The organism is Halostella litorea (assembly GCF_004785955.1).
Classification (GTDB): Archaea; Halobacteriota; Halobacteria; order Halobacteriales; family Natronoarchaeaceae; genus Halostella; species Halostella litorea.
This window is the reverse complement of record NZ_SJER01000005.1, coordinates 265,774-320,511: the sequence shown is the minus strand read 5'-3', so window position 1 is coordinate 320,511 and position 54,738 is coordinate 265,774. Positions and strand designations below refer to the sequence as shown.

Below are 54,738 nucleotides of genomic sequence, written 5' to 3'. Positions count from 1 at the left end.
CGGCGACCTCCTCGCTGGCCTCGAAGGCGATGTCGGCGACCTTCCCGCGGACGATCCGCGACTCCCCGGTCTCGACGTCCCGGCCCTGGATCGTCGCGTAGAACTCGCCGCCGGCCTCGATGAGATGTTTGACGCAGCGCCGGATGGAGGCGTACCGCCGCGGGAACGCCCGGTCCTCGCCGTCCGCGGCCAGCGTCTTCGCGGCGGTCGTCCAGAGGACGGTGCCGAAGAAGCCGGACACCAGGAAGCCGAGCGCCGAGCGGTTGAAGATGACGCCGTAGCGGTCCTGGTCGTCCCGGAGCGCGTCCTGCGTGGCGTAGATGGAGTACTCCCCGTCCGCGACGGCGATCACCGGCGTCGTGATGCCGCGGCGGGCGCGGGCCGTCGTGGCGACCCGCAGGTAGTCGAACTCCTCGGGGTCGGGCGCGCCGGCGGCGGGCGTCAGGAGCAACTCGACGCTGACGCCGTCCTCGCGCGCCGCCGCCAGGTCGTCCTCGAACCGCTCCAGCAGTTCGGGCGTCATCGAGAGCGCGAGTTCGTACTCCGCCTCGTCTATCACCTCCGAGAGGTAACGGAGGATCGTCGAGCGCGATTTCACCAGCGACACCGCCTCGGTCTCGCGGGCCGGGGCCTGGTACCGCGACTCCAGTTCCGACACCATCCCCGACAGCGAGGACTGCACGTCGGCGTACGCGTCCTCGGGGTCGACCGCGATGATCTTCATCGGGCGGGACTCCCGCAGTTCGACCAGCCCGCGGTCGCTCAGGCTCCGCACCGTGTCGTACACGCGGGGCTGGGGGATCTCGGTCTTCTCCGCTATCTCGCTTGCGGTCAACTGCCCGTGTTCCAGCACCGCGAGGTAGGCGTCTATCTCGTACTCGCCGAGGTTGAACCGCTCCCCGACCTGCTCCATCGTCGAGCGGAGGTCGTCCGTAGCCATGTAACCGTCACTATCGTTCTAGGGTAAATCGTTTACTGAAAGGCGAGTTGCACACCGTTTCGAAACCGAGTTTCATCCGGCGGTCCGGCCGTCGGTGGGTTCGACGGTTTCGGGCCGCTACATGTACATCCTGTCCTCCGGGCGGTCGGCGGGTTCGGACCGGTCGAGGCGCTCGGAGAGTTCGGTGTAGTACTGCTGGAGGCCGTCCGCGAACTCCCGGAGCGGGCCGGTGTCGAAATCGATCGGGTACAGGGCGCCGAGCGTCTCCAGCAGGCGCAGCGCCGCCTCGGCGTCCGGTGCCTGCGCGTGGACCGGCGTGACGAGGACGCCGACCCGGAGGTCGCTCTCCATGCCGCGTTCGAGCAGCGCCGCGTTGACGCCGTCGAGGAAGCCGTTCCCCATCGGCGGCACGTCCGACTCGGCGAGGCGGTGCTCGCGGTAGTCGTCGGTGGCGACGTAGAACGTCCGGTGGTCGTCGGGGCCGTGCGCGACCGGCACGCCCGCCAGCACCGTCACCTCCTCGACGCCCGCCCCGGCCATCCAGTCGAGCAGGGTGCGCCCCAGTTCGTCCGCCAGCGGGAGCGGGACGAACTGCTCGGAGAGGAGCAGGGTCGCGTCCACGCCGTCGCGCGAGAGGAACCGCGTCGGGTGGCGCGGCCGGCCCGCCTCGAACGGGGTGATGGTCGGCACCCCCTCGGCGGTGACGTGGCCGCGGGCCTCCAGGTCGAGGTGGTCGGCGAGGTAGTCGACGGCCGTCAGCCCCGCGAGCCCGAACGTCGAGAAGCCGGCGACCACCGTCGACGACGGCGAACTCGGCTCGGCGACCCGGAACGCGCTGTCGCTGTCTCGAACCATGGGTCACCTACGTGCCGGCGGTATTTCATACTGGCCGTCGGGGCGCTCCCCGGCCGCGCTCGGCCCGGGGCGTCCCCACGACGCCCGGCGGCGAACGGCCCGGCGGGTCGCCGCCGTCCAAATCCTTATCTCGTGGGGCGGGTTCGTGTCGGGTATGTGGATCGGCCGGACCGCGGTGACAGCCGTCGGACAGTCGACGGTGTCGGAGTGGCTGTCCGCGACCCGGCGGACGTGGTCGTCGGCCGTGACCGCGGTCCCCGACCCGGTCGTTGCGCTCGTCATCCTCGCAGTCGGCTGGTACGTCTCACAGTTGGTCGTGCGCCTGGTCGGCCGGAGCGTCGCCCGGCGGTTCCGCCGCCCGAGCGTCACGCGGACCGTCCTCCGGGGCGTGCGGTTCGTCGTGTTGCTCGCGGCGGCCGCGCTGGCGGGGATCCAGGTCGGCCTCCGGGCCGGCGACGTGCTCATCTCCGTCACCGTCCTCTCGGCGGTGATCGGCATCACGCTCGCGCCCATCGCGAGCAGCATCATCAGCGGGCTGTTCGTCCTCGCGGACCAGCCCTACGAGATCGGCGACATGATCGAACTGGCCGACCGCGGCCAGCGCGGCTACGTCGAGGACATCACGCTGCGGTACACGAAGATGGTGACGCTGGACAACACGTTCCTCGTCATCCCGAACTCCACGATCCGCGAACGCGACATCGTGAACCACTCGGCGGAGGACGAGCGGACCCGCCTGTCGCTGTCGGTGCAGGTGACCTACGAGAGCGACGTGGAGGCGGCCCGGACCCTGATGGAGCGGGCCGCCAGGGACGTCGACTCGGTCGTCGGGGGCGGCCCCTCCATTCGCATCGGGGCGGCGCGGTACCCGGCCGCGCCGACGTGCTACGTCGACGACTACGCGGACGACGGCGTGGTGCTGACCCTGCGCTACTGGGCGAAGCAGCCGTACAAGCTGCTGACGGTGCGCTCGGCGGTGAACGAGCGCCTGCGGGCGGCGTTCGCGGGGACCGACGACGTGACGATCGCTTACCCCCACCAGCACCTCGTGTTCGACGAGACGAGCGGCACCGCGAGCGTGAACGTGGACGGCGGTCCCGGGGGCGTGGGGGCCGGCGACGACCGCGCCTGATTTCCGGCCGGCTCAGTCCAGCCCCACCGTGACGATCTGGCAGGAGAGCCGCTGCTTGAGGTAGCGCTCGATGTCCGGTTCGTCGAGGATGCGCCGGAGCACCCGCCGCCACCGGCCGACCTGCTTGTGGCCGATCACGACCACGTCCGCGTCCTCGGCGGCGACCTCCTCCAGGATCGACTCCTCGACGAGGAACCCGGTCCGGACGGCGTACCGGACGTTCGAGAGGTCGCCGAACTCCCCCTCGACGGCGCGTTTCAGCGCCGAGCGCGTCACCGTCTTCCCGTTCTGGTAGAGGTTCACGTGGAGCACCGTGAGTTCGCCCTCGCGGTCCGCGGCGATGGACAGCGCCTCCGACAGCGTCCGTTTCGAGTGTTTCGAGAGGGGGTACCGAACGGGGACGACGATGCGGGTCATTACTCCCGTTCAGCGCGTCGCCGCCGGTAAACTTTCCCACTCGTCGGCCGCCGGACCCGTCGGCGTCCGTCCACGCCGACTGCCCGACTCGCGGACGGGTGGTTTAACCGCCCGGCCGTCTATCGGGCCACCATGGAGGAGCGAACGACGGGCGAGGGCGAGACGGTGTACGTCGACCGGAGCGACGGCGACCGCGGGTCGGACGGCCCCTTCTTCGTCGCCTACCTGACGCCCGACCGGGAGCGGAAGTACGGCTGGTTCTGCTCGAACTGCGAGACGTTCGACAACGCGATGGACGCGATGGGCCGGATCGAGTGCAACGCCTGTGGCAACTTCCGGAAGCCGACCGAGTGGGACGCCGCCCACGAGTGAGCGCCGTCGCCGGCCGCGCCCGCCGGAATCGTCCGGTCAGGGGTCCGTCGCGTGAGAAAGTTTATAACCCGTCCCGTGGTACAGGATACCGAATGGGACCTGTTACCACGCAGCTGGACGAACAGGCCAGGACGATCTTCACCGACCTCGGCTACACCGTCACGGACGACGGCGAGGAGTTCCGAGCCGAGCGCGACTGGAAGTCCGTTCACGTGACAGTGACCGAGGACCCGGCCGAGACGCCCGACTCCGGGAACTATCGCTGTTTCGTAACCTCCGAGGAACAGGCCCCGACCCTTCGCGACCGGCTCCAGCGAGCCGACCCCGAGTACGAGTGGGCGATCATCTCCGTCGAGGACGACGACTACGAGGTCGTCCGCGCGCCGCCCTGCCGCGGCACCGCGGTCTGAGGCGCGTCGGGCGGTCGAACCCCGTTCTCGCGATCCCGTTCAGCCCAGCCGTTCGCTCGTCGCCGACAGCCCGGCGTCCACGTCGACGTCGGCCCCCTGTCGCTCCAGCACGTCGCCCAGCGCGCTCATGAGCAATGCGACGTTGCCCGGCCGCGCGGAGTGGCCCATGCAGCCGATCCGGAATATCTCGCCGGACAGGTCGCCCAGCCCGCCGGCGATCTCTAGGTCGTAGCCGTCGAGCAGCGCGTCGATCACATCGCCGTCCTCGACGCCGTCGGGCACCCGGACCGCGTTGAGGCTCGGGAGCCAGTACTCGTCGGGCGCGTTCATCTCCAGGCCCATCGCCTCGACGCCGGCCTTGAGCGCCCCCGCCGTCTCCAGGTGGCGCTCCCAGCGGGCCTCGATGCCCTCCTCGGCGACCAGCCGCAGCGCCTCCCGGAGGGCGTACACGTTCGTGATCGGCGCGGTGTGGTGGTACGCGCGCTCGTCGCCCCAGTACCCCTCCAGCAGCGAGAGGTCGAGGTACCACGACCGGGCCGGCTCCTCGCGGGAGAGCACCTTCTCCATCGCCCGGTCGTTCAGGGTCAGCGGGCTCGCGCCCGGCGGGCAGGAGAGGCACTTCTGCGGCCCGGAGTAGGCCACGTCGACGTCCCACTCGTCGACGCGCAGTTCCACGCCGCCCAGCGACGTGACGCAGTCGGCGATCACGTACGCGTCGTGCTCGTGGGCGATCCGCGTCAGTTCCGGCACGTCGGGCTGGCGGACCCCCGTACTCGTCTCCGCGTGGACGAAACCGAACACGTCCGGCTGGTGCTCGGCGAACGCCGCCTCCACGTCGGCCGGGTCGAGCGGTTCGCCCCACGGCGCGTCGACGTGGACCACGTCGCCGCCCGCGCGTTCGGCCATGCTCTCCATCCGACCGCCGAAGTAGCCGTTCGTCGGGACCAGCATCGTGTCGCCCGGCTCGACGAGGTTGCCGATGGCCGCCTCCATCGACGCCGATCCGGTCCCCGAGACTGGGATCGTCCACTGGTTGTCCGTGCGGAACGTGTACCGGAGCAGCTCCTGGACCTCGTTCATCACGTCGATGAAGGAGGGGTCGAGGTGGCCGACCAGCGGCGTGCTCATCGCGCGGAGCACGCGGGGGTGGACGTCGCTCGGCCCCGGTCCCATCAGCGTCCTGTCCGGCGGTGTCAGTTCCCCGACTGCGGGCGGGTCGTCGCTGTCGCGTGGCATGGGCCAAACTGTGTCTGATACCGTCAAAAAGCCTCGCCCATCGGAACCGCACACAGCCTTAACTCCCCGGCGGCCGACAGGTCCGCCATGATCGCACAAGCGGGCGGCGACACCGGGGACGTCGTACGGGAGACGTTCAGGGCGTTCGTGTCGACGGTCACCGACGCGTTGCCGCGGATACTCGCTGGGCTGCTGTTCGTGCTGATCGCCGCGGTCGGGATCAAAGTCGCGATGGTCGTCGTTCGCTGGTTCTTAGACCGGACGTTCGCCGGCGAGGACCCGGTCTACCGGCAGTTCCTCGCACGGATCGTCGCGATCCTGCTGTGGTTCGCGGTCGCCCTCGCGTTCCTGTCGGTCGTCGGCCTGGGCCGCATCGCGGCGGCGCTCGGGACGGCGAGCGGGTTCGTCGCGCTCGGGGTCTCCTACGCGCTCTCGGGCATGATAGCCGACGCGGTCGCCGGCATCTACCTCCTGCGGGACCCCGACTTCATGCCCGGCGACACTGTCACGACCGGCGACAAGACGGGGGTCGTCCAGGCCATCGAACTCCGCAAGACCCGCCTGCGGGTCGACGGTAACACGCTCGTCCGCGCGAACGGGAAGATCGAGTCCGAGTGGACGAAACTGGAGGGCGACGACGCGCCGGCGGGCGACGAGGTGTAACCGCGGGCAAGCGGCGTGGTAGCTCATGTCCTGCCCCCCGAGGGGCTTAAGCCCGGTCGGCGCGTAGCCGAACTGTCATGATGGTCGGCCACGCGCTGTTCGCGTTCGCGCTCGTCGCCGGCGGGCTCGCCGCCGCCGGCCAGCGCCGCGAACGAGCGCTGTCGGTCGGCCTCGTCGCCGCCGGCTTCGCCGCCGTCCCGGACGTGGACATGGCCTACGCGCTCGTCGGCCTGCTCGACGCGTCCGGCGGCCCGCTCGCCGCCGCGGAGTCGTTCTGGTCGGCCAGCACGGTCGTCCACCGCTCGGTGACGCACTCGCTCGTCGTCGCCGTCCCGGCGGCCGCCGCGTTCGGCCTCTGGACGCACCGCTCGCGGGCGCTCCAGTTCGTCGGCACCGCGCTCGCGGTGGCGCTGGCCGCCGCCGCGCTCGCGGTCACGGGACCGCTCGCTGCGGCGGTGATGGCGGCCTTTCTCGCGGCCGGCGGGCTGGTCGCCCGGCTGGCCGACGAGTACGGCGGGCTGGGGCCACGGGTCGTGTTCGCCGCCGCGCTGGTCGGGCTCTGGTCGCACCCGTGGGGCGACCTCCTGACCGGCGAGCCGCCGCGCCTGCTGTACCCGCTCTCGGACGCCGTCGTCCCGCGGGTCGCGCTGTCGGCCGACCCGACGCTCCACCTGCTCGGCGCGTTCGCGCTCGAACTCGCGGCGCTGTGGCTCGCGGCCGCCGTGTTCTTCCGGCTGACCGAGCGGTCGGTCCCCGCCGCCGTCGACCGCCGGGCGGCGGTCGGCGGGCTGTACGGCGCGGCCGTCGTCGCGATGGACCCGCCGACGCTGTCCGTGTCGTACCACTTCGTGTTCACCATCCTGGCGGCCGGGCTGCTCGTCGCCGCGCCGGTCCGGCGGCCGCGGCTCGCCGGGCTTCGCCGCCGGACCTGGACGTGGAGCGCCGACGACGTCCTCGGCCGGGCGCTGACTGCACTGGCGGCGCTCACGGCAGCACTGCTTGCGTACGCCGTCGCCTACCTCGCCGTCGCGTAGGCACAATCTTTTACTCTCGACGCCGACAGGTACACCTATGTCTGACGCAAACATCGACCGCCTCTTTCGGGACAGGCGGCTGAACGCGGGGCTGGCGTGGCTCCTCGTCGGATTTCTGGGGGTCGTCGCGGTCGAGGAACTGCTCGTGGGGGAACTGCTGTGGGCCGGGTTCGCGGCGGCGGTCTGTCTGCTCTCCTTGCTGCCGTTCGTCGCGTACCGGTCGCCCGAGGTGATGCTCCCCTGGGAGGTGATCGCCGTCGCGGCGCTGCCGATTCTCGGCCGCGCGGTGGCGACGGTGCCGGTCACCGGTACCCTCGCGACGTACCTCTCGGTGGCGGCGGTGGCGCTCATCATCGCGGTCCAGTTGCACGTGTTCACCGGCGTGGACATGACCTACGGCTTCGCGATCCTCTTCGTCGCCGTCACGACGATGGCGGCAGCGGGCACGTGGGCGGTGGTCCGGTGGGCCGCCGACGCCCAGCTCGGCACCGGCTTCCTCGAGGGCTTCGCCGACCCCGAGCGCGCCCTGATGATCGAGTTCGTCTACTCGTTCGTCGCGGGGATCGTCGCGGGCGTCGTGTTCGAACTGTACTTCCGCCGGCGGGCCGAGCCCGAGGAGCGCCTGCCGAGCGACGTCACGGAGGACCTGGCATGAGGATCCGCGACTACTTCGGGATCACTCAGGAGCGACAGGACCAGATCTCCTACGCCATGGAGATCGGCCTCGTCGTCCTCTTTTTCCTCGGGATGGAACGCGGCAGCGTCGGCGTCATGGTCAACTGCGCCGTCGGGCTGCTCGTGCTCCAGATCCCGCCGCTGCTCCAGCGGGACTACGGCGTGCCGATGGACCCGGCGCTGACGCTGTGGATCACCAGCGCCGCGTTCCTCCACGCGCTCGGCACGGTCGGGATCCCGGGCACCGGCGCAACGTTCTACCGGACGATCGGCTGGTGGGACCACATGACCCACGCGCTCTCGTCGTCGCTGGTCGCCGGGGCCGGCTACGCGACGGTGCGGGCCATCGAGGAGCACAGCGACGACATCCACCTCCCGAACCGGTTCATGTTCGTGTTCATCCTCATGTTCGTGATGGCGTTCGGCGTGTTCTGGGAGGTCGTCGAGTTCGTCATCGCCGAGGTGGCCGCCGCGACCGGCGCGCCCCGGGTGCTCACCCAGTACAGCCTGGAGGACACGATGAAGGACCTCCTGTTCAACCTCGGCGGCGCGGTCGTCGTCGCTATCTGGGGCACCGCCCACCTGACCGATGTGGTCGGGGCGATCGAAACCCGGCTCGAGACGCGGTCCGAGACCGACTGACCCCGTCGGCCGCGGCCCGACCTCGGGGTGGGACGCTCCCGGCGGGCGTCGACGTGGGGGATCGTATTCGCCGAATCCTCAAGGAAACAATCAAATACGGGGCGGCTGTTTGATCGGGCCATGAAGAAGTGCGGAGCGAGCCTCGGCCGTCGCCAGTTGCTCGCAGGCCTCGGCACAGCGGCCGCGACGGGCGCTGCGGGCTGCGTGACGGAACTGTGGGCGAGTTCGACGCGGAACGCTCCGGAACAGGTCTCCGTGACCGTCAAGTCTCTCCCCGCCGATCAGGACGCCGCCGGGATCGAGATCGCACGCCAGTACGCCGAACGGCTGCAGTCGATCGGCATCGACGCGTCTATCGAGCCGAAAGCCGAGAGCGAACTGCTGACCGACGTGCTCCTCGACCGGAACTTCGACATCTTCGTCACGCGCCATCCCGGCGTGCGACATCCGGACGAACTGTACTCGCTGTTGCACTCGGTGTTCGTCCAGGAGCAGGGGTGGCAGAACCCCTTCGGCATCACCAACGTCACGCTGGACGAGGACCTGAGCCGCCAGCGGTCGGCCGACGGGCGGACGCGGGAGATGGCGATCGCCGACGCCTTGCGCACGGCGGTCTCCGTCCAGCCGTTCTCGGTCATCGGCTACCCGGAGTTTCTCGGGGCCGCCGACGGCGACCTCGTCCGTAAGTGGCGCGTCCCGACCCTCCAGCGGTCGCTCGACTACCTCCGTCTCGGCCCGGACGTCGAGGGGGCGTCCCGCGACCGGATCCGGGTCGCGACGCGCAACGGCGCGGTCACCGCCAACCGGAACCCGCTGGCGGTGGAGCAACACCACAACGACAGGGTCCTCGGCCTCATCTACGACCGGCTGGCACGGCTGATAGACGGCGAGCCGGCGCCCTGGCTCGCGGAGTCCTGGCGCTGGGTCGGCTCCGAAGGCGACGAGACACCGACGGCCGTCGTCACGCTCCGGGAGGACCTCTCGTGGCACGACGACGAGCCCCTCACCGCCACCGACGTCGCGTTCACCTACCGGTTCCTCTCGGACACGTCGATGGGCAACGCGAACGACACGGTCCCCGCCCCGCGGTACCGCGACGCCTCGACGCTCATCTCTCGGGTTTCGGCCGTCTCCGACCGCGAGTGCCGGGTGGAGTTCAACGAGTGTAGCCGGGAAGTCGCGGCGACGGCGTTCGCGGTCCCCCTCTTCCCCCAGCACATCTGGTCCGAGCAGACGAACCTGATCCAGGAGTACCTCACCCGGGCGCTCGTCTGGGAGAACCGGGAGGCCGTGGGAAGCGGACCGCTCGCGTTCGACAACGCGAGTCAGGGCCAGGGGCTCACGCTGACGCGCAACGACGACCACTTCCTCCTCGACGGCCGGGACCTGGAGTCGCCGGTCGCCGAGTTCCAGGGCTCCCCGGCGTACGAGACGCTCGAGTTCACCGTCGTCCCCTCCGGCGCGGCGGCGATAGAGCTCATCGAGGACGGGGAGCAGGACGTCGTCGGCTCGTCGCTGGACGCCAACGACGCCCCGCGGGCCAACCGCTCGGACTCGGTCCGGCTGCTGATCGGCGATCCACAGGAGTTCTACATCATCGGATTCAACACGCGTTCGGCACCGCTCTCGAACCCCCGTTTCCGTCGGGTGCTCGGCCGGCTCGTCGACAGGGAGGCGGTCGCGGAGGACATCTTCGACGGCTACGCGTCCCCGGCGAACGCCCCGCTGGTCGGGACCGACTACGTCCCCGACGACCTCCAGTGGTCCGGGACGAGCGCGGTCGGCGAGTTCCCCGGCGAGGGCGGCGAGGTCGACGTCGACGAAGCGAAACAGCTGTTCCGCGACGCCGGCTACCGGTTCAGCGGGCAGGGTGAGCTTCTCATCCAGAACCAGAACTGAACGTTTCCGCTGAACTTAAACCGTCCACTCCGTAGAACTACGTATGGGTCTGGTCGACGTGGTACTGCAGCTCGCGGTGATGGTGTCGTTGCTCCTCACCGTGGCGTCCGTCGTGTTCGTCGGCCCCCGCCGCGTGTGGCGCGCCGCTCGGGACTTCCGGTGGCGGCTCAACGAGGTCGCGCCGTATCTCACGGTTTTGCTGCTCGTCCTCGGGATCCGGAAGCTGACGATGGACTACACCGGGGAGCTCTCGTGGGCGCTCGACTGGAACATCACCGAGATCATCTACAGCCTCGAGGGGACGCTCGTCGCCGACATCCAGTCGATCCGGACGCCGCTGCTCACGGACTACTTCGTGTTCATCTACCTGTACGGCTACGTGTTCCTGCTTCTGTTCCCAATCGTCGCCTACTTCGCCCGCGAGGAGATGACCGCGATGAAGGAACTGCTGGTCGCGTACGGGTTCAACTACGGCGTCGGCCTGGTCTGTTACATCCTCTTTATCGCGTACGGCCCCCGGAACCTCATCCCGGACATCGTCAACTCCCTGCTGTACGTCACTTATCCGCAGTCCCAGTTGCTCACCGGCGAGGTCAACCACAACACGAACGTCTTCCCGTCGCTACACGCCTCGCTGTCGGCCACCGCCTTCCTGCTCGCCTGGCGGACCCGCGACGAGTATCTCACCTGGGTCCCGATATCGGGGATCCTCGCGGTCAGCGTCTCGCTGTCGACGATGTATCTCGGCATCCACTGGGGGACCGACGTCGTCGCGGGGCTCGTGCTCGCCGCGGGCAGCATCTACGTCGCCGAGTACGTCGTCTCCCGTGACATGCTCGCCGACTGGGGCCCGTTCGGCCGCGAGTGGAAACTCGGGGGGCTCCGGGACCGGATCCGTGGGCGCTGACAACCCGACAGTGACTTGTCCGTGTCGGCCGGGAGCCCCGGGCATTAAGTCGAGCGCCGGAAAAATACCAAACGATCATGGTGTTCAAGAAGATCACGCTGATCGGGACGAGCTCGGAGAGCTTCGACGCGGCGGCCGACGACGCGATAGACCGCGCGGAGGCGACGCTGAACAACGTACACTGGATCGAGGTCGACGAACTGGGCGTCGAAGTCGCGAGCGCCGAGGACCGGGAGTATCAGGCGGAAGTCACGGTCGCGTTCCAGCTGGAGGACTAGGCCCGGGTCCGCGCGGGGCGGGACCGCCTACGTCCGGAACGACTCGCCGCAGCCGCATTCACTGACGACATTCGGGTTCTCGACGTGGAACCCCTCGCCCTGCAGTCCCGTCTCGTAGTCGAGGACGCTCCCCTCGATGTAGTTCATGCTGGCGGGGTCGACGAACACCTGCAGCCCGTGGTGTTCGTAGATGGTGTCGTCCTCGTCGGCCTCGTCGTCGAAGCGCATCCCGTAGGAGAGGCCGGCGCAGCCGCCCTGCTGGACGAACAGCCGCAGCCCGGCCTCGGTGACGTCGAGGTCCTCGCCCTCCAGCAGCTCCAGGGCCTGCTCGGCCGCCTGTTCGGTCACGGTGATCTCGGGGCGCGTCTCCCCGCTCCCCGCGGCGTCCGTACTCATAGCTCACACGAGGTGGCCGAACGTGTTAACCCTGACGCTGAAGTGGGTCGACCCCGCCCCGGAAGCTACCCGTCGAACCGGGTCCGAACGCTCTCGGCGTGGGCTTCGAGCCCCTCGGCCTCGGCGAGCGTCTCGATCGTGTCCCGCAGGTCGCCAAGCGACTCCTCGGAGAGCCGCTGGACCGTCGTCGAGCGCAGGAACGTGTCGACCGAGAGGCCGCCGTGGCGCTTCGCGCCGCCGTTGGTCGGCAGGACGTGGTTCGTGCCGCTGGCGTAGTCGCCGGCGGCGACGGGGGTGTACGGCCCGAGGAAGGCGCTCCCTGCGCTGTCGATCCGGGAGAGCAACGCCTCGTCGTCCTCGGCCTGAATGGAGAGGTGTTCGGCCGCGTACTCCTCGGCGAACAGCACGGCCTCGCTCATCGACCGGGCGTGGAACACGCCGCTGGCGTCGTTGTCGAGTGCCTCGCGGATCGTGTCGGCGCGCTCCCGGCCGTCGACCGCAGCCTCGACCGCTTCGGCGACGGCCTCGGCGGTCGCCTCGTTGTCCGTAACTGCCACGACGGAGGCGTTCCCGTCGTGTTCGGCCTGCGCGACCAGGTCGGCGGCGACGTACTCGGGGTCGGCGGTGTCGTCGGCGAGGAGGAGCAGTTCGCTCGGCCCGGCGAGGAAGTCGATGTCGACGTCGCCCCGGACTTCGGCCTTCGCGGCGGTGACCCAGCGGTTGCCCGGCCCGACGACCTTCTGGACGCGGTGGACCGTCTCGGTACCGTACGCCAGCGCGCCGACGGCTTGTGCGCCGCCGATGCTGTAGACGGTGTCCGCGCCCGCGGCGTGGATCGCGGCGAGCGTGACGGGGTTCATCTCCTCGGCGGGCGGCGTGGCGACGGCGACTTCCTCCACCCCTGCGACCTTCGCCGGGACGACGCCCATGATCGCGCTGGAGGGGTACGCTGCGGTGCCGCCGGGCGCGTACACGCCGACGCGTTCGAGCGGCCGGAACCGCCGTCCGAGTTCCCGGCCGCCGAACTCCCCGCGCCAGTCCTCGGGCAGTTGCGCCTCGTGGAACTCGCGGACGTTCGCGGCCGCCGTCTCGATCGTCTCGCGCAGTTCGTCGTCCAGTTCGTCGTACGCGCGCTCGGCGCGGTCCGTGACGTCGATGTTCGCCACCTCGACGTCGTCGAACTCCCGTGAGAACTCCCGGACCGCGACGTCGCCCTCCGTTCGGACGCGGTCGACGACCTCTCGGACGTCGCTCCGAACCGCCTCGACGCCGGCGTCTCGGTCGAACAGCGCGGCGCGCTCGTCCGGCCCGAGGTCGGCGACTGACCTGACGTTCATACCCCTCCCTTGTCGGGAGCGCGAAAAACGGTTTTCCATCCGTCCCCCGCCGTCGACGCACCGTGCACGGCGTGCACCGATCCCACGACGTAGTTTCATAACCGTTCGGTCACTTCCCCCGAACGGACAACGACGATGATCGACGGACTCGTGATCGGGGTCGTCTTCTCGCTGTTCGGCCTGCTGCTGTTCTACGGCGGGGTCCGAAAGCTCCTGAGCGGCATCGCGCTGTACCGCAACGACGCGATTCCGGTCCGGCAGGTGGCCAAAAGCGACGGCGCGGTCGAGTTCGACGGCCGGGCCGAACCCCGGGCCGACGAGGGCGCGTTCGAGGCCCCGTTCTCGGGCGAACCGGCGCTGTGTTGCGAGGTGTGGATGGAGATGAAGTCCCGCTACCCCGACAGCGACGAGGAGGGCGTGAAGATCTACACCTCGGAGGAGCAGATGACGCTGGACGACACGGAGACGGTGTGGGGGCTGGCGGAGAGCGACGGGATACGCCGCCCCTTCGCCGTCGACGAGAGCGGTGCCCGCGTCGTGGTCGATCCCGCGGACGCGGACCTGGACATCACCGGCCACATGGGCGAGCAGGTGATGTCCGTCGGCGAGGGCGAGACGCTGTCGGAGGAGGCCCGCGCGCGACTGGCCGCGCTGGACGGGATGGACGTGGGGTTCGACGCCGACCCCGACACCTGGGACGACGAGGAAAGCGCCGTCAAGTACCGCGAGGCGCGGCTGGAGCCGGGCGACCCCGTCCACGTCGCCGGCGCGGCCGTCGAGAGCGTCCCCGAGGAATGGGGCAGCGGTGTCGACGCGACCGTCGGCGCGTCGGCGTCCGACCGGTTCCTCGTCAGCCGGGGGACCGAGTCCGAGGTCGTCCGCCGCCACTTCGTGCAGTTCGTGGGCGGCGTCCTCGTCGGGGCGGGCGCGTTCGCGGTCGGCGCACGCGCACTGTGGCTCGCGCTATCGCTCTAAACCGGTCGGCTCGCGCCCGGTCCGTTCGAGGCCGACCGGTCCGTGGCCTTCGTCCTGACAACCGACCGCAACAATAACTAGGAACCACGGCCAAACCGCACCTGATGCCCTCCGAATCCGACGGTCGAACCCCCGAACGGGGAGTGGTCGCGACGGTGCGCGGGACGCTCGGAAAGCTGCCGGTCGGGATGCTGTTGCTCGGCGTGCTCGCCGGGGCAAGCGCCGGCACCCTCGGCGATGGGCCGGTCGCGGTCCCGTTCGTCGGCCCGGTGTCGGGCACGCTACTCGGGGGCGCGGGCCTCGCCGTCGCCGCCGCGGCGTACTACCGGACCGATGCCTGCGGCTGCGGCGACGCGGACTGTGGCTGTGCCGGCGACTGCGGCGATTGCTGCTCGTACGACCCTGAATAGGACGGGCGCTCCGCTGTGCGTTCGTTCCGTCGAAACGAGCGAGCCGGAGTACATTCATTACATCAGCACACCAAGTACAGCGTATGCCCGTTCGCATCGAAGAGTTCGAAACCGGAGAACTCCCGAACGGTCCGAGTGTCCCCGAGCAGGTACTCACGTATCTGTACACGAACAGGGATCAGGCGTTCACCCGTTCCGAGGTCGCCACCGGAATTGACGAGGATCCAAACACGGTCGGAACTGCCCTCTCCCGACTGAAGCAGCGCGACCTCGTCCGACACAAGGGTGAGTACTGGGCGATAACGGAGGATCTGGATCGGGCGAGGGACGCGTACGAACTCCACGCTATCACTGAACGGCTAAATGAGGAAGACGAGGGGATCGACCCGGACGAGTGGGATGCCGTTGCTCCCGACGAACCACATCCCAGCGAACGAGACGAATAAATGCAGCCGGAGCAAGGTGACGTGGTTCGAAGCGTGGACCCATTCAAACTGGGCGACGATCGCCAACGACCGTGGCTGATCGTCAACAACGATTCGCATCCGTTCAGTGACGAACAGTTCGTCGCGGTCGCCGTCTCGACGAAAGAGTATGGGGACTCGATCGCGCTGGAGCCGGATGCATGGACGGTCGGTGGCGTACCGCAACGGTCGTTTGTCTCTCCGTGGGCGGTTCACTCGCCCCGTATTGAAGACCTGATTGCGTGGCAGGGACGTGTCACGGACGAGTTCGTCGGGGACGTCGTTACCGCGCTGGAGACGTATCTATAGTCATTCATGTACGCCCGGAACACTAACGACCGGTCTCATCCCTTGGCTGCGTGCCGTGTCGACCGGGAAACCCTCGTGCCGGGCGGTCACGTTCGGGTGTGACGGACCACTGGTCTGTTGCGCGCCTGGGTTCTCCGCGCTGTCATCGCTCCCTGACGGGACCACTCGGGCGGGGACTTGTGGCGCTCGACCCGAGGTAGCGCCGGGACGGACAAAAGGGTATCGCGCCGGTCAGAACTCCCCGGTGACGACGTCGGCGAGCCGCTGGCGGTCGAACAGCCGCTCGGCCTCGGGGATCTCCGGGTAGGGGCCGCCGGTGGGGTAGCCCGGCCACTCGCCGAACTGCTCGGGGTAGAACTGCTTGGCCGTCATCTCCAGCTGGAACAGGTTCATGATCGGCCCCTGGTAGCGCATGCCCGAGGCGTAGAACCGGTCGTTCCGGATCGCCGATAGCTTCCGCCCGACGTCGTCGTTGGCGATGGTCTCCCGGGTCTCGGCGGCGTAGTACCCCGGGGCCGTCCCCCAGAGGTTGAGGATGACGTCGGGGTCGACGTCGAGCATCGTCTCGTAGTCGAGCGTCCCCCAGAGGTTCCACTCCTCCCCGGCGAAGACGTCCTTCGCGCCGAGCGGGCGGGTGTCGGCCTGCCAGTAGCCGTCGGCGTTGACGTACAGCGCGTAGAAGGTGTCGTTCGTGAACGACACCCGCGCGACGGTCGGGCGCTCGTCCTCCGGCGGAAGCCCGGACTCTATCGTCGACAGCAGGTCGGCGTGGATCTCGGCGAGCGCCTCGTAGCGCTCGGTCTCGTCGAAGACGCGGGCGACGCGCTCGACGACCTCCCAGAGGCCGTAGTACTCGTACCCGTCGCGGTAGCTCTCCGGCGGCTGGTCGTGCGTGCCGCTGTAGAAGTTGCCGAACCAGGGGCCGACCTGGTCGGCGACCCGGTCGACGTCGCTTCGCTCCCAGCCGCTCGTCGAGACGACGTACGCCGGGTCGATGAAGTGGACGTCGCTGTCGAGGGCGTAGAGGTTCTCCTCGGAGAGCCCGTCGGTCAACGGGTTCTCGAGCCCCTCGTAGTCGAAGGAGACGCCGGGGAGCCGCTCGTAGTAGCCGTTCATCGTCGCCCCCGACATCTCCGGGGAGAACAGCGTGTTCACGACGTCGCCGTGGCCGAGCGCCACCGCGGCGTCGGCGTACTGCGGGAAGGCGACGAAGGCGCTCTCGGGGACGCCGTCGAACTCGACCTCGCCCACCGGCGACATCGAGACGGTGTACGGCCCGCCGTCGCTCCCGGAGCCGTCGCCGTCGTCATCGCTTTCCGCTCCCGTTCCGGTACAGCCGGCGAGCGCGCCGGCCCCGACGAGTGCGCTGCCGGTGCCGATGTACTCCCGCCGCGTCAGCCGCCCGTTCGTCTCCGAGCCCATGTTTTAGGGTAGCCTAAAACGACCTTAACAGTTACGAAACGCGGAGCGCGGCGGGCGGAAACCGTGACTCAGACCGAGTACGCCGACTCGGGCAACTGGACGTACTTGCCGTTCCGGTACTTGCGCTTGGCCCGCTTGTACGTCGCGTATATCTTCGCCCCGGAGATGCCGCCCCGGATGCTCGGTTTCACGAGGCGGTCGCTGTCCGGGTCGGCGAGCAGGCCGTCGACGGTGCCGAACGCGTCGTCCCAGTCCGCCGGCCCGTAGTCGGCGACGATGTCGGCGAAGGCGACGTTGCGCAGTATCTCGTCGCCGATGGCGTCCTTCCAGGCGTCGTTGTACCGATCCAGCGAGTCCGTCGCGGCCAGTTCGCCGGCGATCTTCCCCGAGCGGATGGCGACGTGGTAGCCGCCCTCGTGGAACGCCGAGGTGGTGCCCATCGCGCCGCCGGCGATGGCGACGTTCGCGCCGGTCGGCGAGTCGATGGGGCGGGTCGACGAGATGGGGTACGTCTCCGTGCCGCCCGACTTCCCGCGGTCCTCGACGAGCGGGAAGTCCGATTCGATGTCGTACTCGTCGCCGTACTCGCGTTCGAGCAGGCGGCGGATGTACTCGCCGCCGCGGGGGATCTCCTCGTCGTCCTCGCGGAGCAGCGCATACGCCTCGGGGTTCTCCACGTCGTCGATGTCCATGCCGATCGGCATCGTCAGGCCGATCCGGGCGACGTTGCCGTCGTTCGGGAACACCCAGGGGTACGCCGTCTCGCCGGGCATCACCCCCCACCAGAACTTCAGCGTGTCGTCGTCGAACACCTCCTCGGGGACGCGCCGGTGCTCCTGGTAGGCGATGTGGTTGGCCTCGACGGAGGGCAACACCTCCGCCATCGAGCGGTCCGGGAGGAACCCGTCGAGGACGTGGTTCGTCACGGTCCGCTGTGGCCCGTCCGCGAGGACGAGCGCGTCCGCGACCACGTCCTCCCCGTCCGCCAGCGAGAGGCGGTGTGTCGGCCCGTCGAGGTCCGTCTCGACGCCCTGGACGCTCGCGCCGACGCGGTACTCCGCGCCCGCCTCCTCGGCGCGCCCGCGCCACCAGTCGTCCATCCGGGCGCGCTGGAAGGTGAAGCCGAAGTTCGGGTACGACGAGTCGATCCCCGTGTGCCGGAGGGTACATGACTCGCTGGGGCCGAGGAACTCCACGTCCTCCAGTTCCTGCAGGACCACCTCGTCGGGGATCGCCTCGTAGTCGACGTCCATGATGTCGACCCAGTAGTCGAGCATCCCCGCGGCGTCCGTCGAGTCCGGCCCGGGGCCGTCCCGGTCCTCGCGGGGGACGCCCTTCTCGAAGGCCACGGCGTCCGCCCCGTGTCGCGCCGCTTCGAGGGCGGCCGCTGTGCCGGCCGGGCCGCCGCCGACGACGGCAACGTCGATCCGTTCCATACCCCGACTCGACAGGTTACGCGATATTAAATTCCCACCACTCGGGGGCGGTGACACCTCTCCGCGCCGACACGCCTGCCCGTACGTGTGCCCGACCACGACCAGCGGGCCGACCGGTGACCCGCCGCACCGGCCGCCGGGACTTTTCACGGTCGCCCGCGCAGGCACGCACATGCAGGAGTTCGAACACCTCACGGTCGAGCGCGTCGACGGCGTCGGCCGGATCGTGATGGAGCGAGCGGACCGCCACAACGCGATGAACGCCCGGATGGCGGGCGAACTGCGGGACGCGACCGCCGACCTGGTCGAGGACGACGGCGTGCGGGCCGCCGTGCTCACCGGCACGGGGGCCGCGTTCAACACCGGCGCGGACCTGACGGCGTTTTCCGGCGACGCGACGGACGGCCGCGACCTCCGGACGGTCGCCTCCCGGCTCCACGCCGCAGTCCGGAACCTCGCGACAGCGCCGATGCCCACGGTGACGGGCGTCAACGGCGTCGCCGCCGGCGGCGGCTTCGGGCTGGCGCTGTCCGCGGACCTCGTCGTCGTCGACGAGGACGCACGCTTCGAGTTCGCCTACCCGAAGCTCGGCCTCTCGGGCGACGGCGGGTCGACGTTCTTCCTCCCGCGGCTGGTCGGCCACCGCCGCGCCCGCGAGATCGCACTGCTCGACGAGCCGATCCCCGCCGAGGAGGCGGTCGAGATGGGGCTGGCGACGGAGGTCGTCGGGAGCGACGCGTTCGACGACCGGCTCGCCGAACTCGCCGCGACGCTCTCGGAGGGGCCGACGCGGGCGCACGCGGCGACCAAGCGCCTGCTGAACCGGAGCTACTCGCGGACGCTCCCGGCCCAGTTGGCCGCGGAGACGGACTCGGTGTCCCGGCTCGCTGGGACCGAGGACTACGCGCGGGGCCACGCGGCGTTCCGCGGCGACGACGAGCCGGCGTTCGAGGGGCGGTGACGGCCGCGGCGGACGCGTCCGCGGGTCGACAGCCACGCCGCGACCGGACGGATTAAGCGGCTCCCGGCGGTGCACCCGACCATGGGCGACACACCCGACGTGCTGGTGTTGCGGAAGGGGACGCACGGCATCCCGGTCGAGGAGTACGCGGCGGCGGTCCGCGAGCGGCTCCCGGACGCGACGGTCCGCCTCGCGCGCACGCCCGACGCGGAGCGCGAGATGATCGGAGACGCGCGCTACGTCACGGGGATGGAACTGGACGAGGCCCTGCTGGACCGGGCGACGGAACTGGAGGTGTTCGCCTGCGCCTACGCCGGCACGGGCCACCTCCCGATGGACGCGCTGAGCGAGCGCGGCGTCGCCGTCACCAACGCCTCCGGCGTCCACGGGCCGAACATCGGCGAGCACGTCCTCGGGGCGATCCTCTCCTTCGCCCGGCGGTTCCACGAGGGCCGCCGCCGGCAGGAGCGCCGCGAGTGGCGACACTACCGGGCGCACGAACTGCAGGGCAGCACCGTCGGCGTCGTCGGCCTCGGGGCCATCGGCCGCGCGGTCGTCGACCGCCTCGAACCGTTTGGCGTCGACACGGTCGGCGTCCGCTACTCGCCGGAGAAGGGCGGCCCGACCGACGAGGTCGTCGGCTTCGACGACGTGGGCGAGGTCGCCGCCGAGACGGACTACCTCGTGCTCGCGTGCCCGCTCACCGACGCGACGCGCGGACTGATCGGCCGCGAGGAGTTCGTGACGATGCCGCCCGAGGCCGTCCTCGTCAACGTCGCGCGCGGTCCGGTCGTCGACACCGACGCGCTGGTCGACGCGCTCCGGAGCAACTGGATCCGCGGCGCGGCGCTGGACGTGACCGACCCCGAACCGCTGCCGGAGGACCACCCGCTGTGGAACCTCGGGAACGTGCAGATCACGCCGCACAACGCCGGCCACACGCCCGACTACTACGAGCGGCTGGCCGACATCGTCGCCGGCAACGCCGAACGCCTCGCGGCGGGCGAGGAACTGGAGAACCGCGTGAACTGAGAGCACGCCGACCCACCCACGCGGCCGGGCTGGCGTTTCATCGCCAGCCCGCGGGGGAGGGCAGGCGCTCGAAGCGTGCGCCAGCGACCGCTGGCGCTCGCGCAAACTAGCGGGCCTGGAACGAGCGCCTCCGGCGCTCGTTGGCGTCTTCGCGAACGAAGTGAGCGAAGGCTCGGAGGACGCGAAGCGTCCTCCGGCGGACATTGAAAGGGCGAGGCGCGACTGCCAAGGAGCGCCGAGGGCTTTCAGAGGTAGCCCTGGTCGAGGAGAAGCTCCCCGTTCAGCACGCTCGCGCCGGCCGCGCCGCGGATGGTGTTGTGCGCGAGGCAGTCGTACTGCAGGCCGTCGCTGGTCGACTGGACGGGGCCGACCGCGATCCCCTGCCCGTTCTCGACGTTGCGGTCGAGGCGGGGCTGGGGGCGGTTCGGGTCCTCGAACACGCGGATGAGGCTCTCCGGCGAGGAGTGCAGGTCGAGGCCGGGGGCGTCGCGGAACGCGTCCTCGGCCTCCGCCGGCGTCACGTCCTCGGTCGTCTCGGCCCAGACGTTTTCGAGGTGGCCGTCGAGCGTGGGGACGCGGTTACACGAGGCCGACACGTCCACGTCGTGCCAGTCGACCGCCGCGCCGTCGAACTCGCCGAGCAGCTTGCGGGTCTCGGTCTCCATCTTCTCCTCCTCGCCGCCGATGTGCGGGAGGACGTTGTCGATGATCTCCATGGAGCTGACGCCGTCGTACCCCGCGCCGGAGACGGCCTGCAGGGTCGAGACGGTTATCTTCTCCAGGCCGAACTGGGCGAGGACGCCCAGCGTCGGCACCATCGTGATCGTCGAGCAGTTCGGGTTCTTGATGAGCGCGCCGTCCCAGCCCCGCTCGTCGCGCTGGACCTCGATGAGGTCGAGGTGGTCGTGGTTGACCTCCGGGATGACGAGCGGCACGTCGTCGGCGAGCCGCGCGTTCGAGGAGTTCGACGAGACGACGTAGCCGGCCTCGGCGAACGCGGGTTCGACCGCCTCGCCGACGCTGGAGGGGAGCGAGGAGAAGAGGAGATCCACGTCGTCGGGTACCGCCTCGGGGTCGGTCGCGCCGACCGTGGTGTCGGCGACGCCCTCCGGGATGGGGCTGTCGACGCGCCACTTCGCCGCGTCGCTGTACTGTTTCCCCGCGGAGCTCTCGCTCGCGGTGAGCGCTGCGATCTCGAAGTCGGGGTGGGGGTCCAGCAGCTGGATGAGTCGCTGGCCGACCGCGCCGGTCGCGCCAAGCACGCCTACTCGTACGGACATTGCCGTACCCTCGGCAACGACGACGCAAAACGGTTTGGATGGGGCCACCTTTTGCGGGTGATCCAGCGCGGGACGGAGCCGCCGCTCGCGGGTCGGCGAGCGCGGCGAGAACTCGCGGGATTACGCTTCCGCCGTCGCGCCCTGCTTGCGCGTGACGTAGCCGGCGATGCGGTTCCGGACGCCCTTCGCCTCGATGTTGGTGAGCTCCTCGACGCTCTCCTTGTTCTGCTCGAAGTCCGCGCTGAACGCCTCCGGGTATCGCTCCAGGAGCACGTTCCCGGTCTTCTTGACGTAGTCGGGTTTGATCGGCATACCCGTTCTTGCCCGGACTGGCCCTAAAATGATTCGTTCTGCGATTTCCACCCCGCGAGTTCGTTCAGGCGGTCGAACGCCGCCCGCTCGCGCTCGCCGCCGCAGGTCCCGACCACCTCCTCGAAGTACGCGAGGCGGTCGCGCAGGGCGGCGGTGTCGTACGAATCCACGTCGAGGCGCGAGGCGGCGACGGTCGCCTCCACGACGGCGTAGTAGCCGCGGTTCGTCGTCGGCACGGCCTCGCGCTCGACGCCGGCGTCGAGCGGGCGGAGTTCCCACCGCTCCCAGCGCGTCCCGCCGTCCTCGCCGGCGCCGACGCGCTCGGCCGCGACTTCAACCCAGGCGTCCGCGGCGTCGAGCACGGGGTCGGCCGTCTCGCGGATCGACAGCGCGGCCTCGACGAACAACACGGGGTCACGCGTGAACTGGACGTAACCCCCGCCCTGCCGGTCGAAGTTCCGGCGCGTGCGGGTGTTGCCCCACGTCGTCGCGGTGACGGGGTCGCCGGCGTGCAGGCCGAGCGCGGCGGCGTTCCAGCGGCCGTTCGGGCCGAGCGTCGTGACGACGGACTCGGTGACGCCGTCGAGGTCGACCGGCCACTCCTCGGCGGTCACACCGCGACACCGTCCCGTTCGAGCGCGACGAACAGCGCCCCCGCGACCAGGTCCGCGGTCGTCCCGGGGTTGACGCCCGACTCCACCAGCGAGTCGGCGAAGGCGGCGACGAGGTCGGGGCCGCCCTCGCGGGCCTCCTGTGCGCGCACCATCACGCTGCGGGCGGCTTCGGGGCCGTGTTGCTTGGCGACGAACGTGTCCGGCCGCCGCGACAGCAGCCAGAGGAAGGTGTCCGCGGCCCGGCCGGGGAGCGGACCGTCGCCCGCCGCGATGCGGTCGGCGGCGCGGAACGTCCGCTCGAAGCCGCCGACCCACTCGCGGGCGACGCCGTCGCGGTCCGCGCTCTCGGTCATCACGTCGTACAGCGTCAGCCCCCGCTCGCGGATGTCCGGGACCGCGTCGCTCCCGCGGCGGACGTCCAGCGCCTCGGCGTCCTCCGGGAGGTCCCCGGCGTCGACGTCGACGTGGTCGAACGCGCGGTAGAAGTCGGCGGCGTCCTCGACGGTGGTGTCCTCCACGACCGCGGTGGCCCCCTCGGGCGTGAGGTCGTCGGCTGCCCGGACCAGCGGGACGAGCAAAAGCAGCGCGCCGAACTGCGTGTTGCCGCCGCGCTGGTCGCTCATCCCGTCGACCGCGCGCTCGAACGCCTCGCCGACCGCCGCGCCGTCGGCCGCGGCGTCGAGGCCGTCCCGCGCGCCGACCGCGCCCGCGAGGAAGTGTTCGAACCGGAGGTCGGGGTACTCCCGCTCGCGGTCGACGTTGCCGGGCTTGGGGGTCCCGGCGACTTCGAGCAGGAGGGCGAGTTCCGCGTTCTGCGCCGGCGTTCTCATGGGCGGTAGGTTGCCGCCGGTCCCACTTAGGAGTGGGCCTCCGCGGCGACTACGTCCTCGATTGCCGCCCGGACGCGCGCGAGCACCTCGGGGTCGTCGCTCGGCCGCCCGACGCTCACCGCGTCCGCGCCGTGGTCGACGTACTCCGCGACGCTTTCGCGGTCCCGGACCCCGTTGTTGGCGATCACGAACGCGTCGGCGCGGTCGACCACGTCCGCGACGACCGCCTCGGAGTCCATCGCGTCGACGTGGACGGCGTCGGCCCCCGCCTCGGCGACACGGCGGGCGGTCTCCGGCAGGTCGACCCCCGGCACCTCCGTCCGGACCTTCACGCTCACCGTCGCGCCGGCGTCGCTGGCCGCGCGGACGTACTCGCAGAGGCGGTCGGCGTCCCGGAGAAGTGTCTGCCCGCAGCCGGCGGCACAGAGCTCCTCCTGCCGGCAGTGGGCGTTTATCTCGAGAACGGCGTCGTGGTCGGCACAGATCCGGGCGGCGTCCCGGATCGGCTCGACGGTGGCGCTCCGGACGTTGACCCCCGCCCGGACCGGCGCGCCGTCGAGTTCGGCCAGCTGGTCGTCGACGAACGCGATGGGGTCCGGCGGCAGGAACTCGTTCCTGTCCCGGTCGGCGACCATCTCGCGGGCGGCCTCGCGGGACGCTTCATCGAGTGCGATCCCGCCGAGGAACGCCGCGCCGACGTGGTCCGCGGCCGCCAGCGCCCAGTCGGCGTCCGCTTCGCCGCTGAGGCTGGCGAGCGCGAGTCGCGGCCGGAACATCACGCCGCCTCCAGGGCCTCCGCCGCCGCCCTCGCGACCCGGGCGGCGTCCTCGGGCCCGTTCATCTCGGTGTCGGTTCTGACGACCGGCTCCTCGAACTCCGTGCCGTCGGCCTCGTCCAGCACGAACGCGTCGGCGAAGGGGTAGGCCGTCTTCAGCCCTGCCGTCGACGCCTCGCCGCCGACCGCCTCCATGAGCTTCCCGGCCGGACCCGAGAACACCTCGTCCTCGACGAACGGCGAGACGGCGACGACTTTCGTCTCGCGCAGCGCTTCGCCGACGCCGTCGATGGAGAGCATCGGGCCGATGCTCGTGACGGGGTTCGACGGCCCGATTACCACGTCGTCCTGCAGGGCCTCCAGCACGCCCGGCGCGGGGTCGGCCTCGGACGCCCCGCGGAACTCCACCTGCTCGACCTCGGGTTCGCCGCGGTTCGCCACCCAGAACTCCTGGAAGTGCTGTTTGCCCCCGGGCGTGTGGACGAGGCTCGCCACGGGGTCGTCGCTCATCGGGAGCAGGTCGACGGCGAGGTCGAACCCGTCGGCGAACCGGTCGGTCACTTCCGAGAGCGTGCGGCCCTCGTCGAGGAGACTCGTCCGCGTGATGTGGACCGCGCGGTCCCGGTCGCCGATGGTCATGAACTCCGCGACGCCGGAGAAGCGCCGCCACGCGGCGAGGTGCCGGCCCTCCGTCTGCCGCTCGTCGGGGAGGTACTGCGGCCCCGTCTCAAGGCCCAGCGCGCCGGCGATGTCGCCGAGCGCGTCGTGGGTGCGCTCCGTGTCGCCGCCGATCCCCCACCAGGTGTCCCGGTCGAGCAGGCCCGCGCCCTGGAAGATCAGCGTATCGAGGTCCGGACAGACGAGCAGCCCCCCGAGTTCGACGTCGTCGCCGGTGTTCGCGACGACCGTCGTGTCCTCGGGGGAGAACGCCGCCGCCGCGCCGTCCAGCAGCTTCGGCGTGCCCGTCCCCCCGGAGAGAAACGTCACCATACTCCGGGTATTTCACCCGGGTGCCTAATCGCTTCCGGCTAGGCGGCTGTCGTCGACCCAGTCCGCGAAGCTCCCCTCGATCAGCGTCCCGCGCTGCCGGTCGACGTACTCCCGCTGCATGCCGTGGACGGCCGCCTCGAACGTCTCGCCGTCGTACAGCCGGCTCCGAACCTGCTCGTGTTTCCACGCCGCCGGCGTCAGCCGGTGGCGCGCGCGCTGGCGGAGCGGCCAGAGGTACTTCGCGGCCTCCTCGTCCGAGAGGCCGCGGGCCTGGAGGCCGGCCTCGGCGTGGTCGAACAGGTCGGCGTAGACGGCCTCGAAGTCGCTCGTCTCCCGGCCGTCGTTGGGGATCCAGCGTACGTCCGCGTTGATGCCGTCCCGCATCGCGGCGTAGAAGTTGTCGCGGGCCGTCTCCCAGTCCAGTTCCGTGACGGGGTGTTCGAGCCGCGGCAGGCTCTCCATCAGCCCCGCGAACATCGCGAGGACGGCGACGGAGTCCCGGACGGTCGGCTGGGCGGGCACCGGCCGGAACTCGATGCGGGCGTTGGCCGACGAGCGGTCCGGCCCGCCGAACACCGGCCGGACCCAGCGCCAGAACGTGCCGTGTTTCAGCCGGAAGTGGGCGAACTTGTCGTCGAAGCGGTCGCCCTCCTCGACGGGCATCGGGACGAGCGTGTCGTCCTCTGCGATCCGGTAGACGGCGTCCTCGACGCTCTCGACGTCGCGGGGGAACCGCACCTTGCCGGCGGTGTCGTGCTCGGCGTTCAGCACCGTCTCGAACACGCTGATCCGGTGTTCCATCCACGCGTCCGAGAGGATCGCCTCCGGGTCGGCGTCGTCGTCGTACAGGTCCGGGGGGAAAAACGGGGAGTTGACACAGAGCGCGAGCACCGGGCCGGCGATCCGGAGCGCGTACCGGAAGTACTCCGGCAGGTCGACGGCTTGGGGCACTTGGTAGTGGGGCTGGATCGACGTGATGAGGCTCTCGGGCATCACGGTGTCGGCGTCCAGCGTGACGTGGGGCGCGTCGACGTGCATCCCCGCGGCCGTCGCGCGCTCGGTGTTGGCCATCGCGTGGTAGCGCACGGAGTCGCTCATGTTGGAGGCGACGCGGACGCCGCGGTCCTCGACGCTGTCGGTGAGGTAGGACGACGCCGTCTCGCCCTCCGGGGGGATCGTCCACATGCCGTCGCTGACGAGGCGCATCCCCTCCGCGCTCGTCGTGTCCAGCGCCGTCGCCAGCCGGGCTTTCACCTCCGCCTCCTGAGCGGCCAGGCCGTGTGCGTTCATCGGCTGGGGGCTGACGGTCATCTCGGCGTTGTGCAGGCCCAGTTCCTTCTCGAAGCCGATGAGTTCGAGCAGGCGGCGGGGCACCCGCTTCAGCGTGGGGACGTCGCCGCCGCCCTTGTCGTCCCCGGACTTGCGGGCCTCGGGCCGGGGCTCCGCGACCGCGTAGAACTCGTACTCCAGGCCGAGGATCGCCTGCGGGTTGTCGAAGGTGCCCGCCCGCAGTTCGTCGACGATCACCTCGGCCTCGGACTCGACGCGGTCCTGGAACTCCGCCGCGTCGATGTCCAGCACGTCGTCGACCGCCCCGGCGAGGTCGTCGGTCATACGCCCCCGTGAGCGGGCGTTCCCCTTCAAACCCGTGGCTGACCGGGATCGTGGCCGGCCGGACATCCGCGCCGTTTAATTACCAGCCCCCGCTACCGGGCGGTGATGGAGTTCGAGGAGTTCGCCGACCGCGCGGCGGCGATAGAGGCGGAGACGGCGGACCTGGCGATCGTCGACCGGGTCACCGACCTGCTGCGTGCGGCCGGCGACGACCTGCCGACCGTCGCCCGCTTCGTGCAGGGGCGGGCGTTCCCGGCGTGGGACTCGACGACGCTCGACATCGGGCCGAACTACTGCTACGAGGCGATCGCCCGGGCCGCCGGGCGGAACGTCTCGGCCGACGACGTGGAGGACCGCCTCGCCGACCGCGGCGAGATCGGCGCGGTGGCCGCGAGCTACGAGTTCGGCGGCCAGCGCGGCCTCGGGGCGTTCGCCGGCGGCGGCGACGACGGCCTGACGGTCGGCGAGGTGGCCGAGGAACTGACGGCGCTGGCCGCGACCGAGGGCGCGGGGAGCCAGGACGCGAAGATCGACCTCCTGTTCGGCCTGTTCAACCGCTGTTCCCCCGACGAGGCGCGCTACCTCGCGCGGATCGTCCTCTCGGAGATGCGGATCGGCGTCGGCGAGGGCACGGTCCGGGACGCGACCGCCGAGGCGTTCGACGTGCCCGTCGACGCCGTCGAGCGCGCGCTACAGGTGTCGAACGACTACGGCGAGGTCGCGGTCGTCGCCCGCGACGAGGGGGTCGACGGGCTGGACGCGATGCGCCTCGAAGTGGGCCGTCCGGTCCAGTCGATGCTCGCCCAGACGGGCACCGTCAGCGGCGCGCTGGAGGACTGGGACGCCGCCGCCGTCGAGTGGAAGTACGACGGCGCGCGGGTCGCGCTCCACCACGACCCCGGCGGCGACACCCGCGTCTTCTCCCGGAACATGGAGGACGTGACCGACGCCCTCCCGGAGGTCGTCGAGTTCGCCGACGAGCGCCTCGACGACCCAGTCATCCTCGACGGCGAGGTGGTCGCGGTCGACGACGGCGGCGACCCGCTCCCCTTCCAGGAGGTCCTGCGGCGCTTCCGCCGCAAGCACGACGTCGCCGCCGCCCGCGAGGAGGTCGAGGTCCGCCCAGTCTTCTTCGACTGCCTCCACCACGCGGGCGACGACTTGCTCGACACGCCGCTGTCCGAGCGCCACGAACGGCTGGAGCGGGTTCTCCCGGACGGCGAGGGGCTGTCGACGCTGTGGGTCACGGACGACCCCGACGAGATAGCCGACATCGAGGCCGAGTCGCTGGAGGCCGGCCACGAGGGGATCATGCTCAAGGACCCCGAGTCGGCGTACTCGCCGGGCCGCCGGGGGAAGCACTGGCGCAAGCGGAAGCCCGACGTGGAGACGCTGGACCTCGTCGTCACCGGCGCGGAGTGGGGCGAGGGCCGCCGCGCGAACCACCTCGGCACGTTCCTGCTCTCGGCGCGGACGCCGGACGGGTACGAGACCATCGGGAAGGTCGCGACCGGCATCACCGACGAGGAACTGGCGGACCTGACCGACCTGCTCGAACCCCACGTCGAGTCGGAGGACGGGCAGGACGTGTCGATAGAGCCCGCCGTCGTCTTCGAGGTCGGCTACGAGGAGATCCAGGAGTCGCCCACGTACTCCTCCGGCTACGCGCTGCGCTTCCCGCGCTTCCTCGCGGTGCGCGACGACGTAACCCCCGAGGACGCCGACTCGCTGGAGCGCGTCGAGCGCCTGGCCGAGAAGCAGTGATACGGTAACGCACCTCCCGAACGACTATTCGACGCCGCTTTGCACGGATCGTATGCCGTACTCGTACCGCGACGGCTACCTCGAAGGCGCGATGTTCCTGTTCTACGACGGCGAGCGGATCCTGATCGAACACCGGCCCGACGGCGACGGCACGGTGACGTTCGTGCCGAACGGGAAGATAGAGGAGCGCGACAAGGACGCCGCGACGTACGACGACTACCGGCTGGCCGCGCTCCACCGCGAAGTCGACGAGGAGTTCGCCGGCCGGGTCGAAGTCGACGCCGTCGAGAAGCTCTGCGAGCACCGGGTCGACGAACTCGACCTCTGGTTCCACTGCTACGCCGTGACCGACTGGACCGGCGAGGTGCCCGACCACACGGTCGAGGACGGGGAGCGGTTCGCGGACCTGGAGTGGGTCCCGCTCGCCGAGTACGAGGAGCACCTGGAGCTAGGGAGTGCCCGCGAAGCGTGTCGGACACTGGCGGAGCGTCGCGGCCGCCGGTGACCGCCCCCTACCCGTGGTGGTGGGGGTACTGCGACTCCTCGACGAACTCCGCTTCGCCGCAGGCCCCACACCGCGCCGGCGGGTCGTACTGATGCCCGCCGTCGGCGTGTTCGACGACCCCGACGCTCGTAACCAGGCAGTTCGTGCAGACGTACCGTTCGGGCCGTTCCGGGGAGTGTGCCATATCCAACCGTACTGCAGGAACCAGTTTATGCGCCGTGGAACGGCGACTGACAGGTCGATGGGACGACTCGATGCGCGTGCTTACAGCACGCCCATCTCGCCGAGCCGTTCGGGGAGATACGTTTCGGTCACGAAGTCCAACCCACGCGACGCGAGCGCCTGCTGCTCGGCCTTCTTGTCGATTTCGAGCTGGAGTTCGATCTGTTCCCGCCAGTAGTCGGTCTGGAAGCGCGGGTCCTCCAGTTCGGACTCCAGGGCGTTCACGTCGGAGTCGCTGAGCGGGTCGGTCGGGAGGTCGTACTCGACGATGTCCTCCGGCTGGATGCCGATGAACTGGGCCTCCGGCGTGGCGAGGTACTCAGAGAGGTGCGCGCTCTTGATCGACCCGTAGGAGACCGACCCGAAGATGCGGTACGACCACGGGTCGCCGTCGGTGAACACCGTGACCGGCAGCTCCAGTTCGTCGTGCAGGCGCTTGATGAGCCGGCGGGTCGCCCGGGCGGGCTGGCCGCCGAGGTGGACGACCAGCGCGTCGTACTCGTCGTCGAAGCCGTTCTCGACCAGCCGGTCGCGCATGCCGCCGGTCTCCACGCAGAGGACGAACTCGGCGTCGTTGTCCAGGAACTCGATGGTGTCCGGGTTGTTGGGGATCTGGTAGCCGCCCTGGCCGACGTCCTTCTGGCAGTGGATCTCCCGGTCGCCGCGGTTCGTCTGCTCGCGGAGGAGCAGCGGCCCCATCACCTTCGCCCCGGACTCCTCCGGGCGCATGTGGAAGTCCTCGCGTTTGACCTCCGAGACGATCTCCAGGTCCTCGATGAGCTGGTTCGACTCGTCCTGGCTGTTGAACTGCGCCTCCTCGGTCTCCCACGACTCCGAGAGGTAGTACAGTTCACGCAGGGTCGACGAGCGGTCCTCGTCCAGCTGGTCGGCGAGGAAGTCGATGGTGTAGATCGCCTTCAGCAGCTTGCGCGCCCCGCGCACGCTGTTTGCCGACCGGGTGCTCTGCCGGTCGCCGTACACCCAGACGTTCTTCTCCTCGTCGTACTCGATGTTGCTCTTGGTCCGGGTCGGCAGCGTCATCTCCGGGACGTCGCCTCCCTCGAACTGGTCGTAGAACTCGGCGGCGAGTTCGATCAGTTGCTCCCGTGCGTCCGCGTTCGTGTCAGTGCTCATCGTTGATGGTCAGCTTCTCGGTCTCGACCCCGTCGACGTCGAGGTCGAACGTTGCCCCGTCGGTCGTCTCGTAGGCGAGCGTGGCGTCGTCGCCGCTCCCCACGTCGACCGACCACTTGACGAACCACTCGCCGTCCATCTCGACGACGGTGGCGTCGTCCGGCAGGTCCCGCGGCTCGGCGGTGACGATGTCGGTCAGCTCCAGGGACTCCGACGTCCCGGAGTGGTTCTCGACGGTCACCCGAACCGCCTGCCCGTCGCCGTTTGCCTTCAGTTCGCGGCCGACGCGCACGTTGTTCATGATCCGGGCCATCGCGTCGTCGATGTCCGGCTCCTCGTTGCCGGTGACGGCGGCGACCTTCTCGGCCATCTCCGGCAGGATCGTCGCCAGCACGTCCTGTTTCTTCCGCCGTTTCTCCATCGAGCGGCGCTTTTTCAGGTAGCTTTTCAGCTCCCGGGCCGCCTCGCGGATCGCCAGTTCGATCTCGTCCTCGATCTCGGGGATGTTGGCGATTGCGTCCTTCGACTCGCTGGTGAAGGGGACGTTCGTGGAGGCGACGTGGACCATGATCACGACGGGGCCGTTCGGGATGCCGCTCCCGCCGGGCTGGTCCAGGTTGTAGTTGCGCCAGCCGATCTCCTTGACCACGTCCGTCGTCGCACACGCGCCGCGCTGGTAGACCAGCGGCACGCGGTTCGCGAAGCGCATCACCTCGGCCTTCCCGTCGTCGGGCAGTTCGCCGCCGTAGGCGATGCCGGCCTCGGCGATGAACGGGTCGCCGCCGGTCACCTCGGCGTCCCGGGTCGAGGCGGCGTAGAAGTCCGCGTCGAACTCCTTTTTCAGCCCCGCCTCGACGAGTTCGTCGGTGATCGGCGCGAGGCAGTTCGTCGGCGGCGCGATGATGTCCGTCTCGCGCATCGCTTCCAGCAGTTCGCTCGCGGCGTCACGGTCGTCGGCCAGTTCCCGGACCTTCGGCACGTCGTCCGGGACGGTGACCATCCGCGACCAGACCGCCTCGACGACGTTCTCGCGGGCGGTGTCGCCGATCGACGCGTCCTCGCGCTCGGCGGTGCGGTCGGCCGCCCAGTCGACGTACTCGACGAGTTCGTCGCGCGTCAGGCGGTCGCGGCCGTCCCCGTGGTTCCGGAACCGGTTGGCGAGCCGCGACGCCAGGGATTCGACGGTCGCGTCGTCCTTCCGGGTGCTGGTCGCCTCGTCGACGAGCGCGTACAGGTCGGCCTTCCGGCGGCCCTCGGGCACGTCGGCGTCCTCGTCGACGCCGAGGATCTCGTCCCACGCGGCCGCGGCGGCGTTCTCCTGCACCGTCGCGCCGAACGTCGCGCCGAAGCCGTCGCCGACCTCCTCGGCGGCCTCGCCCACGGCGTCGACGACCTGGTGGTGGGCGACGCGGTCCGAGTCGCCGACCCGCTCGGCGACCGCCTCGGCGAACGCGTCGGTCGCGTCAGCGCCCTTGTTGGCGGTGGCGTCGGCGACGGCCGCGGCCACGTCGGCGTCCTCGTGGTCCCGCGGTGGCTCCCACGCCATCTCGCGGCCGAAGTGCCGGTCGCGGAAGTTGCCGATGACGCCGTCGGCGGTCTTCTTGCCGACCCGGGTGAACTCCTCCTGCAGGAAGCCCGAGACGGAGTGGGAACTGGTCGCCTCCAGCATCTTCAGGACGGTCCCGAGTTCGACGCCGTGGGGGTGCGGCCGGATCTCCTCGGTCTCGTCGGGGAGCTGGTCGGTCGCGCGCTCGAACTTGAAGTGTTCCTGGGGCTCGCGGAGTTCGAGGCGGGCGTGGGGGTTGACGACCGCCGTGTGCTTGATGTAGTCGTGGAGCTGCTGGCGGGCGCGCATGTTCGCCTCCATCTCCATCTCGATGCGGGTTCCGTGTGGGCGGTCCCAGGAGGTGGTCTCCTCGACGCTGATCTCGGGCTCGTTCTCGTCGGTGTCGATGATCAGCTCGAAGTACTCGGCCTCGCTTGCCCCCTGCGTCCGGCTGGTGATCTTCGCCGGCTTGCCGCTCGTGAGCTGCGAGTAGAGGACGGCGGCGGAGATGCCGATACCCTGCTGGCCCCGGCTCTGCTCGCGCTTGTGGAACCGCGAGCCGTACAGCAGTTTGCCGAACACCTTGGGGAGTTGCTCCTTCGTGATCCCCGGCCCGTTGTCCTCGACGACGAGCTTGTAGTAGTCGCCGACCTCCTCGATCTCGACGTAGATGTCGGGGAGGACGCCGGCCTCCTCGGCGGCGTCCAGGGCGTTGTCGACGGCCTCCTTCACGGCGGTGACCAGCCCTCGGGCGCCGCTGTCGAACCCGAGCATGTGCTTGTTCTTCTCGAAGAACTCGGCGATGGAGATCTGCCGTTGGCTCTCGGCCAACTCCTCGGCGATCCCCTCGTCCTCGCCGAGCGTCGACTGGAACGAGGTCATTCTGTGCCCCCACGTAGTCGGGGCGGGGTTAAAACCTGTGCGCTACCGCGGTGAAAGTGAACACGGGCGGCGACCCGCCCCGCGAGCCGACCCCGGTCGCCGGGTGGATCGTGTCAGGGTGCCTAATTCACGCACGCGCGAGCGCGTACGTGACCTTTATGACCCCCGGAGGCTTAGCGGGATACAGGTTTTATGAGCGAGGAGACAGAGTACGGCGCCGGGCAGATCCAGGTTCTGGAGGGCCTCCAGGCCGTCCAGAAGCGCCCGGCGATGTACATCGGCTCGACGGACTCTCGCGGGTTGCATCATCTCGTCTACGAAGTCGTCGACAACTCGATAGACGAGGCGCTGGCGGGACACTGCGACGAGATCACCGTCACGATCCACGAGGACGACTCCGTCAGCATCCACGACGACGGCCGCGGGATCCCCGTCGACACGCACGACGAGCACGACAAGCCCGCCCTCGAAGTGATCATGACGGTCCTCCACGCGGGCGGAAAGTTCGACAACAAGTCCTACCAGGTCTCTGGCGGCCTCCACGGCGTCGGCGTCAGCGTGGTCAACGCCCTCTCGAAGTGGCTGGAGGTCGAGGTCAAGCGCGACGGCGCGGTGTGGAAACAGCGCTTCGACCACGGCGAACCCGAGTACGAACTGGAGCGGGTCCGCGACATGGACCCCGACGAGGACACCGGGACCACGATCCGCTTTTGGCCCGACGACGACATCTTCGAGCACACGGAGTTCACCTACTCCACGCTGGAGAGTCGCCTGCGCGAACTCGCCTTCCTGAACTCCGGCGTCGCCATCTCGCTGACGGACGAGCGCGACGGCACCGCCGAGACGTTCCGCTACGACGGCGGCATCCGCGAGTTCGTTCACTACCTCAACGAGACCCGGTCCCCGCTCCACGAGGACGTCATCTACTTCGACGACGAGGAGGAGGGGATCCGGGTGGAGATGGCGATGCAGGCGACCGACGAGCTACAGGGGTCGCTGCACGCCTTCGCCAACAACATCAACACGCGCGAGGGCGGCACCCACCTCACCGGGTTCAAGACCGCCCTGACGCGGATCGTCAACGACTACGCGAGCGATAACGGCCTGCTCGGCGACTTGGACGAGAACCTCAAGGGCGATGACATCCGGGAGGGGCTGACGGCGGTCATCTCGATCAAACACCCTGACCCGCAGTTCGAGGGCCAGACGAAGACGAAACTCGGCAACAGCGAGGTCCGCGGCATCGTCGAGAGCGCGATGCACGAGGGGCTCGGCACGTACTTCGAGGAGCACCCCGACACCGCCGAGGCGGTCGTCGCCAAGGCCGTCGAGGCCGCGAAGGCCCGGAAGGCCGCCCAGAAGGCCGAGGAGCTGACCCGCCGCAAGAGCGCGCTCGAATCCACCGCCCTGCCCGGGAAGCTCGCCGACTGCCAGACGAAAGAGCCCAGCGACTCCGAACTGTTCATCGTCGAGGGCGACTCCGCGGGCGGCAGCGCCAAACAGGGCCGCAACCCGGAGATACAGGCGATCCTCCCGCTCGGCGGGAAGATCTTGAACGTCGAGAAACACCGCCTCGACCGCATCCTCGAGAACGACGAGATCCGGAACATGATCACCGCGGTCGGCACCGGGATCGGCGACGAGTTCGACATCGAGGACGCCCGCTACGAGAAGATCATCATGATGACCGACGCGGACGTCGACGGGGCGCACATCCGAACGCTCCTGTTGACGCTGTTCTATCGGCACATGAAGCCGCTGCTGGAGGCGGGCTACGTGTACGCCGCCCAGCCGCCGCTGTACCGCGTCCGCTACCGCGGGAACACGTACGACGCGATGACCGAGGCCGAGCGCGACCGGATCATCGAGGAGGAGTGCAACGGCAACCCCAGCCAGGTCCAGCGGTTCAAGGGCCTCGGCGAGATGAACCCCCAGCAGCTCTGGGACACGACGATGAACCCGGAGAACCGCGTCCTCAAACAGATCACCATCGAGGACGCCGCCGCCGCGGACAAGATGTTCTCCGTGCTGATGGGCGACGCCGTCGAGCCGCGAAAGCAGTTCATCAAGGAACACTCCCCCGAGGCCGAATGGGTGGACATCTAAGATGAGTTCCGACGCACCCGACCCGACCGACGTGGACGCCGACGCCGCGCGCGTCGACCGCGTCCGCATCGAGGACGAGATGGAGCAGAGCTACATCGACTACGCGATGAGCGTCATCGCCGGCCGCGCCCTGCCGGACGTGCGCGACGGGCTGAAGCCCGTCCACCGGCGCATCCTCTACGCGATGCACGAGATGGGCGTCACCAGCGGCTCCTCGCACCGGAAGTCCTCGTCCGTGGTGGGCGAGACGATGGGTGACTACCACCCGCACGGCGACGGCCCCATCTACGACACGCTGACCCGGATGGCCCAGGACTTCTCGATGCGCTACCCGCTGGTCGACGGCCAGGGCAACTTCGGCTCGATGGACGGCGACCCCGCGGCCGCCATGCGGTACACGGAGGCCCGGATGAGCCCCATCTCCGAGGAGTTGCTGTCGGACATCGAGAAGGACACCGTCGACTACCAGTCCAACTACGACGACCGGCTCATGGAGCCGGAGGTGCTCCCCTCGGCGTTCCCGAACCTGCTGGTCAACGGCTCCTCGGGCATCGCCGTCGGGATGTCGACGAACATCCCGCCGCACAACCTCGGCGAGGTGATCGACGCGACGATCCACCTCATCGACGACCCCGACTGCGACGTCGACGACCTGATGGAACACGTCAAGGGGCCGGACTTCCCGACCGGCGCGAACATCGTCGGCCGCGACGCCATCTACTCGGCATACTCGACGGGCCGCGGCCGGGTCCGCGTCCGCGCGGAGTTCGAGGTCGAAGAGGACGAGCGGATCGTCATCACCGAGGTCCCCTTCCAGGCGAACAAGGCGCGGATGGTCGAGCGCATCGCCGAGGACGTCAACGAGGGGAAGATCGAGGGCGTCCGCGACCTGCGCGACGAGTCCGACCGCGACGGCGTCCGCGTCGTCGTCGAACTCAAGCGCGGCGCGAACGCCGAAGTCGTCAAGAACCAGCTGCTGGAGAACCACCTCGAGACGACCTTCGGCGTCATTAACCTCGCCTTGGTCGACGGCCAGCCGAAGGTGCTGACGCTGAAGGAGACCCTGGAGGAGTACGTCGCCCACCGCAAGGAGGTCGTCCGCCGCCGCAGCGAGTACGACCTGGCCGAGGCGGAGGACCGCGCGCACATCCTCGAAGGGCGGCTGACGGCGCTGCAAAACGCCGAGGACGTGGTCGAACTCATCCGCGATGCGGAGGACCGCGACGACGCGAAGGATGCGCTGATCGACGCCTACGACTTCTCGCAGGACCAGGCCGACCACATCGTCCGGATGCAACTGGGCAGCCTCACCTCGATGGAGTCCGCCGAGATAGAGGCCGAGTACGAGGAGGTCCAGGAGCGCATCGAGCGCCTGGAGACGATCCTCGGCGACGAGGACGAACTGTTCGCCGTCATCAAGGACGAACTCCGCGAGATCAAGGAGGAGTACGCCGACGAGCGGAAGACGAGCATTATCGAGGACGAGGGCACCGTCACCCACGAGGACCTCATCCCCGAGGAGGACGTGGTCGTCGTCGTTACGGAGGACGATTACGTCAAGCGGATGCCCGTCGACCGGTTCGACCCGCAGAACCGCGGCGGCAAGGGGATCATCGGCGTCGACGTGAAGGAGGACGACCGCGTCTCGAAGGTGTTCCGGGCCAACACCCACGACTATCTGCTCTGTTTCACCAACCACGGGCAGGTGTACCGCCTGAAGGCCTACGAGATCCCCGAGATGAGCCGCACCGCACGCGGCAAGTCCGCGGTCAACCTCATCGACTTCGACGACGGCGAGGAGATCACCGCCGTCGTCCCGACCGACGAGTTCGCCGCCGACGAGTGCGTGACGACGGTCACCCGCGACGGCTACATCAAGCGCACCGACGCCGCCGAGTTCGAGAACATCCTCTCGACGGGGATCATCGCCGCCGACCTGGAGGACGGCGACGAACTCGTCGACGTGGCCGTCACCGACGGTCGGCAGGAACTCGTCGTCGCGACGCGGGACGGGATGACGATCCGCTTCGAGGAGAGCGAGGTCCGCGAGATGGGCCGCAACGCCCGCGGCGTCGGCGCGATCAAGCTCGAGGGCGACGACGAAGTGGCCGGCCTCGTGGCGACCGGCGAGGGCGACGACCGCGCGCTGTTGACCGTCACCGAACACGGCTTCGGCAAGCGGACGCCGCTCTCGGAGTACCGCACGCAGTCCCGCTACGGCAAGGGCCTGATCGACATCAAGACCGGCGAGCGCAACGGGCGCGTCGTCTCGGTCAAGTCCGTCGGCGCTGACGACGACCTGGTCGCCATGAGCCAGCGCGGCCAGATCATGCGGACCCGCGCGGCCGATGTCTCATCGGTCGGGCGGAACACGATGGGCGTCACCGTGATGGACCTGGAGGGCGGCGACACCGTCGCGAGCGTCGACGTGCTGCCCGACCCCGGCGAGTAACGCGGCTCGGCTTCTCCCTTTCTTCGCGCCGGACGCCGGACTGAGCGGGTGCTTTGACGATAACGAACCTATGGTGGCGTAAGCCGTGGCTCGTCGGTTTGCTCCCCGCAGAACCGCCTCGCCCGCCGCCCGAACTTCCTCACTACGAGCCCTTATCGCGTGAAGCACTTAAAGAATCGACGCCGCCGATGTCGTTCGGCGCGACCCTTACAGGACCCGCCGGCCGAACGCGCTCGCGGCGAGTTCGACGGCCAGTTCGGCCGTCTCGTTGTGTTGGTCGAGGATGGGGTTGACCTCGACCAGTTCCATCGACCGCAACGCGTCGTACTCAGCGACGGTCTCCATCGCCGAGTGGGCCTCACGGTAGGTGACGCCGCCCCGGACCGGCGTCCCGACGCCAGGGGCCTCGTTGGGGTCCAGCCAGTCCAGGTCGAGGCTGACGTGGACGCCCTCGGTCCCGTCGGTGGCGACGTCGAGCGCCGCCTCGGTGACCTCCGTGATCCCGCGTTCGTCGATGTCGGACATGGTGAACGCGGTCACGTCGCTGCCCCGGATCGCCTCCTTCTCGGGGTCGTCGAGGCTCCGGAGGCCGACGAGCGCGACGTTCTCAGCGTCGAGTCCGGCGGCCCTGCCCCACTCCGTCGCACCGATCTCCCCGCGGCCGAGCGCGGCGGCGAGCGGCATCCCGTGGACGTTGCCGCTCGGCGTGGTCTCGGGGGTGTTGAAGTCGCCGTGGGCGTCGAACCAGACGACGCCGACGGATGCGTCGCGTGCGGCACCGCCGAGAGAGCCCATCGCGATGGAGTGGTCGCCCCCGAGCACGAGCGGCGTCTCCCCGTCGCCGATCGCGGTCGCGGTCGCGTCGCGCAGGCGGCGACAGACGCCCTCGATCTCGCGGAGGAACTTCGCGTCGCCGACCGCCGGCGGTTCCCGGTCCGGGTCGCGCTCCTCGGGCCGCGGTGCCGGGAGGTCGCCGCCGTCGACGTAACCCGCGCCGGTGCTCTCGACCGCGTCGGCCAGGCCGGCGTACCGGATCGCCGACGGCCCCATGTCCACGCCGCGGCGGTTCGCCCCGTAGTCCGCGGGCGCTCCGATGACTCTCACGGTGTCGGTCATGGACGGACCTCCGCCCCCCCGGCGATTAAATCCGGTGATCCTCCGTGAAGGTTCGCCGGATCGGCGGACGTAGCGCCGACACCGAGGGGCGGGCGGCGTTGAAAAAACCGGGGTCTGTTCCGGCCGGGGGACGGCGCGGCGGGGGCGACGAGCCGACACCGCCACCTCGCCGCCGTCCCGACATCGACACGGTTATCATCGCGAGGTTCGGACCGGCTGACGTCGCTAAATCCTGGCTTCACCGTCGGATTTAAGGAAATCTATTACGAAGGTTTCCCTATGTCATCGATCGAACTGACGCCCAGTCAGAAGACAATTCTCAACGCGCTTATCAATCTCCACAGGGAGACCGAGGACGCCGTCAAGGGGGAGGATATCGCCGAGGAGGTCGACCGCAACCCCGGCACCATCCGCAACCAGATGCAGAGCCTGAAGGCGCTCCAGCTCGTCGAGGGCGTTCCGGGCCCGAAGGGCGGCTACAAGCCGACCGCGACGGCCTACGAGGCCCTCGAGATCCAGCAGATGGACGAGCCCGCCGCCGTCCCGCTCCAGCACGAGGGCGAGGACGTGACCGACGCAAACGTCGAGGAGATCGACCTGAGCAGCGTCCACCACCCCGAACTCTGCCGCGCCGAGATCCACCTGCAGGGGTCGGTACGCGACTTCCACGAGGGCGATTCGGTCACCGTCGGCCCGACCCCGCTCTCGAAGCTCCTGATCGAGGGGACCGTCGACGGCAAGGACGACACCAGCAACATCCTCATCCTGCGGATCGAGAGCATGCGGGCGCCCGCCGGCGAAGCGGAGCACTGAGCGACGCGGCGTCGACATCGTTTTCTCCCGTTAACTGGGGGTTGCCGACCCCGTGTGAGGGAGTCTCGTGGTAGCACGAAACACGCACCTCCGACTTTCAAAGCCTTTGTATCGGAGGATTCCCCACTACGAGCCATGCCAGCCAAGGTTGTCGTGCTCGGCGCGGGCTATGCCGGCGCCGGCGCGATACAGCAGCTCGAAGACGAGCTCGGCAACTCCGCCGAGCTGACGTGGGTGTCGGACACCGACTACCACCTCGTGCTCCACGAGTCCCACCGCTGCATCCGGGACCCGACGGTCCAGGAGAACATCACGATCCCCGTCGAGGAGATCAAGTCCCCGACGACCCGCTTCGTCGAGGACGAGGTCGTGGACGTGGACGTCGACGACCGGACGGTCGAACTGGCCGGCGGCGACGAGATCGACTACGACTACGTCCTCGTCGCGCTGGGCAGCCAGACCGCCTACTACGGCATCGACGGGATGGCAGAGAACTCGCTCACCCTCAAGAGCCTCGACGACGCCCTGGAGATCCACGAGCGAGTCAAGTCCGCCGCCCGGGACGCCACCCGCAACGACCCCGCGCAGGTCGTCGTCGGCGGCGCCGGCCTGTCGGGCATCCAGAGTGCCGGCGAGATCGCCGAGTTCCGCGACGAGCACCAAGCCCCCATCGACATCTACCTCGTGGAAGCCTTAGAGGAGATCTTCCCCGGTAACGACCCCGAAGTGCAGGGCGCGCTCCGCAAGCGCCTTCAGGAGGCCGACATCGAGATCCTCACCGACGACCCCATCGTGGAGGCCGGCGAGGACGCCATCTACTTCGACGAGGGCGAGCCTCTGGAGTACGACGTGTTCCTCTGGACCGGCGGCATCACCGGCCGCGACGCGCTGGACGGCGCGGAACTGGAGAAGGAACACAACCGCGTCAACGCCGAGGCCACCTTCGAGACCAGCGACGAGCGCGTGTTCGCCATCGGCGACTCCGCGATAATCGAGCAGAACGACCAGCCCGCACCGCCGACCGCGCAGGCCGCCTGGCAGGCCGCCGAGGTCGCCGGCGAGAACGTCGCCCGCGCCGTCGAGGGCCGCCCGCTGAAGACCTGGACCCACAAGGACAAGGGGACGGTCATCTCCGTCGGCGACGAGGCGGTCGCCCACGACGTGATGATGCTCCCGCTCAACACGTTCGGCTCGTTCCCCGCCGAGACGCTGAAGAAGGCCATCGCCGCCCGCTGGATCGCCGACATCTCGTCGTACGGCCGCGCCCTGAAGGCGTGGTCCGATCTCTAGCGACGACGACCTTTTTCTCGCTCGGGTGTCCTCGCAGGCCGCCGGCCTGCTGCGGGCACCCTCCCGACAAAAAGCTCGGCCAAAAACTCCGCTCGTTCGCTTCGCTCACTCGCGGCGAACCGCGCTCGCTTCGCTCGCGCGGATGCTCGACGATTTCGCCAGTTGCCGACAGCCTGCCCTTCCCCGTATCGGACCACGCTCCGCAGCGCGGAGCGGGTCCGCCCGGCCACGGCGGTCAGTCCAGGCTCAGCCCGGCGTGCCACTCGTCGACGCCGGCCTCGGCCTTCTTCTCGTCCATCTTCGCCAGCAGTTTGACGGCGAGCGACGCCGTCTCGGCGGCGCGGCTTTCGCCCTCCGTGCGGAACTCGCCGGTCTCGCGGTTGGCGTAGACGGAACAGACCGCGCCGGCGCGCAGGCCGTAGATGTTCGCGAGCGTGAGGATGGCGCTTGCCTCCATCTCCAGGTTCGTCACGTTCACCTCCTTCAGGTTCTCCACGAGTTCGTCGCTGCCGGCGGCCTCGAACCCCTCGAAGCCGGGGCGGCCCTGGCCGGCGTAGAAGCTGTCGGTGCTCGTCGTGATCCCGGTGTGGTAGTCGTAGCCAAGCCGCTCCGCGGCGGCGACCAGCGCCGAGACGACTTCGTGGTTCGCGTTCGCCGGGTAGTCCTCGCGGACGTACTCGTCGGTGGTCCCCTCCTGTCGCACCGCGCCGGTGGTGATGATCAGGTCGCCGACGGACGCCTCCGGCTGGATCGCCCCGCAGGAGCCGACGCGGATGAACGTGTCGACGCCGACGCGGGCCAGTTCCTCGACGGCGATGGCCGCCGACGGCGAGCCGATCCCCGTGGAGGTGACGCTGATCGGCGCGCCCTCGTACGTCCCGGTCGCGGTGCGGTACTCGCGGTGGTACGCTCGCTCCTCGTGGTCGTCCCACAGCGCCGTGATCTTGTCGACGCGCTCGGGGTTGCCGGGCAACAGGACGGCGTCGGCCATGTCCTCCGCGCTGACTTCGAGGTGGTACTGCACGTCCTCGTTGGGGTCCTCGCTGTCTCCGGGCATGTCCCGCCGTTGGGAGGGGGCGGATAAATACCCGGTGACACCGTCCGACCGGACGGCGACCCCGCGTCGGCAATGACGCGGCGTTCGGACCACGCGACTGGCAGGGTTCAAACTCCGGTGAGCGATTGCACTGCTCACGTCGGTTTGCAGTGGAAATGCGCCGACCGGGATTCCCGCGAGCGCAGTGGGCGGGAAGTCGGTCGGCAAACGACCGCAGGAGTGCGCCGACCGGGATTTGAACTCGATGGCGAACGCTCGCTGGCGCTCGCGTTCGCGTAGTTCAAATCCCTCGGTTTCACATACACGGCTCTCACGTTCGTTCGAGCCGATTATGCGCCGACCGGGATTTGAACCCGGGCCATGAGCTTGGAAGGCTCAGGTCCTGCCACTAGACCATCGGCGCACGTCGATCACTTCGTTCGCTCGCGCCCCGCAGTTCGCAAACCCGTCTCGGGTTTGCTCACCATCGGCGCTCACGCACGGCTAACTCGTCCTGCAATAAGGGCGTTGTCCTTTCAGTCGCCGGCGGGCGCGGGTTCGACGGCGGCGTAGCAGTTGCCGCTGGAGACGAACGCCTCCCGGACCGTCAGGTCGCTGTCGCGCAGGTCCGCCTCGAACTCCGCCGGCGAGTACACGTGGTAGAACCGCGGGACCGTCTCGCCGTCGGGGAGCGTCCAGTCGACGGTGGTGTCGAACCCCTCGTCGGCGTCGAAGCGGTCGTGGGCCGTGCTCCATGCGCTGACGAGCGCGACGCCGTCCGCGGCGAGGACGCGGGCGAGTTCGTCCAGGCTCGCGATGCGGGCCGCGCGGTCGGGGAGGTGGTGGAGCGTGGCGACGTACACCGCGACGGCGACGGCGTCGTCGGCGAGCGGAACGGCGGCGGCGTCGCACTGCAGGAGGTCGACGGGGAACCCGCGCTCGGCGGCGCGGTCGCGGGCCGTCTCCAGCAGCCCGCGGCTCACGTCCGCGCCGACGACCCGGTCGGCCTGCTCGGCCAGCAGTTCGGCGTGGCGGCCGTTGCCACAGCCCAGATCGAGGGCCACGCCGCCCGCGGGCGCGTCGTCGAGGAAGGACTCGACCTCCGGCCAGGGGTACTCGCGGGTCTTCGCGAAGTGGCCGGCGATGCGGTCGTACGTGTCCCGCACGGCGGCGGGGTCGCGGTCCATGGCGGTCGTTCGGGGCGTGCCTCGTTAACCCCGGCGATCACATGACGAGGAAGGCGCCGTACGCCAGCGCGAGCAGGATGGCGGCGTGTTTCGCCCCGTCGCGGATCCGGCCGCCGCTCATCTGCCCGGCGACGAACCCCGAGCAGACCCCGTGGATAACCGTCGTGTGGAAGAACACGAGCGTGTACGCCGCCTCGTTCAGGCTGCCGAGGTTCCCCACGGTCTGGAGCGACTCCATGTTCCGTATCTGGCTCGGCGTGTCGTTCGCCACGATGCTCCCCTCCGGGAGGTTCGGGATGAGGACGTTGTTCAGCGCCGCGATGATGATGAGGAACACGCCGAAGGAGACGTACACGACGACGACGTACGTCAGCATCTCCTGTCGCCGTTCGCGCTTGAGGCGGCGGTCGGCCTTGGCCTGCGAGGCGGTGATGCGGAGCACGGTCGAGAGGTCGCCGCTGGCGTTCATCGCCTGCGTGATGAGCGTGACCACCCGCGAGACGGTCGGGGTCCGCATCCGCCCTTCGAACCGCCGGAGCGCGGCGTCGACGTCGGCGCCCCACTGGATGTCCGCCCAGATGCGGTCGAGTTCGCGGTTCAACGCCCCGAGTTCGCCGCTCCGGACGCGGTTCAGGCTCTCGACGACTGTCATCCCCGCCTCGTTGACGCTCGCCAGTCGGTCGAGGAAGTCGGGGATCGACGCCTCGATGGCCTCGATGCGTCGCTTGTGCACCTCGTAGGCGAGGGCAAACGAGCCGATGACGAAAAGCGCCGCCTGGATCAGTAGGTCGTCGAGGCCGGCGGCGGTGACCCGCCCGTCGACCATCGACGACGGGAACCGGAGCGCCGTCACGACCACCGCGATCGGAACGGTGACCCATAGCAGCGTCGTGGGGTCGTCGAGCACCGTCTGGACGGGCTGGCCGAGCCGGTTCCGAACCCAGCGGAACCGGCGATGGGCCCGGAGCCGCTCGACGTTCGGGTGGTCCCCGCCGGGCCGGCCGCCGTCGGAACGGGCCGGTCCGGCGCGGCGGACGTCGGGGATCGGCTGGCCCACGTCGTCGGCGTCGGTCCGGCGAACGGTCCCCGTGTACGACCCCATCACCGAGCCCAGATAAAGCACGAACGCAATGTTGCCGACCGGCAGCAGGACGTACACCACGACCCGCAACAGGGGGAGCGTGTCGCTGACCGTGATGCCGATGACCACGAGGATGGTGATGAGAAAGAGCGGCCCCGCGACCAGCACGGTGACGTACGCCTCGGCTATCGTCGCCAGGAGGTTGAGCAGTTGCTCCTGCTGGGCCTCGGCCTCGTCCTGGTACTGCTCGTACTGCTGGCGGAGGAACTCCGAGAGGCTCCGCCCGCTCTGGAGGACGCTGACGAGGTTCTCGCCGAACTCCTTGAAGTCGTCGCTGGGCGATCGGCGGCTCATCGTCGTCAGCGCCGTTATCATGTCCATGCCGAACAGCTCGACGTTGCGGACGGCGACCCGCATCTCGTCGGCCGCCTCGCCGTACACGTTGCGGTTCTCCGAGAGGATACGCATCACCTTCGGGAACGGCATCCCGCTCCGGGAGAGCGCGTACACGAACGCCACCATCTGTGGCATCGTCACGTCGATCCGGTCGGCGCGGCCCTCGGCTCGGTTCGCCGGATACCACCAGCGGAGCCAGTAGGTCGTCAGCCCGCCGACGGTACCAAGCGTCAGGCCGGCGGCGAGCAGGAGCACGAGGAGCTGGGTCGGCGACACGCTCGTCACGCCGCCGACGCCGGCGAGGACGGAGAGCTGTTCGGGCAGCGTCTCCCGGATCGTCGCCGGGTCCACAGCGAGCAGCGTGAGCACCCCCCAGATGACGTACGTCGCGAGCACGCTCCCGGCAAGCGCGACCAGGGTGGCGAAAAACAGCGTCTTCGCCGCGTAGATGCGGTACGTCGTCGGCAGTTGCGCCGCGCGGAGCAGGCGGCTTCGCCGCGCCCGCTTTCGGCCCCTGTCGTCCACGTAGTCGCCGAACGTGACCATGGCGAACCGGGTGACGACGCGGTCCGCCCGGACGCTGACCGGCGCGAGCGCGACCGGCAGCAGGACGACGACGGCGACGACCAGCGGGAGGTAGTTGACGAGCGCCATCAGTCGGTGGCCGGCTCGGTTTCGAGCGGGTCGCCGTCCCCCTCGATCGAGTCCATCGCCGCCTCGGGGTCCGAGTAGTAGTCGTTTATCATCGCGGTGAAGCGGCGGTAGTCGGTCACGCCGTTGTCCCAGAGGAACCGGAGGAACTCGCGGCGGCGCTGCAGTTCGCGCAACAGCTCCGACTGGTTCCACCCGTTGTCGTCGCGGATCTCGTCGAGCAACTTGCTGTCGCCCCGCGAGAAGGTGTCGTCGCTCGGGTCCCACGTGAAGGCCGTCGAGTAGTCGAGTTCGCCTGTGCGCTGGTCGATGCCCTCTATCTCGGCTATCGTCTTGTTGCGGCGGACGCGCTCGCCCTCGAACCGGGTGAGCGTCTGGACGCAGAGCACGTCAAGGCTCTGGACCATCGCCCGCGGGACGTTGATCGGCTCGTTCTCCAGGCGGTTGATGACGGTGCGGACGCTGTCGGCGTGCATCGTCGAGTAGGTGGTGTGGCCGGTGTTCATCGCCTGGAACAGCGTGATCGCCTCCTCGCCGCGGACCTCGCCGACGACGATGTACTCGGGGCGGTGGCGCAGCGCGGACCGCAGGAGGTCGTACATCGTGATGTCGTTGCCCTCCGAGAGGCGGTCGCGGGTGACGCTAGAGAGCCAGTTGTCGTGGTACAGCGTCAGTTCGCGGGTGTCCTCGATGGTCAGCACCTTCGACCGCGGCGGGATGAACATCGAGATGGCGTTCATCGACGTGGTCTTGCCCGACGCCGTCCCGCCGGCGAACACGAGGCTCTTGTTGTTCTCGATGGCCAGCCAGAGGTACGCCATCTGGTCGACGTTGAACGTGCCGTACTCCAGCAGGTCGACCGGCGTGAACGGCTCGTCGGCGTACTTCCGGATGGTAAACGCGGACCCGCGGGGCGTCACCTCCTCGCCGAGCGCGAGTTCGGCGCGGCTCCCGTCCGGGAGCGTCGTCTCGACCATGGGGTCGCCGACCGAAATGTGGCGGCCGGAGTGTTGGGCCAGCCGGACGACGAAGTTGTCGAGTTCGTCGCGCTCGAAGGAGACGTTCGTCTCGATGTCGGTGTACTCGTCGTGGTAGACGAACAGGGGCAGGTCGTACCCGTCACAGGAGACGTCCTCGATGTGCGCGTCCCGCATGATCGGGTCGATCTTGTTGAACCCGCGGAACGCCCGGTAGAGGTAGTAAAACAGCGTATGGAAGGTCCGCATGTCGACATCCGCGCCGTAGCGTTCGAGGTGTTCGCGGAGCTCCTCGGCGAGCACCGCCTCCACGTTCGACTCGTTGACGTCCTGCCGGTAGATGAGCGGGTCGCGGATGTCCTCGAACAGCGCCTCGAGCAGTGCGTACTCGTCGGTGTCGAGTTCCGGCTCGACGACGTGGTACAGGTGTTTGTTCTCCTCGGGGTCGAAGAGGATCGACACGAACGCGAAGGGGGCGTTCACCCAGTACCGATCGACCTCCTCGTGGCCGTCAATCCCGTCGAACGTGACGATCCGACCGTGCCGCGACGGGTCGTAGTTCTCCGGGGAGATAGTCGACCCCCGGAGCATCTCGACCGCCCGCCGGATCCGCCGTCTGAGTGCGTCGAACGTGGAGTCCGACTCGGCCTCCGTCTCCGGGGTGGACGGCGCTCCGTGGACGGCGTCGGCGACGCCGTGCGGTTCGTCGGACCGCGCCGGTTCGTCGCGCGGGCCGGAATCCGGCGGCTCCCTGCCCTCCCGCTCGGCGGCGTCGGCCGGTTCCCGGCCGTCGTTTCCGGGGTCGGGGTCGGCGCTGTCGTCGGCGTCGTCCTGCGGGTCATCGGACGTGTCCGCCCCCGTTCGATCCCGTCGGTGCTCCGGGTCCCCTGCCATTGTCACCCACTGAAACGGCTACCTGTCCCGATACGGTTCACTTGGGGAAAAGTTGGGTCGACGGGACTTAAATTGGACGGCCGGGCCTGGCGGCGCGCTCACCCGCCCGCGGCGACCCGCGACCGCCGTGGGGCGTGTCATCCCGGATCCGCCCTCCGGCGAGGTGCCTCGGGCGTTACGTTCATACCCGGCGAGACCGTAGCACCTGACAGGGAATGAGGCGCGACTACTTCACGCTTGACGTGAGCGACGTTGACTGGGTCGACGAGGGCGGGGACCCGGCGAAGCCGACCGTACGGATCGATTTCGAGGGACCGGCGTCCACGCTCGAGGAGCAGTTGACAGGCGCGGACGGGGAGTTCCTCGACGCGGACGGCACGGACGTCGCGTTGCGCCTCCAGTCTGCGATCGACGACCCGGACGCGACGGGCGTCGTCAGCGTCACCAACCGGGTGACGGGCGATTTCATCCTCGAACTGAACGAGGACGCCGACGACGTGCTCGCGTTCATCCGCGCGGCCAGACGCTACGGCGAGGAGGCCGCCGACGACGACGGCCGGTACGAGGTCCGGATCTACGTCGACGGCGAGGAGCTGGTCGTCTACGACAAGCGGACCTTCCTCGTGTACAACAGGGAGGGGAACCTGCTCAGACAGCACAGCCTCATCCCGAGCGGCGTCGAACTCTAGAACCGGGTCCAGCCGTCGTCGGCGCCGGGCAGCCCGCGTACGCGAAACGCGCGCCCGTCGTCGTCCACTTTCGTCTGTATCATCCCGTCGAACAGCTGCCGGATCGTGTGGGCGGTCTGCTCGTCGTGGGCCTCGCTGTCGAGCGTGTACAGGCCGAGCGCGTCGGCCGCGCCGATGCGCCCGGTGAAGATGTGGAGGAAGCGAAACACCGTCTTCACGTCGGCGTACATCAGCAGTTGCGACAGGGAGTCGAACGCGGTCCGGGGCCGGTAGCCCCGGTCGGTGAACATGTCGATCAGGTCCGAGCTCTCCATCCCGATGCCGGTGAGGTCCCGCGGCGACGAGACGCGGCGGATGCGGTCGTCGCCGGAGGCCGGCCCCTCCTGCCCGGTGCAGTCGACCACGCCCAGCCCGCTGACGGAGTCGACGTCGAGCCGGTCGGTGATCCCGTCGTGGACCTCGTCCGGGCCGTTCTGGGTCGTGACCACGACCACCCCGTCGTCGTCGGCGTACCCGTCCGCGAGCACGTCGAGGACGAGGCCGCGCTTCCCGCTCATCGACGGTCCGACGACCAGCAGGTTCGTTCCGCCGGCGATCGCGTCTGTGGGAAAGTCGATGTCGAGAGAGTACATGGCGGATCCTGCGACCGGGCGGCGTGGTTGCCCCTTTCTCACCACTCCCGGATAAATTGAGGTGATAGCGGCTTCGAGCGCGCGGGGAGTGGCGGTCGCGTCGCCGGTCGGCCCATCGACGTGGACCGACCGACAATGACTTGTTCGCCGCGGGGGAACCCGCCGTCTATGACACTGTTCGGAACCGCTGGGATCCGCGGTCCCGTCCGCGACGACGTGACGCCGGAGCTCGCGCTCGCGGTCGGGCGGGCGGCGGGCGCGGACGGCGAGACGTTCGTCGTCGGCCGCGACGGCCGCGTCACCGGCCCGGCGCTCGCCGCCGCGGTCGAGGCGGGGCTGGAAAGCGCCGGCGCGGACGTGCGCCGGGTGGGACAGGTGCCGACGCCGGCCCTCGCCTTCGCCTCGCAGGGCCGGCGCGGTGTGATGGTCACGGCGAGCCACAACCCGCCGCAGGACAACGGGCTGAAGCTGTTCGTCGACGGCGTCGAGTACGACCGCGACGCCGAGCGGACCGTCGAGGAGCGCGTCGAAGCGGCCGGAGCGCCCGTCGACTGGGCCGAGTGGGGCGACGGCGAGCGCCTCGACGTGCTGGACGCCTACCGGGACGCGGTCGCGGACTACGCCCGGACGACCCTCGGCGAGGGCGAGCGTCCCCTCGACGGGCTGTCGGTCGCCGTCGACTGCGGCAACGGGATGGCGAGCCTCGCGACGCCCCAGGTGCTCCGCGCGCTCGGCGCGGACGTTACGGCGCTGAACGCGAACGTCGACGGCCACTTCCCGGGCCGCGAGAGCAAGCCGACGCCGGAGTCGCTCGCGGACCTCCGGGAGTTCGTCCGCGAGGGCCACGACGTGGGGATCGGCCACGACGGCGACGCCGACCGGATCGTGATCGTCGGGCCGGACGGCGACGTCGTCCACGAGGACACCGTGCTGGCGGTGCTGGCGAATCACTACACCGCGGCGAGCGATGCGACCGACCCCGTCGTCGTCACGACGCCGAACGCCTCCGCCCGGATCGACGAGCGGGTCCGCGCCGCAGGCGGCCGCGTCGAGCGGGTCCGGCTGGGCGCGCTCCACGAGGGCATCGCCCGTGAGCGCGCGGCCGGCGACGAGGGGACCGAAGTCGCCTTCGCCGCCGAACCCTGGAAGCACATCCACACGGCCTTCGGCGGCTGGATCGACGGCGTGACCAGCGCGGCCGTCATCTCGGGGCTGGTCGTCGACGCCGGCGGCGTCGCGCCGCTCCGCGAGCCGGTGACCGAACGGCCCTACCGGAAGGTCAGCGTCGAGTGCCCGGACGATCGCAAGGAAGCGGCGATGGAGCGGCTGGCGACGAGCCTTCCGGAGCGGTTCCCCGACGGCGACGCGAACACCGACTACGGCGTCCGGGTGGAACTACCGGACGGCTCGTGGGTGCTGGTGCGGCCGAGCGGCACCGAGCCGTACGTCCGGATCTACGCCGAGAGCGACGACGTCGACGACCTCATCGAGACGGCCCGCGGGACGGTCGAGGACGCCGTCGGGCAGTGAGCGGGCGGCCGCGCTAGTCGTCCCGTCCGACCGCTGCCGGTGCTTACTTCTCCCCCGTGGCCGAACCCCGTCGCATGGAAGACCGCGAACTCATCGAGCGCGCCCGCGAGGCCCACCAGACCGCACACGTGCCGTACTCGGAGTACCCCGTCGGGGCGGCCCTCGAAACCGCCGACGGCTCGGTGTACACCGGCTGTAACATCGAGAACGCCAACTACAGCAACAGCCTCCACGCCGAGGGCGTCGCGGTCGCACACGCGATCCACGACGGCCAGACCGAGTTCGTGCGCGTGGCGGTGAGTTCGGCCAAGCGCGACGGCGTCACGCCCTGCGGCCGGTGCCGGCAGACGTTCGCGGAGTTCTGCGACGAGGACTTCGTCGTCCTCTGTGACGAGGGCGACGGCATCGCGGAGTACACGCTCGGCGAACTCCTCCCGAACACGATCACCGAGGACATGCTCGACTGACGGGCGTCCGGTCGACCGACCGCGGTTACGGCTCCGGTTCGACGGCCTCGACGGTCGGCGGCGTCTCCAGCGCGTCCGCGTCGGCGGCGTCGGCGTCGACGCCGTACGTCGTCACCAGTTCCTCGCCGGCGGCGAGCCGTCCGGACCAGGCGATCCGCTCGTCGTCGACGGTCTCCCAGCCGCCGTTGCCCAGGTCCGCGAGCGGCACGCTCGCCGGCACTTCGTCGACGATGCGGACGGTCGCGGGGTCGTCGTGGAGCGAGTCGACCGAGAGCGCGACCACCGGCACGGGGAAGGCGTCCGTGACGACGGCCTTCTCGACGCGGACGCCCGCGACGACGACGGTTATCGACACCGCGGGGTCGGCCGCGGCCGTCAGGTCGGAGTGGTTCGTGGCACCCATACCACCGTCCGCACCGCTTTGCCCCATTGTTATGCGGCGTTTGCGGCTCCGGCGGGCGCAAGCCCTCCGAACGCCTCACGCGATGTCGCGGCTGTTGTCCACCGTTACGCGCCGTTTGAAGTCCAGCCTGAGCGCGTCCCGCGGGGCGTCGCCGCCCCGGAGCTTCGGCACCGTGAGCCGGGTTCGAAGCTGGTTCCTGTGGACGTCGACGGCGAGGTCGAAGATCACGTCGGCCATGTACTCGGTGGCGTCGCGCCCGTCCGGCACGGCCCGGCCGTCGACGCAGTGGAGGACGGCGGCGGCGTCCTTCCCACGGAGCAGCGACCGCAGTTCCGTCAGCGCGGCGCGGTAGTTCGGCGTCCGTTCGAGCGGCGCGACGGGGTCGACGACGACGAGGGTCCGCTCGTTCAGCGCGCGGACGGCCCGGACCAGGTCGGTCAGCGGGTCGCCGCCCCCGACCTCACACACCTCCACGGACCCGGGGCTGACGCTCTCCCGGAGCGCCCGTTCGACGGCCCCGGCGGCGCGCTCGGTCGTGACGTACAGCGTCCGCCGCTGGGCCGCGATCTCGTACAGCAGCCGCTCGGACTGGCTCGCCGGCGGCGCGGACAGCGCGACCACGCTCCCCGCGGGGATCCCCCCGTCGAGTTCGCGGTCGAGCCGGTCGACGCCGGTGGTGAAGCGCGGTCCCATTCCTGCCGGAGCGACGACGGGTTGGGGGTTAGTAAGCCGGCCGCTAACGCCGCCGAGCGCCGCAACGCCACGCTGAAACGGCCCGCGAACCAACGCGGCGTATGGACCTCGATCTCCTCGGCTGGCCGCCCGACGGGCCGACCCTCCGGCTCGATTACGAGCGGTTCAGCTACGCCGGGAAGTTCGTCATGTCGAACACGGGGAAGGCAGTCGTCCGACCCGGCGCGGACGACGATCGGGACCTGAGCGAGGCGGACGATGACAGTGAGGGCGAGGCCGGAACGCCGGCCGATCAGGGCGACGACTACGACGCCGTCCTCGCGGCCGCGGCGTTCAACGAGGACCGCACCGACGCGGGGACGCTGTGGATCCGCTACATCACGGTCCGCAAGGACCTCCGGGGGGAGGGGATCGGCCCGGACCTCGCGGACTTCGTCGCCGACCGGGCCGCCGACCGCGGCTACGAGCGCGTCCGGATCGCCGTCAACAACCCGTTCGCCTACGAGGCGCTGTACAAGGCCGGCTTCGGCTACACCGGCGAGACCACCGGGATCGCCGAACTGGTGCTGGAGCGCCCCGGCGACCGGAGCGCCGAGCGTTACCGCGCGGGCATGGCCGAGTTCCGCGGCCGCGGCAACCTGAGTGACGCGGAGCGGGCGTTCGTCGCCGCGGCCGATACGCCCCCCGCCCGTGCCTGACCCCGCGGTTTCCCCGTTCGATAGGTTCTAACCGGGCCGCCCGCAAGTTGTGGAAAGTGCTCCCCGACGGCGGACGCCGACGGCTGCTCGACGTCTGGCGGCGAGTCCTCGACCTCTCGTGGCCGGTGATGGTCGAGCAGTTCCTGCGGACGCTGATGCGGACGACGGACATCGTCGTCACCGGGCTGTTCTCGCCCGCGGCCATCGCCGCCGTCGGGCTCGCCGACCTCTACGCCCGTCTCCCCCTGCGGATCGGGCTGGGGCTGGGCAGCGGCGTCATCGCGCTCTCCAGCCAGGACACCGGGAGCGGCGCCGAGGCGAACCGCGACCAGGCGGTGACGCAGGCGGTGGCGATCGGTGCCCTCGCCGGCTTGCCGTTCGTCGCCTTCGGCCTCCTGCTCGGCGACTGGGCGATACAGGTGCTCGGGGCCGGCGCGGACGTGGTTCGGATGGGCGGCATCTACCTCGCTATCGTCCTCGCCACCAGCCCGGCCCGCCACGTCGCGCTCGTGGCCGCCCGGTCGGTACAGGGGACCGGCGACACGCGGACGCCCATGTACGTCAACGGGCTGTCGAACGCGCTGAACATCGCTGGAACGGTCGCCCTCGGCCTGGGCCTCGGCCCCGCGCCGCGGCTTGGCATCGTCGGCGTCGGCATCGCGACGGCCTTCGGCAACGTCTTCACCGCCGGCGCGCTCCTCGTCGCCATGTGGGGGCCCTGGACGCCCGCGTCCCTGGTGTGGCCTGGCGACTGGACCGTCACCAGACAGTTGCTCGCGATCAGTTTCCCGCGGATTCTGGAGGGCGTGGCGACGTTCGTCATGGACTTCCCGTTCAACTCGATCCTGCTCGTGTTCGGAACCGAGGTCAACGCAGGCTACCAGATCGGACGGCGCGCCTATCAGCAGATCACCGCGCCGCTGTCGCGGGGGTACCGCACCGGGACGGGCATCGTCGTCGGGCAGTCGCTCGGCGAGGGCGACGCCGCCGGCGCGCGCTACGGGGGCTGGGCCGCCGCGCTGCTGGGCCTCGTCACCGTCGGGTCGCTCGGCGTCGTCCTCTTCGTCGCGGCCGAACCGCTCGTCGCCGTCTTCACCGACGACCCCGAAACCGCGCGGTACGCGGTCGGCTTCACCCGCGCGTTCGCCGCGGCCGCGCCGTTCACGGCCGTCTACATCGTGCTCGCCGGGGCGCTCACAAGCGGCAGCGACACGCGGACGCCCTTCCTCGCCCGGCTCACGGGGATGTTCTTCTGGATGCTCGGCCTCTCCTACGTCGTCGGCGTCCGCCTCGACTACGGCGTCGTCGCGGCGTACGCCGGCCTCGTGGCCTACTACGCGTGGGCGACGGTCTACGTGGCGGTCGGGTTCCACCGCGGCGGCTGGGTCGGGCGGACGGAGGCGATGATGGCGGAACGCGGGAGCGCCGCCGGCGAGGACTGACGGGAGCCGGACGGGGTGTTCTGGTGCCCGCTCCACCCGACCGGCGAAGTCGCTCCGCGGCGGCGTCGCCGTCGTCCCCGTCCCCACCTTACAGCCGCGTCAGGTTGACCGCGCGCGGCCCCTTCTCGGCCTCCTCGATGTCGAACTCAACCTCCGCGCCCTCCTCCAGGTCCGGGCCGCCGACGTCCTCCATGTGGAAGAAGATGTCCTCCTCCGCCTCGTCGGTCTCGATGAACCCGTAGCCCTTCCGGTCGTGGAAGAAGGCCACCGTACCTTGTGCCATGTGAACTTCGGACGTGGATTCGCGCCTGACGCGTATATACTCGTCGCCGCCGATTTTCTTTCGCGAGCGTGCCCGCACGAGACTCCGTTTCGACGTCCCAACCCGCCGACTGGTCCGACGACGGGAACGACTGGATGCGGTTTTATTTATATACCCTCGCGGCCGTCGATGTTTGTATCGGCAGCCCGAAATCCCGCTGTATGCCGTCGCTACGCGGGTTGTGAAGCGTTCTCACACGGTGTAACCACCACAAAGCATTTATAACGACGGAACAACGGTAACAATCGTACCCCTACCCATGGTGACAGTAGCGAGTATCGATGGTCGCACCCCGTTCACGGGTGCATTTGCGGCAGAGAAAGCTACCGTTGCCGGTACAGCAATCCAAAACCAAACATGACAAGCAAAACAGAGAAGTTCCGTGGCCTGTTCCTGGCCGCGCTGATGGTCTTCTCCGTCTTTGCAGGGTCCGTTGCCTTCGCTGGTTCCGCCGCTGCGGCGAACCAGAGCGACGGCGACGATACCCTGAATCAGGACGGGGAAACCTTCTGGCAAGGACAGGACGTCTACGTGGCATTCGATTCGACCGATGCAGGTAATGGAGTAGCATTCAACCAAAGCGAGGATTATCAGATCCGTAACAACGAGACCGGCAACCTCGTGCGTGAGCGTACCGCTGACTCGAGTGGTCAGGGGACGCTGATCTCGACGTCGGGTCTCGACGGCACCTACGACCTGACGGTCGGCGGTGACCGTGTCTACACGTTCGAAGTCGCCGCGCAGGACTTCACCGTGTCGGCCGACGACGGTACGGTCGTTAACGACGGCTCCACCGAGACGTTCGACATCGACTCCAACCGTGGTACGTTCTACGTGAACGTCTCCGCGGACGGTCTGAACGCATCCGAGGTCTTCTCGGACGCGAACGTCAACGAGGAGTACGGCGACACCGTCAAGCTTCGGGTTTCCGGTGGCGGTTCCGTTACCGGTAACTTCAGCGGCGTCTCCGCTGACGAGTACGACCTGAGCTTCGACGTGAACGACACGGACGCGGAAGATACCGTGTCGCTCAACGTGACCGCCGCAGGTGACGAGGACACCAGCTTCCAGAGCCGCCTCATCACCCAGCAGGTCGGTGACATCGCGGAGTTCACCGTCAATCTGGAGAACACCGACACCGCGTCGATCACGATCGGTAACATCGACAACGACGGTTACCAGGCCAACGCCAC

55 protein-coding genes and 1 tRNA gene (2 of these 56 cut by a window edge) are annotated in these 54,738 nt (G+C 69.5%); 28 read left to right on the top strand and 28 right to left on the bottom strand.

Annotation, left to right across the window (positions count from 1 at the left end; genetic code table 11):
* Both trmB and EYW40_RS16520 read right to left on the bottom strand, forming a co-directional pair.
* Window positions 1-940, bottom strand: partial view of an HTH-type sugar sensing transcriptional regulator TrmB gene (trmB, locus tag EYW40_RS16525; RefSeq protein WP_135822759.1) — the 5' portion only. 122 nt of this gene lie to the left of the window's left edge; only the first 940 of its 1,062 coding nucleotides appear in the window; its start codon is at window positions 938-940; the stop codon falls past the left edge of the window.
* Window positions 941-1,057: 117 nt separating this feature from the next.
* Window positions 1,058-1,795, bottom strand: coding sequence for a proteasome assembly chaperone family protein (locus EYW40_RS16520; protein WP_135822758.1), 738 nt, complete (start codon window positions 1,793-1,795; stop codon window positions 1,058-1,060).
* 154 nt (window positions 1,796-1,949) lie between these two features.
* Between EYW40_RS16520 and EYW40_RS16515 the strand changes: the two genes are divergently transcribed.
* The gene (locus EYW40_RS16515; protein WP_135822757.1) at window positions 1,950-2,927 is read left to right on the top strand and encodes a mechanosensitive ion channel family protein; all 978 of its coding nucleotides are present in this window, start codon (window positions 1,950-1,952) and stop codon (window positions 2,925-2,927) included.
* Window positions 2,928-2,939: 12 nt separating this feature from the next.
* On the opposite strand, the gene EYW40_RS16510 is transcribed toward EYW40_RS16515, so the two are convergent.
* The gene (locus EYW40_RS16510; RefSeq protein WP_135822756.1) at window positions 2,940-3,344 is read right to left on the bottom strand and encodes a universal stress protein; all 405 of its coding nucleotides are present in this window, start codon (window positions 3,342-3,344) and stop codon (window positions 2,940-2,942) included.
* A gap of 132 nt (window positions 3,345-3,476) precedes the next feature.
* Between EYW40_RS16510 and EYW40_RS16505 the strand changes: the two genes are divergently transcribed.
* On the top strand, window positions 3,477-3,716 hold the full coding sequence (locus tag EYW40_RS16505) for a DUF5816 domain-containing protein (RefSeq protein WP_135822755.1): 240 nt from the start codon (window positions 3,477-3,479) through the stop codon (window positions 3,714-3,716).
* Window positions 3,717-3,808: 92 nt separating this feature from the next.
* On the top strand, window positions 3,809-4,126 hold the full coding sequence (locus EYW40_RS16500) for a DUF7116 family protein (protein WP_135822754.1): 318 nt from the start codon (window positions 3,809-3,811) through the stop codon (window positions 4,124-4,126).
* Between the two features lie 39 nt (window positions 4,127-4,165).
* Here EYW40_RS16500 and EYW40_RS16495 read toward each other — a convergent pair whose 3' ends face one another.
* Complete coding sequence (locus EYW40_RS16495) at window positions 4,166-5,362, bottom strand: pyridoxal-phosphate-dependent aminotransferase family protein (protein ID WP_375137159.1); 1,197 nt, start codon at window positions 5,360-5,362, stop codon at window positions 4,166-4,168.
* Between the two features lie 87 nt (window positions 5,363-5,449).
* Between EYW40_RS16495 and EYW40_RS16490 the strand changes: the two genes are divergently transcribed.
* The 7 genes from EYW40_RS16490 (at window position 5,450) to EYW40_RS16460 (ending at window position 11,460) form a co-directional block, all read left to right on the top strand.
* The gene (locus EYW40_RS16490; RefSeq protein ID WP_135822753.1) at window positions 5,450-6,025 is read left to right on the top strand and encodes a mechanosensitive ion channel domain-containing protein; all 576 of its coding nucleotides are present in this window, start codon (window positions 5,450-5,452) and stop codon (window positions 6,023-6,025) included.
* Window positions 6,026-6,102: 77 nt separating this feature from the next.
* Window positions 6,103-7,059, top strand: a complete 957-nt coding sequence (locus EYW40_RS16485; protein WP_135822752.1) for a metal-dependent hydrolase — start codon at window positions 6,103-6,105, stop codon at window positions 7,057-7,059.
* Window positions 7,060-7,096: 37 nt separating this feature from the next.
* A complete protein-coding gene (locus EYW40_RS16480; RefSeq protein WP_135822751.1) occupies window positions 7,097-7,714 on the top strand; it encodes a hypothetical protein in 618 nt (205 codons plus the stop codon).
* Entirely contained in the window at window positions 7,711-8,376 is a 666-nt protein-coding gene (locus EYW40_RS16475; protein WP_135822750.1) for a DUF2238 domain-containing protein, read from the top strand. Before EYW40_RS16480 ends, EYW40_RS16475 begins: the two co-directional genes overlap by 4 nt.
* Before the next feature lie 120 nt (window positions 8,377-8,496).
* Window positions 8,497-10,275 carry an ABC transporter substrate-binding protein gene (locus EYW40_RS16470; protein ID WP_135822749.1) on the top strand — a complete coding sequence of 593 codons (1,779 nt, stop codon included), beginning with the start codon at window positions 8,497-8,499 and terminating at the stop codon, window positions 10,273-10,275.
* Window positions 10,276-10,318: 43 nt separating this feature from the next.
* Window positions 10,319-11,182: a phosphatase PAP2 family protein gene (locus tag EYW40_RS16465; RefSeq protein ID WP_135822748.1), complete on the top strand. Its 864-nt coding sequence runs from the start codon at window positions 10,319-10,321 to the stop codon at window positions 11,180-11,182.
* A gap of 77 nt (window positions 11,183-11,259) precedes the next feature.
* Window positions 11,260-11,460: a dodecin gene (locus EYW40_RS16460; RefSeq protein WP_135822747.1), complete on the top strand. Its 201-nt coding sequence runs from the start codon at window positions 11,260-11,262 to the stop codon at window positions 11,458-11,460.
* 27 nt (window positions 11,461-11,487) lie between these two features.
* Here the strand turns inward: EYW40_RS16460 and EYW40_RS16455 are convergent, their stop codons facing one another.
* Together EYW40_RS16455 and hisD are read right to left on the bottom strand one after the other, a co-directional pair.
* Window positions 11,488-11,856, bottom strand: a complete 369-nt coding sequence (locus EYW40_RS16455; protein ID WP_135822746.1) for a HesB/IscA family protein — start codon at window positions 11,854-11,856, stop codon at window positions 11,488-11,490.
* A 65-nt stretch (window positions 11,857-11,921) separates the two neighbouring features.
* A complete protein-coding gene (hisD, locus tag EYW40_RS16450; protein WP_135822745.1) occupies window positions 11,922-13,193 on the bottom strand; it encodes a histidinol dehydrogenase in 1,272 nt (423 codons plus the stop codon).
* A gap of 135 nt (window positions 13,194-13,328) precedes the next feature.
* Between hisD and EYW40_RS16445 the strand changes: the two genes are divergently transcribed.
* The 4 genes from EYW40_RS16445 to EYW40_RS16430 all read left to right on the top strand — a co-directional run bounded on the left by EYW40_RS16445 (window position 13,329) and on the right by EYW40_RS16430 (window position 15,351).
* Window positions 13,329-14,168 (top strand): hypothetical protein, encoded by an 840-nt coding sequence (locus EYW40_RS16445; protein WP_135822744.1) that lies wholly within the window; start codon window positions 13,329-13,331, stop codon window positions 14,166-14,168.
* Between the two features lie 104 nt (window positions 14,169-14,272).
* Window positions 14,273-14,578, top strand: a complete 306-nt coding sequence (locus EYW40_RS16440; RefSeq protein WP_135822743.1) for a hypothetical protein — start codon at window positions 14,273-14,275, stop codon at window positions 14,576-14,578.
* Window positions 14,579-14,661: 83 nt separating this feature from the next.
* The gene (locus EYW40_RS16435; RefSeq protein WP_135822742.1) at window positions 14,662-15,024 is read left to right on the top strand and encodes a helix-turn-helix domain-containing protein; all 363 of its coding nucleotides are present in this window, start codon (window positions 14,662-14,664) and stop codon (window positions 15,022-15,024) included.
* The gene (locus tag EYW40_RS16430; RefSeq protein WP_135822741.1) at window positions 15,025-15,351 is read left to right on the top strand and encodes a hypothetical protein; all 327 of its coding nucleotides are present in this window, start codon (window positions 15,025-15,027) and stop codon (window positions 15,349-15,351) included.
* A gap of 231 nt (window positions 15,352-15,582) precedes the next feature.
* Here the strand turns inward: EYW40_RS16430 and EYW40_RS16425 are convergent, their stop codons facing one another.
* Window positions 15,583-16,773, bottom strand: coding sequence for an ABC transporter substrate-binding protein (locus EYW40_RS16425; protein ID WP_135822740.1), 1,191 nt, complete (start codon window positions 16,771-16,773; stop codon window positions 15,583-15,585).
* A gap of 68 nt (window positions 16,774-16,841) precedes the next feature.
* Window positions 16,842-18,209, bottom strand: a complete 1,368-nt coding sequence (locus EYW40_RS16420; protein ID WP_135822739.1) for an NAD(P)/FAD-dependent oxidoreductase — start codon at window positions 18,207-18,209, stop codon at window positions 16,842-16,844.
* A 172-nt stretch (window positions 18,210-18,381) separates the two neighbouring features.
* On the opposite strand from EYW40_RS16420, the gene EYW40_RS16415 reads away from it, so the two are divergent.
* Together EYW40_RS16415 and EYW40_RS16410 are read left to right on the top strand one after the other, a co-directional pair.
* Window positions 18,382-19,170, top strand: coding sequence for an enoyl-CoA hydratase/isomerase family protein (locus EYW40_RS16415; protein WP_135822738.1), 789 nt, complete (start codon window positions 18,382-18,384; stop codon window positions 19,168-19,170).
* An 81-nt stretch (window positions 19,171-19,251) separates the two neighbouring features.
* On the top strand, window positions 19,252-20,202 hold the full coding sequence (locus EYW40_RS16410; protein ID WP_135822737.1) for a D-2-hydroxyacid dehydrogenase: 951 nt from the start codon (window positions 19,252-19,254) through the stop codon (window positions 20,200-20,202).
* A gap of 245 nt (window positions 20,203-20,447) precedes the next feature.
* On the opposite strand, the gene asd is transcribed toward EYW40_RS16410, so the two are convergent.
* The 7 genes from asd to EYW40_RS16375 all read right to left on the bottom strand — a co-directional run bounded on the left by asd (window position 20,448) and on the right by EYW40_RS16375 (window position 26,617).
* Entirely contained in the window at window positions 20,448-21,482 is a 1,035-nt protein-coding gene (gene asd, locus EYW40_RS16405; protein WP_135822736.1) for an aspartate-semialdehyde dehydrogenase, read from the bottom strand.
* A 120-nt stretch (window positions 21,483-21,602) separates the two neighbouring features.
* The gene (locus EYW40_RS16400; protein ID WP_135822735.1) at window positions 21,603-21,794 is read right to left on the bottom strand and encodes a 30S ribosomal protein S17e; all 192 of its coding nucleotides are present in this window, start codon (window positions 21,792-21,794) and stop codon (window positions 21,603-21,605) included.
* Between the two features lie 23 nt (window positions 21,795-21,817).
* Window positions 21,818-22,408: a DUF447 domain-containing protein gene (locus tag EYW40_RS16395; RefSeq protein WP_135822734.1), complete on the bottom strand. Its 591-nt coding sequence runs from the start codon at window positions 22,406-22,408 to the stop codon at window positions 21,818-21,820.
* Window positions 22,405-23,238 carry a triphosphoribosyl-dephospho-CoA synthase gene (locus tag EYW40_RS16390; RefSeq protein WP_135822733.1) on the bottom strand — a complete coding sequence of 278 codons (834 nt, stop codon included), beginning with the start codon at window positions 23,236-23,238 and terminating at the stop codon, window positions 22,405-22,407. Before EYW40_RS16390 ends, EYW40_RS16395 begins: the two co-directional genes overlap by 4 nt.
* 26 nt (window positions 23,239-23,264) lie before the next feature.
* Window positions 23,265-24,014 carry a tRNA-dihydrouridine synthase gene (locus tag EYW40_RS16385; RefSeq protein ID WP_135822732.1) on the bottom strand — a complete coding sequence of 250 codons (750 nt, stop codon included), beginning with the start codon at window positions 24,012-24,014 and terminating at the stop codon, window positions 23,265-23,267.
* Window positions 24,014-25,003, bottom strand: a complete 990-nt coding sequence (gene cofD / locus EYW40_RS16380) for a 2-phospho-L-lactate transferase (RefSeq protein WP_135822731.1) — start codon at window positions 25,001-25,003, stop codon at window positions 24,014-24,016. Before cofD ends, EYW40_RS16385 begins: the two co-directional genes overlap by 1 nt.
* A gap of 24 nt (window positions 25,004-25,027) precedes the next feature.
* Window positions 25,028-26,617, bottom strand: a complete 1,590-nt coding sequence (locus EYW40_RS16375) for a glutamate-cysteine ligase family protein (RefSeq protein ID WP_135822730.1) — start codon at window positions 26,615-26,617, stop codon at window positions 25,028-25,030.
* Window positions 26,618-26,722: 105 nt separating this feature from the next.
* Between EYW40_RS16375 and ligA the strand changes: the two genes are divergently transcribed.
* Together ligA and EYW40_RS16365 are read left to right on the top strand one after the other, a co-directional pair.
* On the top strand, window positions 26,723-28,381 hold the full coding sequence (gene ligA, locus EYW40_RS16370) for an ATP-dependent DNA ligase LigA (RefSeq protein ID WP_135822729.1): 1,659 nt from the start codon (window positions 26,723-26,725) through the stop codon (window positions 28,379-28,381).
* Window positions 28,382-28,433: 52 nt separating this feature from the next.
* Window positions 28,434-28,886 carry an NUDIX hydrolase gene (locus EYW40_RS16365; protein WP_135822728.1) on the top strand — a complete coding sequence of 151 codons (453 nt, stop codon included), beginning with the start codon at window positions 28,434-28,436 and terminating at the stop codon, window positions 28,884-28,886.
* A gap of 7 nt (window positions 28,887-28,893) precedes the next feature.
* Here the strand turns inward: EYW40_RS16365 and EYW40_RS20080 are convergent, their stop codons facing one another.
* The 3 genes from EYW40_RS20080 to EYW40_RS16355 all read right to left on the bottom strand — a co-directional run bounded on the left by EYW40_RS20080 (window position 28,894) and on the right by EYW40_RS16355 (window position 32,670).
* Entirely contained in the window at window positions 28,894-29,070 is a 177-nt protein-coding gene (locus tag EYW40_RS20080) for a hypothetical protein (protein ID WP_202614573.1), read from the bottom strand.
* 80 nt (window positions 29,071-29,150) lie between these two features.
* Entirely contained in the window at window positions 29,151-30,242 is a 1,092-nt protein-coding gene (locus EYW40_RS16360; RefSeq protein WP_135822727.1) for a DNA topoisomerase IV subunit A, read from the bottom strand.
* The gene (locus tag EYW40_RS16355; protein ID WP_135822726.1) at window positions 30,232-32,670 is read right to left on the bottom strand and encodes a DNA topoisomerase VI subunit B; all 2,439 of its coding nucleotides are present in this window, start codon (window positions 32,668-32,670) and stop codon (window positions 30,232-30,234) included. The genes EYW40_RS16360 and EYW40_RS16355 overlap by 11 nt, the downstream gene beginning before the upstream one ends.
* 192 nt (window positions 32,671-32,862) lie before the next feature.
* Here EYW40_RS16355 and gyrB point away from each other — a divergent pair, with 192 nt between their 5' ends.
* Both gyrB and gyrA read left to right on the top strand, forming a co-directional pair.
* A complete protein-coding gene (gene gyrB, locus EYW40_RS16350) occupies window positions 32,863-34,776 on the top strand; it encodes a DNA topoisomerase (ATP-hydrolyzing) subunit B (protein ID WP_135822725.1) in 1,914 nt (637 codons plus the stop codon).
* 1 nt (window position 34,777) lies between these two features.
* Window positions 34,778-37,228: a DNA gyrase subunit A gene (gyrA, locus tag EYW40_RS16345; protein WP_135822724.1), complete on the top strand. Its 2,451-nt coding sequence runs from the start codon at window positions 34,778-34,780 to the stop codon at window positions 37,226-37,228.
* A 207-nt stretch (window positions 37,229-37,435) separates the two neighbouring features.
* Here the strand turns inward: gyrA and rocF are convergent, their stop codons facing one another.
* A complete protein-coding gene (gene rocF / locus EYW40_RS16340) occupies window positions 37,436-38,344 on the bottom strand; it encodes an arginase (RefSeq protein WP_135822723.1) in 909 nt (302 codons plus the stop codon).
* Between the two features lie 279 nt (window positions 38,345-38,623).
* Here rocF and EYW40_RS16335 point away from each other — a divergent pair, with 279 nt between their 5' ends.
* Both EYW40_RS16335 and EYW40_RS16330 read left to right on the top strand, forming a co-directional pair.
* A complete protein-coding gene (locus EYW40_RS16335) occupies window positions 38,624-39,157 on the top strand; it encodes an Rrf2 family transcriptional regulator (protein WP_135822722.1) in 534 nt (177 codons plus the stop codon).
* Window positions 39,158-39,292: 135 nt separating this feature from the next.
* A complete protein-coding gene (locus EYW40_RS16330; RefSeq protein WP_135822721.1) occupies window positions 39,293-40,447 on the top strand; it encodes an NAD(P)/FAD-dependent oxidoreductase in 1,155 nt (384 codons plus the stop codon).
* Window positions 40,448-40,682: 235 nt separating this feature from the next.
* On the opposite strand, the gene EYW40_RS16325 is transcribed toward EYW40_RS16330, so the two are convergent.
* From EYW40_RS16325 to EYW40_RS16305, 5 genes are all read right to left on the bottom strand, one after another.
* Window positions 40,683-41,504 (bottom strand): nucleoside phosphorylase, encoded by an 822-nt coding sequence (locus EYW40_RS16325; RefSeq protein ID WP_135822720.1) that lies wholly within the window; start codon window positions 41,502-41,504, stop codon window positions 40,683-40,685.
* 332 nt (window positions 41,505-41,836) lie between these two features.
* A tRNA-Gly gene (locus EYW40_RS16320) sits at window positions 41,837-41,907 on the bottom strand.
* 112 nt (window positions 41,908-42,019) lie between these two features.
* A complete protein-coding gene (locus EYW40_RS16315; RefSeq protein ID WP_135822719.1) occupies window positions 42,020-42,670 on the bottom strand; it encodes a class I SAM-dependent methyltransferase in 651 nt (216 codons plus the stop codon).
* 37 nt (window positions 42,671-42,707) lie between these two features.
* Complete coding sequence (locus EYW40_RS16310; RefSeq protein ID WP_135822718.1) at window positions 42,708-44,801, bottom strand: type II secretion system F family protein; 2,094 nt, start codon at window positions 44,799-44,801, stop codon at window positions 42,708-42,710.
* A complete protein-coding gene (locus tag EYW40_RS16305) occupies window positions 44,801-46,669 on the bottom strand; it encodes a type II/IV secretion system ATPase subunit (RefSeq protein WP_135822717.1) in 1,869 nt (622 codons plus the stop codon). Before EYW40_RS16305 ends, EYW40_RS16310 begins: the two co-directional genes overlap by 1 nt.
* 215 nt (window positions 46,670-46,884) lie before the next feature.
* Here EYW40_RS16305 and EYW40_RS16300 point away from each other — a divergent pair, with 215 nt between their 5' ends.
* Complete coding sequence (locus tag EYW40_RS16300) at window positions 46,885-47,358, top strand: DUF5793 family protein (RefSeq protein ID WP_135822716.1); 474 nt, start codon at window positions 46,885-46,887, stop codon at window positions 47,356-47,358.
* Here the strand turns inward: EYW40_RS16300 and EYW40_RS16295 are convergent.
* Window positions 47,355-47,990 carry an RAD55 family ATPase gene (locus EYW40_RS16295; protein ID WP_135822715.1) on the bottom strand — a complete coding sequence of 212 codons (636 nt, stop codon included), beginning with the start codon at window positions 47,988-47,990 and terminating at the stop codon, window positions 47,355-47,357. The genes EYW40_RS16300 and EYW40_RS16295 overlap by 4 nt on opposite strands.
* A 168-nt stretch (window positions 47,991-48,158) precedes the next feature.
* Between EYW40_RS16295 and EYW40_RS16290 the strand changes: the two genes are divergently transcribed.
* Both EYW40_RS16290 and cdd read left to right on the top strand, forming a co-directional pair.
* Window positions 48,159-49,520: a phosphohexomutase domain-containing protein gene (locus EYW40_RS16290; protein ID WP_135822714.1), complete on the top strand. Its 1,362-nt coding sequence runs from the start codon at window positions 48,159-48,161 to the stop codon at window positions 49,518-49,520.
* A 74-nt stretch (window positions 49,521-49,594) separates the two neighbouring features.
* The gene (gene cdd / locus EYW40_RS16285; RefSeq protein ID WP_135822713.1) at window positions 49,595-49,987 is read left to right on the top strand and encodes a cytidine deaminase; all 393 of its coding nucleotides are present in this window, start codon (window positions 49,595-49,597) and stop codon (window positions 49,985-49,987) included.
* 25 nt (window positions 49,988-50,012) lie between these two features.
* On the opposite strand, the gene EYW40_RS16280 is transcribed toward cdd, so the two are convergent.
* Both EYW40_RS16280 and EYW40_RS16275 read right to left on the bottom strand, forming a co-directional pair.
* Window positions 50,013-50,390, bottom strand: a complete 378-nt coding sequence (locus tag EYW40_RS16280) for a hypothetical protein (protein ID WP_135822712.1) — start codon at window positions 50,388-50,390, stop codon at window positions 50,013-50,015.
* Between the two features lie 75 nt (window positions 50,391-50,465).
* A complete protein-coding gene (locus EYW40_RS16275; RefSeq protein ID WP_135822711.1) occupies window positions 50,466-51,083 on the bottom strand; it encodes an RAD55 family ATPase in 618 nt (205 codons plus the stop codon).
* 101 nt (window positions 51,084-51,184) lie between these two features.
* Between EYW40_RS16275 and EYW40_RS16270 the strand changes: the two genes are divergently transcribed.
* Complete coding sequence (locus EYW40_RS16270) at window positions 51,185-51,781, top strand: GNAT family N-acetyltransferase (RefSeq protein WP_135822710.1); 597 nt, start codon at window positions 51,185-51,187, stop codon at window positions 51,779-51,781.
* 128 nt (window positions 51,782-51,909) lie between these two features.
* Window positions 51,910-53,223 carry an MATE family efflux transporter gene (locus tag EYW40_RS16265; protein WP_135822785.1) on the top strand — a complete coding sequence of 438 codons (1,314 nt, stop codon included), beginning with the start codon at window positions 51,910-51,912 and terminating at the stop codon, window positions 53,221-53,223.
* A gap of 88 nt (window positions 53,224-53,311) precedes the next feature.
* Here EYW40_RS16265 and EYW40_RS16260 read toward each other — a convergent pair whose 3' ends face one another.
* Window positions 53,312-53,506: a cold-shock protein gene (locus tag EYW40_RS16260; protein ID WP_135822709.1), complete on the bottom strand. Its 195-nt coding sequence runs from the start codon at window positions 53,504-53,506 to the stop codon at window positions 53,312-53,314.
* Between the two features lie 396 nt (window positions 53,507-53,902).
* Here EYW40_RS16260 and EYW40_RS16255 point away from each other — a divergent pair, with 396 nt between their 5' ends.
* A protein-coding gene (locus tag EYW40_RS16255) for a DUF7282 domain-containing protein (protein WP_135822708.1) crosses the window boundary here: on the top strand, window positions 53,903-54,738 show its 5' portion. It continues 1,591 nt past the right edge of the window; only the first 836 of its 2,427 coding nucleotides appear in the window; the start codon lies at window positions 53,903-53,905; the stop codon falls past the right edge of the window.

Coding starts and splice junctions, on each gene's coding strand:
- cdd (WP_135822713.1), top strand. CDS start 49,595: ATGGAAGACCGCGAACTCATCGAGCGCGCCCGCGAGGCCCACCAGACC.
- asd (WP_135822736.1), bottom strand. CDS start 21,482: ATGTCCGTACGAGTAGGCGTGCTTGGCGCGACCGGCGCGGTCGGCCAG.
- EYW40_RS16310 (WP_135822718.1), bottom strand. CDS start 44,801: ATGGCGCTCGTCAACTACCTCCCGCTGGTCGTCGCCGTCGTCGTCCTG.
- EYW40_RS16275 (WP_135822711.1), bottom strand. CDS start 51,083: ATGGGACCGCGCTTCACCACCGGCGTCGACCGGCTCGACCGCGAACTC.
- EYW40_RS16500 (WP_135822754.1), top strand. CDS start 3,809: ATGGGACCTGTTACCACGCAGCTGGACGAACAGGCCAGGACGATCTTC.
- EYW40_RS16420 (WP_135822739.1), bottom strand. CDS start 18,209: ATGGAACGGATCGACGTTGCCGTCGTCGGCGGCGGCCCGGCCGGCACA.
- EYW40_RS16470 (WP_135822749.1), top strand. CDS start 8,497: ATGAAGAAGTGCGGAGCGAGCCTCGGCCGTCGCCAGTTGCTCGCAGGC.
- EYW40_RS16520 (WP_135822758.1), bottom strand. CDS start 1,795: ATGGTTCGAGACAGCGACAGCGCGTTCCGGGTCGCCGAGCCGAGTTCG.
- EYW40_RS16475 (WP_135822750.1), top strand. CDS start 7,711: ATGAGGATCCGCGACTACTTCGGGATCACTCAGGAGCGACAGGACCAG.
- EYW40_RS16415 (WP_135822738.1), top strand. CDS start 18,382: ATGCAGGAGTTCGAACACCTCACGGTCGAGCGCGTCGACGGCGTCGGC.
- EYW40_RS16515 (WP_135822757.1), top strand. CDS start 1,950: ATGTGGATCGGCCGGACCGCGGTGACAGCCGTCGGACAGTCGACGGTG.
- EYW40_RS16390 (WP_135822733.1), bottom strand. CDS start 23,238: ATGAGAACGCCGGCGCAGAACGCGGAACTCGCCCTCCTGCTCGAAGTC.
- EYW40_RS16460 (WP_135822747.1), top strand. CDS start 11,260: ATGGTGTTCAAGAAGATCACGCTGATCGGGACGAGCTCGGAGAGCTTC.
- gyrB (WP_135822725.1), top strand. CDS start 32,863: ATGAGCGAGGAGACAGAGTACGGCGCCGGGCAGATCCAGGTTCTGGAG.
- EYW40_RS16330 (WP_135822721.1), top strand. CDS start 39,293: ATGCCAGCCAAGGTTGTCGTGCTCGGCGCGGGCTATGCCGGCGCCGGC.
- cofD (WP_135822731.1), bottom strand. CDS start 25,003: ATGGTGACGTTTCTCTCCGGGGGGACGGGCACGCCGAAGCTGCTGGAC.
- EYW40_RS16360 (WP_135822727.1), bottom strand. CDS start 30,242: ATGAGCACTGACACGAACGCGGACGCACGGGAGCAACTGATCGAACTC.
- EYW40_RS16440 (WP_135822743.1), top strand. CDS start 14,273: ATGCCCTCCGAATCCGACGGTCGAACCCCCGAACGGGGAGTGGTCGCG.
- EYW40_RS16455 (WP_135822746.1), bottom strand. CDS start 11,856: ATGAGTACGGACGCCGCGGGGAGCGGGGAGACGCGCCCCGAGATCACC.
- EYW40_RS20080 (WP_202614573.1), bottom strand. CDS start 29,070: ATGGCACACTCCCCGGAACGGCCCGAACGGTACGTCTGCACGAACTGC.
- ligA (WP_135822729.1), top strand. CDS start 26,723: ATGGAGTTCGAGGAGTTCGCCGACCGCGCGGCGGCGATAGAGGCGGAG.
- EYW40_RS16435 (WP_135822742.1), top strand. CDS start 14,662: ATGCCCGTTCGCATCGAAGAGTTCGAAACCGGAGAACTCCCGAACGGT.
- EYW40_RS16295 (WP_135822715.1), bottom strand. CDS start 47,990: ATGTACTCTCTCGACATCGACTTTCCCACAGACGCGATCGCCGGCGGA.
- EYW40_RS16480 (WP_135822751.1), top strand. CDS start 7,097: ATGTCTGACGCAAACATCGACCGCCTCTTTCGGGACAGGCGGCTGAAC.
- EYW40_RS16490 (WP_135822753.1), top strand. CDS start 5,450: ATGATCGCACAAGCGGGCGGCGACACCGGGGACGTCGTACGGGAGACG.
- EYW40_RS16410 (WP_135822737.1), top strand. CDS start 19,252: ATGGGCGACACACCCGACGTGCTGGTGTTGCGGAAGGGGACGCACGGC.
- EYW40_RS16265 (WP_135822785.1), top strand. CDS start 51,910: ATGGTCGAGCAGTTCCTGCGGACGCTGATGCGGACGACGGACATCGTC.
- hisD (WP_135822745.1), bottom strand. CDS start 13,193: ATGAACGTCAGGTCAGTCGCCGACCTCGGGCCGGACGAGCGCGCCGCG.
- EYW40_RS16485 (WP_135822752.1), top strand. CDS start 6,103: ATGATGGTCGGCCACGCGCTGTTCGCGTTCGCGCTCGTCGCCGGCGGG.
- EYW40_RS16425 (WP_135822740.1), bottom strand. CDS start 16,773: ATGGGCTCGGAGACGAACGGGCGGCTGACGCGGCGGGAGTACATCGGC.
- EYW40_RS16270 (WP_135822710.1), top strand. CDS start 51,185: ATGGACCTCGATCTCCTCGGCTGGCCGCCCGACGGGCCGACCCTCCGG.
- EYW40_RS16325 (WP_135822720.1), bottom strand. CDS start 41,504: ATGCCCGGAGACAGCGAGGACCCCAACGAGGACGTGCAGTACCACCTC.
- EYW40_RS16505 (WP_135822755.1), top strand. CDS start 3,477: ATGGAGGAGCGAACGACGGGCGAGGGCGAGACGGTGTACGTCGACCGG.
- EYW40_RS16400 (WP_135822735.1), bottom strand. CDS start 21,794: ATGCCGATCAAACCCGACTACGTCAAGAAGACCGGGAACGTGCTCCTG.
- EYW40_RS16355 (WP_135822726.1), bottom strand. CDS start 32,670: ATGACCTCGTTCCAGTCGACGCTCGGCGAGGACGAGGGGATCGCCGAG.
- EYW40_RS16375 (WP_135822730.1), bottom strand. CDS start 26,617: ATGACCGACGACCTCGCCGGGGCGGTCGACGACGTGCTGGACATCGAC.
- EYW40_RS16495 (WP_375137159.1), bottom strand. CDS start 5,362: ATGCCACGCGACAGCGACGACCCGCCCGCAGTCGGGGAACTGACACCG.
- EYW40_RS16315 (WP_135822719.1), bottom strand. CDS start 42,670: ATGGACCGCGACCCCGCCGCCGTGCGGGACACGTACGACCGCATCGCC.
- EYW40_RS16445 (WP_135822744.1), top strand. CDS start 13,329: ATGATCGACGGACTCGTGATCGGGGTCGTCTTCTCGCTGTTCGGCCTG.
- EYW40_RS16280 (WP_135822712.1), bottom strand. CDS start 50,390: ATGGGTGCCACGAACCACTCCGACCTGACGGCCGCGGCCGACCCCGCG.
- EYW40_RS16305 (WP_135822717.1), bottom strand. CDS start 46,669: ATGGCAGGGGACCCGGAGCACCGACGGGATCGAACGGGGGCGGACACG.
- EYW40_RS16290 (WP_135822714.1), top strand. CDS start 48,159: ATGACACTGTTCGGAACCGCTGGGATCCGCGGTCCCGTCCGCGACGAC.
- EYW40_RS16300 (WP_135822716.1), top strand. CDS start 46,885: ATGAGGCGCGACTACTTCACGCTTGACGTGAGCGACGTTGACTGGGTC.
- EYW40_RS16335 (WP_135822722.1), top strand. CDS start 38,624: ATGTCATCGATCGAACTGACGCCCAGTCAGAAGACAATTCTCAACGCG.
- rocF (WP_135822723.1), bottom strand. CDS start 38,344: ATGACCGACACCGTGAGAGTCATCGGAGCGCCCGCGGACTACGGGGCG.
- EYW40_RS16385 (WP_135822732.1), bottom strand. CDS start 24,014: ATGTTCCGGCCGCGACTCGCGCTCGCCAGCCTCAGCGGCGAAGCGGAC.
- EYW40_RS16465 (WP_135822748.1), top strand. CDS start 10,319: ATGGGTCTGGTCGACGTGGTACTGCAGCTCGCGGTGATGGTGTCGTTG.
- gyrA (WP_135822724.1), top strand. CDS start 34,778: ATGAGTTCCGACGCACCCGACCCGACCGACGTGGACGCCGACGCCGCG.
- EYW40_RS16260 (WP_135822709.1), bottom strand. CDS start 53,506: ATGGCACAAGGTACGGTGGCCTTCTTCCACGACCGGAAGGGCTACGGG.
- EYW40_RS16430 (WP_135822741.1), top strand. CDS start 15,025: ATGCAGCCGGAGCAAGGTGACGTGGTTCGAAGCGTGGACCCATTCAAA.
- EYW40_RS16365 (WP_135822728.1), top strand. CDS start 28,434: ATGCCGTACTCGTACCGCGACGGCTACCTCGAAGGCGCGATGTTCCTG.
- EYW40_RS16510 (WP_135822756.1), bottom strand. CDS start 3,344: ATGACCCGCATCGTCGTCCCCGTTCGGTACCCCCTCTCGAAACACTCG.